Below are 54,215 nucleotides of genomic sequence, written 5' to 3'. Positions count from 1 at the left end.
CGCCTGTGGCGTTAACCCGTGGAAGGTTGTCCGGATAGATGTACGGGTTGCCGGCGCCGGCGAGGACGCCACCGCCACCGGTCAATGAATACCCGTTGCCGCCCAACGTCTTCGCCACCCGAGGCTGCACTTCGGCGTACTTGCGGATGGAGCACAGGATGGCGGGGCTGTGGTAATCGAACAACTCCGCCGTCGGCACCAGATCCGCGGCGCCTCGCACGAGATAAGGGCCGCCGCGTTCGATGGTGTCGGCGGCCACGTCGGCGAAACCGAGCGCGGCCATCAGCGCGGTATCGACGTCGGTGCGATGCTCGACGAACGTGCGCGCCGACGTCGCGGCGTCCCGCAGCCCGTCCCACAGGTCCACCGACGCGTCGGCGTAGACCTCGGCGAGATCGGCCAGCAGGCGAGTGTCCGTGCGGATGAGTGGCATCCGTGCGTTGAGGTCGGCGAGGATCCGGTCGCCGTTCAGCAGCGATTCACCGAAACCGTCACCGCCGAGGCCGCTGAGCGCCTCCGCGGTCGCCGACAACGTCTGGTTCAGCTTGATCGGGTCCACCTTCTCGGCCAGTGCGATGACCGTCTCGAAAACCGTGTTGAACTCGGTGGTCACCGCGGATGCCTCGATCACGGCGCCGGCCGAGATATGTTGTGGAGAAGCGACGTTGGGTGACTCCAGCGAGATGTACTTGTTGCCGAACACGGTGGTGGCCCGAATCTCGGCCGTCACATTCGCCGGAATCCGTTCCAGGTAGCGCGGATTGACCTCCAACGACAATTGCGCGGGCTTCCCGGCGGTGTCGTCGACATGGGAGATCGCGCTGACCCGGCCGATCTCGACACCGTTGTAGGTCACCTTGGCTCCCCGTTCGACTACCAGGCCCGCGCGCGGCGACACCACGGTCAGTTGCGCTTTGCGGCTCAGGTCGCCGCGAAACTGGAGGTAGAGCAGGCTTGCCGCAACCGTGGCGACGATCAGCAGCACCGCACCGGCCACCTTGTACGGCGGCTTGTGACGGTCGACAAACACTTTGAGACAGTAGGTTATGGCCGCCCGTCATACAGCCGATCCGGCGAAGACCCGCGCCGCGGTGGCCGCGCTGGCCGAATGGCTGCGCAACGACTCGCATGCGGCACCGTCGCGCACCGAACTCGGCGAGGCGGTCCGGTTGACGGCGCGCACGCTCGCGGCGGTGGCACCGGGTTCCAGCGTGGAGGTTCGCGTGCCGCCGTTCGTCGCGGTGCAGTGCATCGAAGGCCCCGCGCACCGACGCGGCAACCCGCCCAACGTGGTCGAGACCGATCCGCGAACCTGGCTGCTGTTGGCCACCGGCCTGATCACCGTGGCCGACGCCGCAGCGGATGGAACGCTGGTGATGTCGGGCTCACGCGCCGGTGAGATCGCCGACTGGCTGCCGGTCGTGCGACCGGCCGGCGACGTCACCGAAAGTAGCCATGGTCCTGAACCCAGTTGAAGCCGCGGCTGTGCAACGTGAAGCTGTTCAAATCCATGCGCCGCAGTGACATGGCGACCGGCCTGCCCTCGAGGTGCCCGTCGAGACGAAGATGGTCCGGGGTGGGCCGCGCGACGGTGAAGGTCGCCGTGCCGGGCACATTGAGCGTGCCCGCCGTGTCGTCGAAAACCGCGGGCGCCGAGACCAACTCGCCGTCCATGCGCTGATACGTCACCAATCCCGGCTCGTCGAAAACGACGCGCTGCCAGCGCTGCTCGTCGGTGGTCAATGGTGGACGTTTCGCGCCGTCGAGATGGAACTCGGTGACCGACCAGATGCCGTACGCGTCGTGCTTGTCGCGTCCACCGCCGTACGTCTGCCAGCCCTGCCAGTTCAGCACCACACAACTGACCGACACCGCGATGCCCACCGAGATCTGGACCCCCGTCGCGATCCGGTTCGCCCGCGGGGTTTCGAAGGGGGGCGGATACGTGACGGGTGCGGGCGTGCGGTGCAGCACGAACACATTGGCGAGTTCGCGAACCTGCGGGGCCAGCAGCAGCAGGCTCATCAACACCAGATGGAAGGACAAGATCTTGACCGGAACGTCGAAGGTCATGTTGAGGACGAAGACCTGCCCCATACCCAGCAGGCTCAGCAAGGCGCCGAGCGTCGCGGTGCGCGGCACGAACAGCAGCGTCCCGGCGAGGACCTCGGCAGAGCCCAACAAGATCTCGTAGGGGTAGGAGCTACCCACCTGCAGCCACAGCACCGAGACCGGGCTGAAGTCGCCGTAGGGCCGCAACAACGCCGACAGCGGCGGCGCCGGCATCTGGATCGGAATCACCTTGGCGAACCCGTAGAGCAACATCTGGGCGCCGAGGAACATGCGCAAGAACACGAAGAACCAGGCGCTCAATCGCGGGTACGAGGCACGACGGCGGTCGAGCACCGACCACCCCGCGGTGGCGACGGTCGAGAACACCAGCCCGCAGAACATCAGCACCCACATGGCCGCCTGGTCGCCGCTGCCCGAGTCCAGATGCAGCTGCGCGTCCACGCCGAACACGTGGCGCCCGACCCACCGCGCGAGGGGCCCGAGCGTGATCCATTGCCACAAGACCCCATGATCCGGTAGCCACTGACCGACGAATCCGACGAACGCCAACGTGAATTGGATGAACCACAGGCAGAACAGGCCGAAATAGACGAGGCAGAAGCGAAACGCGATTCGGGTGCGCAGCGGCCACCACGGAGGCTGGGCACCGTCGCTCTCCTGGGCATTCACGCGTTCGGCAACTGCCACGTCGGTCGCGGTCACGACCACCCCCCAACCCCTTGCATATGAAACTATTGACGCGAATGTTAGGGGTCGAAGGGCGATGTCGCAGTGAACGCGCGACCGGGAAATCAACGTGTCCCACGACACGCCCCACAACGTCGTTGCGGTTCACAGATGCCCGTAGACTCGTGGCATCAGCCACCCTCCCCTCGGAGCAGCCCTATCGTGACCGGCGAGCAGACGGATACGGATAACGAACCCCGCGAAGAGTGCGGCGTATTCGGCGTCTGGGCGCCGGGTGAAGAGGTCGCCAAGCTCACGTACTACGGCCTGTATGCCTTGCAGCATCGCGGTCAGGAGGCCGCGGGCATCGCCGTCGCCGACGGCTCGCAGGTGCTCGTCTTCAAAGATCTGGGCCTCGTGAGTCAGGTGTTCGACGAGCAGACGCTGGCCGCGATGGAGGGCCACGTCGCGATCGGGCACTGTCGCTATTCGACCACCGGGTCCACCACGTGGGAGAACGCCCAGCCGGTGTTCCGCAACACGTCGGCCGGCACCGGCGTCGCCCTGGGACACAACGGCAACCTGGTGAACGCGGCCGAGTTGGCGGCCCGAGCCCGCGAGGCCGGATTGCTCGAAACCAGGGGCGCTCCGGTGGCGACCACCGACTCCGACATCCTCGGCGCCCTGCTGGCCCACGGCGCGGCCGATTCGACGCTCGAGCAGGCCGCGCTGGAGCTACTGCCCACCGTCCGCGGCGCGTTCTGTCTGACGTGGATGGACGAGAACACGCTGTATGCCGCACGCGACCCGTACGGGGTGCGGCCGTTGGCGTTGGGGCGGTTGGACCGTGGTTGGGTCGTCGCGTCGGAGACCGCGGCGCTCGACATCGTCGGCGCCTCCTTCGTCCGCGACATCGAACCGGGTGAGCTGCTGGCGATCGACGCGGACGGGGTGCGCTCCACCCGGTTCGCCAGCCCGGAGCCCAAGGGCTGCGTCTTCGAATACGTCTATCTCGCACGGCCGGACAGCACGTTGGCAGGCCGATCGGTGCACGCGACGCGCGTCGACATCGGGCGCAGGCTGGCCAGGGAGATGCCGGTCGAGGCCGACCTGGTGATCGGCGTGCCGGAGTCGGGCACGCCCGCGGCGGTGGGCTACGCGCAGGAGTCCGGAATCCCTTACGGCCAGGGCCTGATGAAGAACGCCTATGTCGGGCGCACGTTCATCCAGCCGTCCCAGACCATCCGGCAGCTCGGCATCCGGTTGAAGCTGAATCCGCTCAAGGAGGTGATCCGCGGGCGGCGCCTGATCGTCGTCGACGATTCGATCGTGCGCGGTAACACCCAGCGCGCCCTGATCCGGATGCTGCGGGAGGCGGGGGCGGTCGAGGTGCACGTGCGCATCGCATCCCCGCCGGTGAAGTGGCCCTGCTTCTACGGCATCGACTTCGCCACCCCGGCGGAGCTCATCGCCAACGCCGTCGACGACGAGAACGAGATGCTCGAGGCGGTCCGCCACGCCATCGGCGCCGACACGCTCGGCTACATCTCCAAGCAGGGCATGATCGCGGCCACCGAACAGCCCGCGTCGCGCTTGTGCAGCGCGTGTTTCGACGGCAAGTACCCGATCGAGTTGCCGGGGGAATCGGCGTTGGGCAAGAACGTGATCGAACACATGCTCTCGACGGCCGCCAAGAGCGGTATTCCGCTGCACTCCGGCAACGACAACGTCTCGGCGCTTCGCCGGCCCTGACTGTTGCCCCTACCGCCCGACGTGCGCCCAGTGGGGATCGGTCGGTAACGGTCCGCGTTCCAGGGCTTTGGCCACCGCCTCCCGGTAACCGGTGAGACCGCGGGCGGGCGGCGCGATGACGTCGTCGATGTCGTGGTCGGCCATCACCGCGTCACACTCCAGCGACTCCACCAGCGGCCGGGCCAGCCCACCGGGAAGCGGGGTCACCAACCCGATCCACCAGCTCGCGATTGTCGGTGTGAGCCAAGGCAATACGACCATCACGCGGCGCCGGCGTCCCGACACCTCGGCGTAAACCTGCATCGCCTCGCCGTACTCGAACACGTCCGGCCCGCCGATGTCCCACGTGCGCGACGTGGGCACCGGCGCCGTGGCCGCCTCTGCCAGATAGTGCAACGCGTCGTCGATCGCGATGGGCTGGATCTTGTTGTGCACCCACTTCGGCGTGGTCATCACCGGTAGGCGGTTGGTCAGGTGGCGGATCATCTCGAACGACGCCGAACCCGCACCGATCACGATTCCGGCCTGCAGAACCACGGTCTCGATGGCCGACTCGAGCAGGATCTCGCCGACGTCGGTCCGGGACTGTAGATGCGGGGAGAGGTCGGCTCCCGCCGGGTGCAGGCCGCCCAGGTACACCAGTCGCTTGACGCCCGCTTGGCGGGCGGCGGCCACGACGTTGCGGGCCGATCGCGCCTCCTCTTCGACGAAATCGGACGAACTGCCCATCGAATGCACCAGGTAGTAGACGACGTCGGTACCGGCGAACGCTTCTCGCAGCGAGTCGGCGTCCCCGAGGTCACCCCGGGCCACCTCGACACGGTCGCGCCACGGAACGGCGTCGAGTTTGTCGGGGTTGCGAGCCAGTGCGCGCACCGCGTGGCCGCGGTCGAGCAACGAGGGCACCAGCCGGCCACCGATGTAGCCGGTCGCTCCCGTCACCAAGCAACGGATGTCGTCAGTCACCCCGCCGGGATCGCCGGTTTGGCCGTCAGGCAAACCCACAGCCGGGATCGGGCATGTCCACCGACAGCGGGGTGCCCGTGGGCTTGATGTAGAGCACCCACATCACCAACGGCGTGGGGCCCAGGTTGCGGCCGATGTGCACGTTGGCCGGGCCGCTGGCCTCGGTGATGGGCGCGCCCGGCGGGTAGACGCCGTCGGGAGTGCAGTTCGCCGCGGCATCGTGGGTGAGCGTGCCTTCGCGGATCACCCCGTACACCCGGCCCTCGTGATAGTGCCAGCCGGTGCTGCCGCCGGGCGCGATGGTGATTTCGCGGGTGACGTAGTCGATTCCGTCGACCGTCGCCTCCGAGAGCGTCCTGGCCTGGACGCCGGATGCCGGTGTCGCCGACGCGGCGGCCGAACCGAACAACGCCGACGCGACCGTCACCGACACGCACAGGGCACACGCGTACCAGCGAACTGTTGTCATGAGCGGTCAGATTGGCACACGGCCGCGATTCGCGCGACATCTCGGCAGGGGGACACCGGCCGAAGGCGGTTACCGCGGCGCGACGAACACCGGTAGCCTTTACCGCGATGACCGAACGCGCCGAACCTGCCGGCATCTCCTACGCGTCGGCCGGGGTCGACATCGAAGCCGGTGACCGCGCCGTCGAACTCCTCAAACCGCTCGCCGAGAAGGCGACCCGACCCGAGGTGCGCGGCGGTATCGGCGGCTTCGCGGGACTGTTCGCGCTGCGCGGTGGCTACCGGGAGCCCGTGCTCGCCTCGTCAACCGACGGCGTGGGTACCAAGCTGGCGGTGGCCCAGGCCATGGACAAGCACGACACGGTCGGAATCGACCTGGTCGCGATGGTCGTGGACGATCTGGTGGTCTGTGGGGCCGAACCGCTGTTCCTGCAGGACTACATCGCGGTGGGCCGCACGGTCCCCGAGCGGATCAGCGAACTGGTGGCAGGCGTCGCCAACGGTTGCCTGCAGGCCGGGTGCGCGCTGCTCGGCGGTGAGACGGCCGAACATCCGGGTCTGATGGCGCCCGACCACTACGACATCTCGGCGACCGGGGTGGGCGTGGTGGAGGCCGATGACGTGCTGGGCCCGGATCGGGTCAAGCCCGGCGACGTGCTGATCGCGATGGCCTCGACCGGCTTGCACTCCAACGGGTATTCACTGGCGCGCAAGGTGTTGCTCGAGATCGACAGGATGAACCTGGCCGGCCATGTCGAGGAATTCGGCCGCACGCTGGGCGAGGAGCTTCTGGAGCCGACCCGGATCTACGCCAAGGACTGCCTGGCGCTGGCCGCCGAGACCCAGGTTCGCACCTTCTGCCATGTCACCGGCGGCGGCTTGGCCGGAAACCTCGAGCGCGTGATCCCGCACGGTTTGGTCGCCGAAATCGACCGCGGCACGTGGACTCCCGCACCCGTGTTCGCGATGATCGGGCAGCGCGGCCGGGTCGAGCGCGTGGAGATGGAGCGGACCTTCAACATGGGTGTCGGGATGGTCGCGATCGTCGCGCCGGAAGACACCGACCGTGCTCTGGCGATCCTGACCGCGCGCCACCTGAACTGCTGGACGCTGGGAACGGTCAAAAAGGGCGGTAAAGAGGGCCCGCGAGCCGAACTCGTGGGTCGGCACCCGCGCTTCTAGGGGTCAGCGGCGCCAGTCGTCCTCGTCGACCCACTCGTCGGCCACCGGATCGGTGCCGTTCAGGTCGTTCTCGGAAGCGCCCGACAGCTCTTGCTGAAGCCGCTTTAAATCGGTCTGCGGTGAGCTGTATTTGAGCTCACGAGCAACCTTGGTCTGCTTTGCCTTCGCCCGGCCGCGGCCCATGGGGGGACCCCCTCGCGCAATAACGGAGCGGCCCAATTGGTAGGCGGCTCCGATCTGATCTGTCTTTTATCGTCCTGCCGACACTTTACCGTGCCTGGCCCCGCGGCGCTGGCAGGCCCTCGTCACGGCCGTGCGCCGCCCCGCAGCTGTTCGACCGCTCGCCGCCCGGCACCTGCGACATCAGGCGGCGGCAGCGAGTCCGCGTCGATGACGGCGGGCGAGCCGTCGACGGTCAATTCGGTGTCCGCGGGCAGGCCGCGTTTGAGCAGCGCCAACGCCACCGGCCCCTCGTCGACGTGGTCGACCACGGTGCCGAGCCGGCCGACGGCCCGGCCGCCGGCCAGCACCGGGTCGCCGGTGGCCGGTCGGTCGCTCGAACCGTCGAGGTGCAGCCGTACCAGCATTCGGGGCGGCTTACCCAGGTTGTGCACCCGCGCGACCGTCTCCTGTCCGCGGTAGCAGCCCTTGTCCAAATGCACGGCGGGGCCGATCCAGCCGACCTCGTGCGGGATCGTGCGCTCATCGGTGTCCACCCCCAGGCGTGGCCGCAGGGCCGCGACCCGATGCGCCTCGTAGGCCCACACTCCCGCGGGCCTGACGCCGGCATCGGTGAGCCGTCGCCACCACGTTTGCACCTCGGCACGCGGGATCACCAGGTCGAGTTCGTCGGCGGTGAGCCGACGCAGGAACCCACCGTCGGCGAGCGCGACGGCCGTCTGTTTCGCCGGTAGCGAATCGACGCCGAGCGCGTCGAGCAATTCCCGGTCACCCCACCGCGGCCCGAGAAGGGACAACACCGCCAGATCCGCGGCTTCCACCGCGACGTCGGACCAGAACACCATCTTTCGCAGGTAGCCCAGCAGCGGCTCGCCCCGCGACGGTTCGGTGTCGATGTAGGTGATGTCACCGAGTTCGGTTTGTACCCAGTGATCTTCGACACGACCCTGCCCGTCGAGGCTGAGATTCTCGGTGACGGCGCCGTCGGGCAGCTCGCTGACGTGCTGCGTGGTGAGGTTGTGCAGCCACGTCTTGCGCTCGGCACCCGTCAGCGTGAGCACGGCACGATGCGAGCGGTCCACGACGACGGCGTCCTCGGCGGCGGCCCGTTGTTCGCCCAGCGGATCGCCGTAATGCCATACGGCGCCGGCATCGGGTCCGGTGTCGGGCGCAGGAACGGCGGGTCCAGAAGTTGTCACAGGTCAACTCTACGTTCGGCGCTGAGCGCTGCGCGGCTACGCTGTGGCCTCATGGCTGGCGAACCCGGGGTCGTGGTGACCCTCGACGGGCGATTGCACGACCCCGCGGCGCCGCTGCTGCATGCCGACGACCTCGCGGCGGTCCGCGGCGACGGTGTCTTCGAGACGCTGCTGATCCGCGATGGCCGGCCATGTCTGCTCGACGCCCACCTGTCGCGGCTCACGCAGTCGGCGCGCCTGATCGACCTTCCCGACCCTGACGTGTCGCGCTGGCGTACCGCGGTGTCGGCTGCGGTGGCCCAGTGGACCTCGCAGACGGGCGAGGAGGGTGTGCTGCGGTTGGTCTACAGCAGGGGACGGGAAGGCGGTTCGCCGCCGACGGCGTTCGCCACGGTCGGGGCGTTACCCGCGCGAGTGGCCGAGGTGCGGCGTAACGGCCTTGCCGCGCTGACCCTGGCGCGCGGACTCGCGTCCGAGGGCGCCGGCGAGATGCCGTGGCTGCTCGCCGGTGCCAAAACGTTGTCGTACGCGGTGAACATGGCCGCGTTACGACATGCCGAGCGCAACGGCGCGGGCGACGTGATCTTTGTCGGCACTGACGGTTTCATCCTGGAGGGGCCGCGCTCGACGGTCGTGATCGCCGCGGAGTCCGCACCCGGCGCGGGCGATGTCGCGTTCTTCACTCCACCGCCGTGGTTCCCGATCCTGCGCGGCACCACGCAGCAGGCGCTGTTCGAGGTCGCCCGCGACAAGGGATATGACTGCGACTACCGCTCGCTGCGACCTGCGGATCTGCTTGCAGCGCAAGGTGTTTGGCTGGTGTCGAGCATCACGTTGGCGGCGCGGGTGCACACCCTCGACGGCACGCCGTTGCCACCGAGCCCGTTGGCGGGCGAGTTCGCCGAACTCGTCGACGCCGCGATCGTGCGTGATCGCTGAACGCTGAATCGCCCGAAATCCGGTTGTCGCCTCTTGCGTGCGCGGGTAGCGTCGCTCGTACACAGGAGAGGAGGTGGTCCGAGATTTTGAGTGACATATGGACTTGTGAGGTGGCTGCGAGCTAGCAGCGCCAGGGGAATGAGCTGAGGCTCTTCGCGCCTGCGCGCGCTGGCGAATTCCCCGCAGTCACCCGGCCCCCGAGCCCCTCGGTTTTGTCCGCCAGGAACACACGGCTCGGGGGCCGCCCCATCTCTGATGGCCGAATCGGTAGCGAACCGTTGCGCTCCTGGACTCGCGATTCATCGGTGCGCCGGGCGATGATGCGGCGCATGCGCATCGTCAAGAAGCTCGGCGTGCTGCTGGCGGCCCTCGCGACCATGACGGCCTGTGCGCCGACAGCCGAGCCCTACAGCTCGGCGAGCCCGCAAACCTGTCACAAAGACAAGCTGGCGACCCTGTACAAGGGAATCTTCACCTTCGGTACCGATCGGCCGGTGTACCCGCCGTGGTACATGGGCGACAACCCGGCCAACGGGGAGGGCTTCGAATCGGCGCTGGCGTACACCATCGCGAACCGGCTCGGTTACGCCGCCACCGACGTGCGGTGGGTGCGGGTGCCTTTCGGCGAAGCCGTCGCCGCCGGCGCCAAATCGTTCGACGCCAACCTGAACCAGTTCTCCATCACCGAACAGCGCAGGGCCGCCGTCGACTTCTCGACGCCGTACTTCGACGTGAATCAGGCCGTCGTCACCGTCAAGGGCTCGCCGGCGGCCGGTGTGAGAAACCTCGACGACCTCAAGGGGCTGCGGCTGGGGGCGCAGGTCGCCACCACCAGCCACACCGCCGCGTTGGCGGTCGGAGGAGGGAACGCGGTCGAGGTGTACGAGACCAACGGCGATGCGAAGCTCGCGCTCTCGGGCGGCGAAATCGACGCTCTGATCGCCGATCTGCCCACCGCGTTCGCGATCGTCGGCGAGTTGCGCGACGGGATGATGGTCGGCCAGCTACCGGCCGGCGACCAGGCCCCGGAGCAGTTCGGCCTGGTGCTCGCCAAACACAGCGGCTTGACCGCCTGCGTCTCCTTGGTCGTCGACTCGCTACGCGACGACGGCACGCTGGCGCAGTTGCGCAGCCAGTGGCTGGCCGAGGCGGGTGAGGCCCAGCAACTGGCTTAGCCGGCGGGTCCGGGCGCGAAGGTTGCGCACGCCTGCATGGCCCTGTTCCAGGTCTCGGCGTCGACGCCGGGAGGCGGGCCGGCGGCCGGTCCGGGCGCCGCGGGTACGCCGTGCTCGTCAAGGCACTGCGCCAGCGAACCGTGACCGGAGGGGGTCTCGGACGTGGTGGTCTCAGCCGGGGCCTGAGACGTGGTGGTCTGGGCCGGGGCTTGGGACGTGGTGGGCTGCTGCTCGGCTGGTTGCTCGGATGCGCAACCTGCGAGCGCTGCGGCCGCGGCGAGGCCGGCGACGACCATGACGGCGCGCATCATCCGGCGAACCTCGACAGCCGGGCCGACAGGTGGGGGACCAGGCCGCCGTCGGCGTCGACACGCTCCTCGACGTAGGCCAGATCGCCGCCCTCGACGATGCCGTACAGCCGTTTGGCGCCGCCGACCAGCATCCCGGACTTGCTGCGCGCCAACGCATCGGTGACCAGCTCCCACGATGACTGGGAAAGGGGGCGGCCGTAGAACAGCTCGATATAGCCCGCGGAATGAGCCAACAGCAGTTCGATGGCCTGGGACTCGGACGGGTCGGCCGGGTCGTTGACGAAGCGCCAGAACCCGGACTCGCGCAGCGTGTGCGCCTCGAACTCGCCGGACTCGCTGAGCCGCCACGAGCGCGCTTCCCAGATCAGGTAGTCGCTGCCGTCATGGGAGACCACGATCTGCTGGCCGAACCGGTAGTCACCGTTGGCACCGCGACCCTCGCCCTCGCCGCGCCAGACACCGACGAGCGGCAACAGTGCCAGAAGCGCATCGTTGAAGTTGGCGCCCTCGCGGAGATTGGCGGTGTCAGACGGCGCGGGAAGGTCGCCGAACACCGGGATGTTGCGCGCGGCCGTCGTTTTCGCTCGTTCTGCCGCGGCCGCTACTGCGTCGTCCCCGGACGTCACGACTCGTCGGTGATCAGCCGGTACACCGCGTACAACGCGAACCAGGTGATCACCAGGGTCGCGGCTACGAGCAGGAGTTCGAAGAACAGCACCACGGGCACGAGTCTAGTCGGCCGCGGAAGGCCGAATGCGTCGGCCCGCATCACCGCTGAGCCGCCGACCCCTGTGCGCCGAAACTGAACTTGTGTGCGGGATCTCGCGGATCGTCGCACACAAGTTCAGTCTCGAGCTTTAAAGCGTCAGGCGACCTTGACGTCGACCTCGTGGATACCCGCGCCCGACGGTGCGACGACGGCGTCGCCGTTGCCGACCTTCGACAGCGCGCGCAGCGTCCACGTGCCCGGCGCGGCGAAGAACCGGAAGTCGCCGGTGGCCGACGCGACCACCTCGGCGGTGAACTCGTCAGAGCTGTCCAGCAGGCGCACGAACGCGCCGCCGACGGCCTGTCCCGACCCGTCCACGACGCGGCCGGTGATCACCGTCTCCTTCTCCAAGTCGACGCTGGCGGGCAACGTCAGGCCTTGTTTCGGGGCAGAGCACATATCAACTTCCCAACTCGATCGGGGCCCCCACCAGGGAGCCGTATTCGGTCCAACTGCCGTCGTAGTTCTTCACGTTCTTGTGTCCGAGCAGCTCCTGCAGCACGAACCAGGTGTGCGACGAGCGCTCACCGATGCGGCAGTAAGCGATGGTCTCCTTCTCACCATCCAGGCCTGCCTCGGCGTACAGCTTCTCCAGCGCCTCATCGGACTTGAAGGTGCCGTCGTCGTTGGCCGCCTTGCTCCACGGAACGTTGATGGCGCCGGGGATATGCCCGGGTCGCTGGCTCTGCTCCTGGGGTAGGTGCGCCGGAGCCAGGATCTTGCCGGAGAACTCGTCGGGGGAGCGCACGTCGACGAGGTTCTTGTTGTTGATCGCCGCGATCACCTCGTCACGGAAGGCGCGGATGCTGTTGTCGGGCGCCTTGGCCGTATAGGTGGTCGCGGGCCGGTTCGGCACCTCGGTGACGAGCGGCCGGCCGTCGAGCTCCCACTTCTTGCGGCCGCCGTCGAGCAGCTTGACGTCCTGGTGCCCGTACAGCTTGAAGTACCAGTAGGCGTAGGCGGCGAACCAGTTGTTGTTCCCGCCGTACAGGACCACGGTGTCGTCGTTGGAGATGCCGCGCTCGCTCAGCAGCTTCGAAAACTGCTGCTGGTCAACGAAATCGCGACGTACCGGATCTTGGAGGTCGGTCTTCCAGTCGATCTTGACGGCGCCCTCGATGTGGCCGTCGTCGTAGGCGCTGGTGTCTTCGTCGACCTCGACGAACACGATGTTCGGTGCGTTGAGATTGCTCTCGGCCCAGTCAGCTGTGACCAGGACGTCGGAGCGTGCCATAGAGGAAATCCTTTCGGTTGCTTCAGGTTTGAAGTTCTATGCGGGTGATGGTGGTGCGCTTGTGTTCCTTCGAACGCGCGTGACGAACGGGTAGAGCTGGCAGCCCAGGCAGATGCCGAAGGCCGCATTGAGAAACGCGGCCACCAGTGCGAAGGCGGTTGCGACCAGACCGAGCAGCCCGAGGCCGGTCGCGAATCCGACGACGCCGGCCACCGCGAAGACGAGCCCGACGAACTGGGCGAACTTCAGCGGCGCCACCGGTTCCTTCTCGCTGACGGGCCCCAACCGCGGCGCGACGAAACGGGCGAAGACCAGGCCGTAGGGATGCGACCTCGGCCCGCGCCGTGCCCCGATCGCGAACACCGCGGCCTGGGCGCCCAGCACAGCCGCCGAAGCCGCCGGGCTCACCGGCCACAACAGCAGGGTCGCCACCAGCACGACGGCGGTGAGCCATGCGCTGAACCGCGGTCCGCGCACGTCGACCAGGTCGGGCGTGCGGGCTGGTGTTCTCGACATATCCGTCGTTGGCATTCATGTGCTCCTGTTGCGGTCATCGGGTCGGGCTGGGCTGAAACGGGAAAGACCACATGGGTCGCTCCCGAGTGCGGCGCGAAGAAGGGCGCGGCTACTCAGCAGCTGCAACAACAACAGCAAGAACCCGCGACGCGGCACAGATCGACTGCGCGGCGCTTGGTGAGCATCGGCTCGAGGCGGGCGGACACGCCGGACAGCTTACCAATCGACACGGTGATCAAGCCAACAGCGGTTCCAGAGCCGAGCGCAGGTCAGCGGCCTTGGGGACGCCGTGAGTCCGGTAGCGGGGCCGGCCGTGCCTGTCGAACAGGATGGTGGTGGGCAGCGAGAGCACCGAAAGACGCCGCGCGGCCTCCGGGTTGGCGTCGATGTCGATCTCGAGGTGCGCCACCGCGGGTAGGTCCGCGCAGACCTCGTCGACGACCCTGCGCACCGCGGCGCACGGTCCGCACCACTCGGCGGAGAAGTGCACGATCGTCGGTCCGGTCGAGGACAGGCCGAGGTCGCTGGTGTCGACGTTTGCCGCCTTCTCGCTCGCCGTGCGCAGGCCCGATCGAAGCGCGAGCAGCCGCCCGATCACATAGGCGACGCCGAGCGCCGCGATGAGGACGGTGATCGCCAGCACCCAGGACGAGCTCATGACAGATGGAACTCGGTGAGCGCGACGGATACTCCCTCGGCGATGCCCTCGATGATGATGTCGGAGCCTCGCGCCCCCTGCGCCGTCGGCGCCAGCCCGAACGGCAGCCTCTGACCGGGGAGGCTCGCGGTGAACGCGGCCAGCACGGCGCCCTTCTTGTCCTCGGGCACCTCCTGGTCGGCCGTGCCGGGGCCGGTCAGCACGCCGGTGGCCGTCATCACCAGCGTCGTCTGGTCGGGTCCGGCGACCTCGAGGTCCACTGCGATGCTCACCCTGTCGTGGAAGTCGGCTTTGGCGGGTGTTCCGGTGAACACCACGCCCTTGCTACTGGAGATACCCGATTCGGTGGTGCCGCCCGTGGCGTCGTTGCTCTCTCCGGTCGGCGCCTCGACCAGCAGATCCGGGATGTCCATGAACCGGCCCAGATGTGTTGAGTCGATGATGATGCGGCTTTCGGCCTTGCCGACCTGCAGCGTGGCGTCGGGCCCGACGAGCCACGAATCGCCGGGCAGATCGATCTCGTGCAGCGTCGCCTCCAACGACGCCTTGCCCACCACGCGATTGTCGACGCCGTTGGCCCTGATCTCGACCTCGTCGTACTGGCGGTCCATCGCCTGAGTGGTGAACGGGAACCCGAGGATCGCCACCGACGGGTCGTGTTGCAGGTCAGCGGCGGTGCGCACGCTTCTGGCCAGCCGGTATTCGGCGTAGATCGCCGCCCCGAAATCGGCCCCGACGGCGCACAGGGCAGCCGCCAGCAGCGTCGCCAACACCCCGAGCAGCAGCTTGCGCACCCGCACATTCTGGCCCACGGCGGGTTCAACGTTACGTTCGACGCAGCTGATGAGCGGGTTGCGCGCTATCGTTAGAAAATCATCGCCCCGGTAACGGGCGGATGTCGAGCATGAATCTGGGAAGTCACCGACCGACAAAGATGTCCAGGCGAGGTCCCTATGGCTTGTTGGAGGGCCAGTTGGATCTACTGCTATTGACAGTCGACCCACAGCCTGAGTCGGTGCTGCCGTCGCTGTCGCTGTTGGCTCACACCGTGCGGACCGCACCGACCGAGGTCTCGTCGCTTTTGGAGGCGGGCAGCGCCGACGTCGCGATCGTCGACGCACGTACCGACCTCGCCGCGGCTCGCGGGCTGTGCAGGCTGCTGGGCACGACCGGCACCTCGGTGCCCGTGGTGGCCGTCGTCAACGAAGGCGGCCTGGTGGCCGTCAACGTCGAGTGGGGTCTGGACGAGATCCTGCTGCCCAGCACCGGGCCCGCCGAGATCGACGCGCGGCTGCGGCTGCTCGTCGGGCGCCGCGGCGGGGTGGCCAACCAGGAGAACGTCGGCAAGATCAGCCTCGGCGAACTGGTGATCGACGAGGGGACCTACACCGCCCGACTCCGCGGTCGCCCCCTTGACTTGACCTACAAGGAATTCGAGCTGCTCAAGTACCTGGCCCAGCACGCCGGTCGGGTGTTCACCCGCGCGCAGCTGTTGCAGGAGGTCTGGGGTTACGACTTCTTCGGCGGCACCCGCACGGTGGATGTGCACGTGCGACGGTTGCGCGCCAAGCTCGGCCCCGAGTACGAATCGCTGATCGGCACCGTGCGCAACGTCGGCTACAAAGCGGTGCGTCCGGCCCGCGGTCGCGCGCCCGCCCAGGACGCCGTGGTGCCCGACGACATCGACAGCGTGGAGCTCGAGACGCCGGACGGCATCGCCGAGGCGTTGGCCGACCCGCTGCGAAGCCCGTGACGGAACTTCTCTGGCGCACCGAACTCTCCGGCGACGAGCAGCGTCGCATCCATGACCTGATCGAGGCCGCCACCGCTGCGGACGGCGTCGCGCCGGTCGGCGAGCAGGTGCTGCGGGAACTGCCGCACGACCGCACCCGTCACCTGGTGGCCCGCGACGACGCGGACATCGTCGGTTATCTGAACCTCGCCGGGCAGGACGAGCCCGCGATGGCCGAGGCGGTCGTGCATCCGCGCTCGCGGCGTCGCGGGGTCGGCGCGGCCCTGGTGCGCATGGGCCTCGCCGAGGGCGGAGGCGACGCGCGCGTGTGGGCGCACGGCAACCTGGAGGCGGCACGCGCCACCGCGTCCTCGCTCGGGCTGACCGTGGTGCGCGAACTCCTGCAGATGCGGCGTCCGCTGACCGACCTGCCGCCCACACCCGTGCCCGACGGTGTCCGCATCACGACGTACTCCGGTCCGCAAGACGACGCCGCGCTGCTGCGCGTCAACAACGCGGCCTTCGTCTGGCATCCCGAGCAGGGTGGATGGACGGAGGCCGACATCGCCGAGCGCCGCGGCGAGCCGTGGTTCGACCCTCACGGGTTGTTCCTGGCCGTCGATGTGGACAGCGACGAGGTGCTCGGATTTCACTGGACGAAGATCCACGACGCCGACCTCGGCGAGGTCTATGTCGTGGGCGTCGACCCGTCGGCCCAGGGGCGCGGGTTGGGTGCGGCGCTGACGTTGACGGGTCTGCATCATCTCGCCGAGCGACTTTCGGCGAGTGCGGATCCCACCGTGATGCTTTACGTGGAGGCAGATAACTCCGCGGCGGTGAACACCTACCGAAAGCTCGGCTTCACGGTCTTCTCGGTCGACGCCGCGTATGCGCAGCGGTCCCAGCGCTAGCTGGGAAAGCACGGCTTACCAACTGAACGTGTTCACCGCCCGTTCACCTGTCATCCGCGAACCGTGCACCGGCGCCGCATACGTTGCCAGGAGGTCAAGCCCGTCCAATTCGAAAGTGGGATTCGTGAAGCTCAACCCTGGCAAGGCGCCCTCCAGTTCGCTGCTGGCCACGTTCTCGGTGGCCGCGGTCGCGGCGTTGGCCCTGTCCGCGTGTGGCAGCGACAACAACGCCGGTACCACCGCGACCACGGGCGGCAACGGTGCGGCGGCGTCCGCCGAGTGCGGCGGCAAGAACTCCGTCACCGCCGAGGGTTCGACGGCTCAACAGAACGCCATCGCCGAGTTCAACAAGGTCTGGGGTCAGCACTGCCCGGGTAAGAACCTGTCGTACAACCCCACCGGATCGGGCGCGGGACGCGAGCAGTTCATCGCCGGTCAGGTCGACTTCGCCGGATCGGATTCGGCTCTGTCCGGCAATCAGATCCAGCAGGCCGCCCAGCGCTGCGACGGCAACCCGGCATGGAACCTTCCGCTGGTCTTCGGCCCAGTCGCGTTGGCCTACAACATCGAAGGGGTCGACAAGCTGGTTCTCAACGCCGATCTGCTCGCGAAGATCTTCCAGGGACAGATCACCAAGTGGAACGATCCCGCGATCGCGGCGCTCAACGGCGGAACCAACCTGCCGGACAGCGACATCACGCCGATCTACCGGTCGGACTCCTCGGGCACCACCGACAACTTCCAGAAGTACCTCGCCGCGGCGGCCCCCCAGAGTTGGACCAAGGGGGACGGCAGCGAGTTCCAGGGCGGTGCCGGCGAAGGCGCCCAGAAGTCGGCAGGTGTCGTGCAGGCCGTGCAGGCGACCGGCGGATCGATCGGCTACGTGGAGAAGGGTTTCGCCGAGCAGGGTGGTGTGCCGTTCGCCCAAATCGACAGTGGTGCAGGCCCCGTCGAGCTGACCGACGAGTCGGCCAGGAAGGCGATCGATGTTGCGACGTTCGCCGCGGAAGGCAACGACCTGACGTTGGATCTGGACTCGTTGTACGGCACGAAGGAGCCCGGCGCCTACCCGTTGGTGCTCGCCACGTACGAGATCGTCTGCTCGAAGGGCTACGACCCCGAAACCGCCGCGGCGGTCAAGTCGTTCCTCACGATCTCGGCGAACGACGGTCAGCAGAACCTCTCGCCCGCGGGCTATGTGCCGCTGCCGGACCGCTTCAAGGAGCGGCTGCTGACGTCCATCGAAGCGATTGCCTAGTTTCGTGGCGCGTCGCCGCGGATACGGTGAGGATGGGTCCTTGGACCGATGACCGATAGGCTCGAGGTGACAATCCCCAATCCGTCCGACGCGGGATCGGGTGAAGCACTCGCTTCCCCCTTTCCCGAGCCGACTCCGATAAGCAGCGATCCGTCGAGGAACGCCAAAGAGCGTCTCGGCGACCGCATCTTCCGCGGGCTGGCGGAGGGCTCGGGCGCCTTCATCGTCGCGCTGATCGTGGCCATCGGGGCGTTCCTGCTGTGGCGGGCGATTCCGGCGCTGGCGCGCAACGAGGAGAACTTCTTCCTCTACGGCGGCACCTGGAAGACCACCGACACGTCGGCGATGCACTTCGGCATCCTCGACCTGCTGCAGGTGACGGTGTTCGTGTCGGTGTTCGCGCTCGTTCTGGCGATGCCTGTGGCCCTTGGCATCGCGATCTTTTTGACCCAGTACGCGCCGCGGCGGGTCGCGGGTCCGTTGGCATACATGGTCGACCTCTTGGCGGCGGTGCCGTCGATCATCTACGGCGTGTGGGGGCTGTACGTCCTGGCCCCGGTGTTGAAACCGGTTGCGTTGTGGCTGAACGAGAACCTCGGCTGGCTGTTTCTCTTCAAAACCGGGACGGCGTCGGTGGCAGGCGGCGGGACGATCTTCACGGCGGGCATCGTTTTGGCGGTGATGATCCTTCCGATCATCACCGCGGTCACGCGCGAGGTGTTCATTCAGACGCCCCGGGGACAGATCGAGGCGGCACTGGCCCTGGGTGCCACGCGCTGGGAGGTGGTGCGCACGACCGTACTGCCGTTCGGTATGTCCGGTTACATCAGCGGTGCCATGCTCGGCCTCGGTCGTGCGCTCGGCGAGACCATCGCGCTGCTGATCATCCTGCGCGGAACGCAGCAGGCGTTCGGGTGGTCGCTGTTCGACGGCGGCTACACCTTCGCGAGCCTGATCGCCGCCACGGCAAGCGAATTCAACGATCAGTACAAGGCAGGCGCCTATATCGCCGCCGGCCTGGTGCTGTTCGTGCTGACCTTCGTGGTGAACTCGCTGGCGCGTGCCGCGGTCGCGGGGAAGGCTCAGAAATGACGTCGACGCTGGACCGCCCGGTCAAGGCGACCACCTTCCAGGGGGTGAGCCTTCGGCGCAAGATGACCAACAACCTCGCCACGATCCTGGTCACACTGAGCGTCCTGATCGCCCTGGTTCCCTTGCTGTGGGTGCTCTACTCGGTGATCGTCAAAGGTTTCAACGCGCTGACCTCGCCGCAGTGGTTCTGGCACTCACAAGCGGGTATGACGGCCTTTGCGGCCGGCGGCGGCGCGTACCACGCGATCGTGGGCACACTGCTGCAGGGTTTGGTGTGCGCGGCGATCTCGATTCCGATCGGGGTGTTCGTGGGGATCTATCTCGTCGAGTACGGTGGCGGAACGCGTTTCGGCAAGGTGACGACGTTCATGGTCGACATCCTCACCGGCGTACCGTCGATCGTCGCAGCGCTGTTCATCTACGCGCTGTGGGTGGCGACGTTCGGCTTCCCGCGGTCCGGCTTCGCGGTGTCGCTGTCCCTGGTGCTGCTGATGATTCCGGTCATCGTGCGCGCGACCGAGGAGATGCTGCGCATCGTGCCGATGGACCTGCGCGAAGCCAGTTACGCCCTCGGCGTGCCGAAGTGGAAAACCATTGTCCGCATTGTGATTCCGACCGCACTGTCGGGCATCGTCACCGGCATCATGTTGGCGCTCGCTCGCGTCATGGGTGAGACCGCGCCTCTGCTGGTCCTCGTCGGTTACTCGCAGGCGATGAACTTCGACATGTTCGATGGCTTCATGGGTTCACTGCCCGGCATGATGTACGACCAGACCTCGGCGGGTGCGGGCGCGAATCCCGTTCCCACGGATCGGTTGTGGGGAGCCGCCCTGACCTTGATCCTGCTGATCGCCTTACTCAACGTGGGGGCGCGGTTCCTCGCGAAGATCTTCGCCCCCAAGAAGGTTTAGGAGATTTCGATGGCCAAACGCTTGGATCTCAAGGACGTCAACATCTTCTACGGCGCTTTTCACGCCGTCGCCGATGTCTCGCTGGCGGTCCCGCCCCGCAACGTGACCGCCTTCATCGGCCCGTCGGGCTGCGGAAAATCAACGGTGCTGCGAACGCTCAATCGCATGCACGAGGTCATCCCCGGTGCGCGCGTCGAGGGCTCGGTGCTGCTCGACGGCGAGGACATCTACGGCGCGGGAGTCGACCCGGTCGGTGTGCGCAAGACGATCGGCATGGTGTTCCAACGTCCGAATCCCTTCCCCACCATGTCGATTCGCGACAACGTGGTCGCCGGCCTCAAATTGCAGGGTGTGCGCAACAAGAAGACACTCGACGAGGTGGCCGAACGGTCTCTGCGCGGGGCCAACCTGTGGACAGAGGTCAAGGACCGGCTGGACAAGCCCGGCGGCGGCCTCTCCGGTGGTCAGCAACAGCGGCTGTGCATCGCCCGCGCGATCGCCGTACAACCCGACGTGCTGTTGATGGACGAGCCGTGCTCGGCACTCGATCCCATCTCCACGCTGGCGATCGAGGACCTGATCGCCACACTCAAGCAGGACTTCACGATCGTCATTGTCACGCACAACATGCAACAGGCGGCACGGGTGAGCGATCAGACCGCGTTCTTCAACCTCGAGGCGACGGGTAAGCCCGGCCGGCTCATCGAGATCGACGACACCGAGAAGATCTTCTCCAACCCGACGCAGAAGGCGACCGAGGACTACATCTCCGGGCGCTTCGGCTGACTCCCCGGACACCCGCGTCAGCGCGACGCGGGGACATCCACTTCGGCGGGGTGCTTACCGGTGACCTGGAAGATCACCCGCCGCGCGACCTCGACGGCGTGGTCGGCGAAGCGTTCGTAGAAGCGGCCGAGCAGGGTCACGTCCACCGCGGCCGCCACGCCGTGCTTCCACTCCCGATCCATCAACACCGTGAACAAGTGGCGGTGCAGGTCGTCCATCGCATCGTCTTCTTCTCCGATGCGGGCGGCCTTCTCCGGGTCGCGGGTCACCAGGACCTCCTGGGCGCTGTTGCCCAATTCCACCGCGAGACGGCCCATCTCGGCAAAGTAGCCGTTCACCTCCTCGGGCAGCGCATGCTGGGGGTGTCGGCGACGGGCGATCTTGGCGACGTGCAGTGCCAGCGCACCCATCCGGTCCACGTCGGCGACGATCTGGATCGAGCCGACGATGGCCCGAAGATCGCCCGCGACCGGCGCCTGCAGCGCGAGCAGTACGAACGCCGACTCCTCGGCCCGTGCGCTCATCGCGGCGATCTGTTCGTGATCGGTGATGACCTGTTCGGCCAGCACGAGATCGGCTTGCAGCAGGGCCTGGGTGGCGCGTTCCATCGCCGCGCCCGCCAGCCCGCACATCTCCCCGAGCTGGGTGGTCAGAGCCTCCAACTGCTCGTGATACGCAGTACGCATGCATCCACCCTACGGGCATCGTCACCGAAACGGCATGAAGCGAGCGGTGAACGAAAGGTGAACCCCACCTGCTGAAACGTTGTGACCGTTGCGGTCACTCGCAGCTGGTGTCGGCTGCGTTGGTGACCGCGAGGTCCTCAGGGAGCTGCGTCGGGGTGCTCCTGGTTCCGCGCACGACGTGCACCTGGACCGGGGACCCGCTCGGTGAGGGCGGGGTGACGGTGTGGAAGTCGCTGCCCAGCACCACGCGCACGGTGTCGCCCATCCCCGTCGTTCGCTCCACCTTGGCGTTGGCGAAGGAAGACGCCACCGTCGCCGCCGCCTCCTCGTTGCCCGGCGAGAAGAACACCGTCGTCGAATCCAGCGGACCCGGGTAGTCGTCGGGGGAGGTGACGTTGAAACCGTGGGTCTGCAGTTCGCTGGCCGCGGTCGCGGCGAGACCGTTCTCCCCGGTGGAGTTGGACACCTGGACCGTGATGTCGGCCGGGTTCGTGGTGATCGCGTCGACCAGCTCACCCGAGGGTGCGGCGTCATGGGTCGGCGTGGCCGAATCGGGCTGGGGGTTGGTCGACGACTCGGGCGTCCCGGGCACCGGGGTGTTGTCGGCGTTCTTCTCCTCGGGGAGCGGAGCGTCGTTGATGATCGCGTCGAAGATCGCCCGGGTGTCTTCTTCGCGCAGGTGCTCGTTGCCGTACTCGTCCATGTAGCCCGTGGTCGGTACGGTCAGGAACGTGATTCGGCCCGCGGCGATGCCCTGGATCGACTGGCCGAGCGTGACGAGGTCCTTGGTGTCCATGTTGTCGACGTAGCTGTCGTTGATGAACATGTTGACCACGTTGTTGAGCTTCGACAGCGAGAAGAAGACCTCTTTGGAGATCATCGAGCGCATCAGCGACGACAGGAACAGCTGCTGGCGTTTGATCCGCCCGTAGTCGCCGTTGGTCTCGGTGGTCACCTGCCGGGCGCGCACGTACTGAAGAGCCGTGTGCCCGTCGACGAGCTGCCGGCCCGCGTTGGGGAGCACCGTTCCCAGTTCGTAGTCCTCGATCGGCGTGGTGCTACACACCTCGACTCCGCCGAGCGCGTCCACCATCTTGGAGAACCCAGCGAAATCCACTGCCATGAAACGGTTTATCGAAAGGCCGGACATCTTCTGGATGACCTTGACCAGGCACTTGGGCCCGCCGACGGCGTACGCCGAGTTCAGCTTGTACTCGGTGTAGACCTCCTCGGCCCCGTACATCGGCGAGTCCGGATCGGTGATCGGACCGTAGTTGCCGGTCTGGGGATCCCACGGCTCGCACTTCATCGGTTCGATCGCGAGGTCGCGCGGGAACGACACCGCCACAACCCGTTCCCGGTTCGCCGGGATGTTCACCAGCATCACGGTGTCCGAGCGCGCCCCCGCAGCGTCCTCGGTGGTGCCGGCGCCCATGTCGCTGTTCTCGCCCAGCCGGCTGTCCACACCGACGATCAGGAAGTTCTCGTCTCCGAATTGCGCGTTGGGGTCGAGGATGTCGCGGGAGTCGGGGTCCAGCGCGGAGATCCGGTTCATCATGTTGTTCTTCGCCGACTGCCACTGCCAGGCCCCGCCGGTCAGCGCGAGTGCGAACACCGCGATCAGCGCGGCAAGCGCGCGTCCGGCGATCAGCGTGCGGCGCCGACGTTTGCGGGGCTTCGATGGCCTGCGCGCGGTGACCGCGTGCGCCGCGGGCACCCTGCTGGGCCTGCGAACGAGCGCCAGGTCGGGCAGTTCGGCATCGGCGTGGACGACGGGCAGGATCTCGGTGTCGCAGTCGTTGTCCCCGCTGTCGGCGGGTGGCTCCGGCTCATACAGCGGCTCAGGCTGGTACAGCTCCGCCGGTTCGTCCGGGACGGCCGGCTCGTCGGGCACCGCCGCGATGATCTCGGTGGGTGGTGCCGGTGGTGGGGGAGGTTCGGGTTCGCGGCGGCGTCGACGGCGCAGTTCCGGCGGCACCGCATCGTCGCCGGACAGTTTGGCGATGAGGTCGGCGACGGTCACGCCGTCGGTGTGGTTACCCGTGGACTCGGCCTCGATGGCGTCGGCCTCCGACGGGTCCGGCCGGTGAGGAATGTCCGCGCGCTCCCATGGCGCGGCGCCCGGAGCGGGCCGTTGGCTGCGGGTCAGCCAGCGGTTGTCCCCGTCGGTGGGGTCGGGAGGGCCAGGAGTGGCGTTATCGCCGTCACTCATGTCCTACCGGCCTCCGACTCTCAACACGTGCAGCTCAGGGGCGAACACGGTGCCGCGCGCCATTGCTACAGCACCTGGGTGACTCCGCGACGGGAGCGCATTACGAACGAGACTCATATCGTACTGAGACATCCTGAGAGATGTGATGTCAGAGTCGTCTCAGGACGGAGACGACTGGGAGACGGCTATCCACCGGAGTGCATGACCTCGGCACCGGCGGGCACCGTGCAGTCGTCGGGATCGGCCAGCCACCCCTCGGGCAGTGCGACCGCCGCAGCCGAACCCTGGCGCCCGCGGGGACCGGTCGCGGCGTCGGGGAAGGGCACGTCGGCATCGAGCCTGCCGAGCAGTTCCTCGAGCTCGGCAAGCGACTTGACCAGCGCCAACGCCCGTCGAAGATCGGCGCCGGCCGGGAATCCGTGCAGATACCAGGCGACATGCTTGCGGATGTCGCGCATGCCCTTGTCCTCGCCGAAATGGGCCGCCAGCAGTTCGCCGTGGCGCACGATGATCGACGCCACCTCGCCGAGGGTGGGCGGTGTGGGCGCAGGACGTCCGGTGAACGCGGCCGACAGTTCGGCGAACAACCAGGGCCTGCCGAGACAACCGCGCCCGATCACCACGCCGTCGCATCCGGTGGCCGACATCATCGCCAACGCGTCGGAGGCCTCGAAGATGTCGCCGTTGCCCAACACGGGTACGTCGGTGACGTGGTCTTTGAGCGCCGCGATCTGGTCCCAGTCCGCCTTGCCGGAGTAGCGCTGAGCTGCGGTCCTGGCGTGCAGGGCGACCGCCGCGGCGCCCTCGTCGGCGGCGATCCTGCCGGCGTCCAGATGGGTGCGGTGCGCATCGTCGATCCCGATGCGGAACTTCACCGTCACAGGAATGTCGGTGCCTTCGGTCGCGCGGACCGCGGCGGCGACGATCTGCCCGAACAGCCTGCGCTTGTACGGCAGGGCGGCACCCCCGCCGCGCCGTGTGACCTTGGGCACCGGGCAGCCGAAGTTCATGTCGATGTGGTCGGCGAGCCCCTCGTCGACGATCATCTTGGCCGCGGCGTAGGTGTTCTGGGGGTCGACCGAGTACAGCTGCAGCGAACGCGGGGTCTCGTCGGGCGCGAACGTCACCATGTGCATGGTCCCCGGATGCCGCTCGACGAGGGCTCGAGCGGTCACCATTTCGCATACGTACAAGCCGCTGACCGTGCCCGCTTTCGCCAGCTCGAGTTCGCGGCACAGGGTGCGGAACGCGACATTGGTCACACCGGCCATCGGCGCCAGTACGACCGGGCTGGGGAGCCGTATCGGGCCGATCAGCAGTTCGCGCTCGTCGGCCAGAACCGTCATGAGGGCGAGGAGGCCAGGACCTTCTTCGCGGAGAGCTTCTCGGCCTTGCGGGCCTCGCGCTCGAGGCGACGCTGCTTGGATTCCTCGAACTTCTGCGAGGCCTCCTCCAGCTCCTCGACGAGCACACCCAGATCGTCGCGCATGCGCGCGGCCTCGCCGGTGAAGTCTTCGCGTTCGAAGATCCGCCACTTCTTGAGCACCGGCATCACCACGTCATCGAGATGGATGCGCGGATCGTAAACGCCGCCGACGGCGATGATGACCGCCTTGCGGCGGAACTCCGGAACCGTATAGCCGGGCATCTTGAAGTTGCGCAGCACGCGGTGCAGACAATGCATCGCCTGGTCGGGCGCGATGTCGAAGCCGGCTTCACTGACGTCCCGGTAGAAGATCATGTGCAGGTTCTCATCGGCCGAGACGCGCGCGAGCAGCTGGTCGGCGACGGTCTCGTTGCACGCCTTGCCGGTGTTGCGGTGCGAGACGCGGGTCGCCAATTCCTGGAAGGTCACGTAGATGACCGAGTCGAAGAGGCTCTCCGCGAAGAGGTCGCCCTGCTGGTTCTGGCCGGGGGAGAAGCCGCGGGTGACCTGCTCGACGCGCAGCTGCTCCAGTTGTACGGGGTCGACCGAACGGGTGACGACGAGGTAGTCGCGCAGCGCGATGCCGTGCCGGTTCTCCTCGGCCGTCCACCGGTTCACCCACTGGCCCCAGGCGCCGTCCATGCCCATGTTCATCGCGATCTCGCGGTGATACGACGGTAGGTTGTCCTCGGTCAGCAGGTTCTGGATCATGGCCACCTGCGCAACTTCCGACAGCTGCGACTGCTCGGGATCCCAATCCTGGCCGCCCAGCGCGTAATAGTTCTTGCCGTCCGACCACGGGATGTAGTCGTGCGGATTCCAGTCCTTGCGCATCGACAAATGCCGATTGAGGTACTTCTCGACGACAGGCTCGAGCTCATGCAGCAGATGTAGGTCAGTCAAGTTCTCGTGCATTGATCCTTACTCCTTCTCGCGTGCGAGAGCCCACCCGGTTAGTTATCTGTACCCGTTGGTTGCACTCAATATATCTGTGTCCCCCGGTGACATCAAGTTCCGGGCAACAGTGTCACAACCGCCACACGAGGCGCATCTGTCGTTGTAGTATCCCCGTCGGGCAAACATCTAAGCCCGGAATTTCTGGAGACTCGGAGGACGGGCGTTGCTCAAGTTGCGGCATCTGTGGGCGGGCGCGGCGGTTGCTGCGGTAGCGGCGGGTACCGCGCTCGCGGGAGCGGGCCAGGCCGCCGCGGTCCCCGACGTCGTCGACCGCCCCTATAAGGACGCCAAGAAGATCATCCAGCAGTACGGCGGCAACGCCGTGGTCGCGACGCGGGTCGGGAGCAGCGCCGACGAAGGCAACTGCCTGGTGACGAACGCGTGGGATGCCGCGGTCCGCCGGCCGAACTCGCGGGGCCGCCCGGTCTCCAACAGCGATGTCATGGTGGCGTTGAACTGCAATGCCGCGGTCGCCGCGCCCGGGGCGCCGGGCAACTCCGCGATGAGCCCGGTCGGCCGCGATGCCAAGGCCGCGCAGCAACGTCAGCAAGCGAAGGCGGCGCGCGAGGCGGCGATGCTCGAAGAGCAGGAATTGGCCGCCCCCGTGACTCCGAACAACTGAGTCCTCGCAGGTCCGGGCCTTAAAAACCGGCGCTTCCCTCCGGTGGCGATGTATACCGAACCGCAATAGACTGCCACCAGCGTTAACGCGGCGGTCATCGCCCGGACACGGAGGTTGGGGCACGTGCAGAAGATCATCTCCATCGGTTTCATCTCGGCGATGAGTATTGGCGCCGCATCGGCGGTTCTCTTCGGCTCGGGCACCGCCTCGGCCGCTCCCAGCGTCGTGGGCATGAAGTACTCCGACGCTCAGGAACAGATCGAGAACGCCGGCGGCAGAGCGGTGGTCGCCGCTCGGGTCGGTGACAAACTGGACCTCGGCGACTGCATCGTCACCAACATCTGGGACTCGTCGTTCCTGCGGATCAGCCAGGCCGACGAGAGCGAGATGTCAGTGGCGTTGAACTGCGCAGGCGAGTACGCAACCGCCACCAATCCCGGTGCCTCCGTTGCCAATCCGCTTGGGCGGGCGGCCAAGTCCAAGGCCGAAGAGGAAGCCGAGAAGCAGGAACTGTCAGAGCTGGAATCGCCCGTCACTCCCGACAATTAACGCAGTCTTCATAGTCCTCAACGGTTTTCACCCGGCGTCAACGTCGGCGCATCCCTCCGTTCACACAACCCCGTGAAGGTGGCGTGGAATCCACGCCCGGGGTGGACGGCAGCACGTCGCCCGCCTCGGAGCACACTCACGGAGGCGGGCAGAGGATGCGAAAGCGAATGTTGGGGATCGGCGCGGTCGGTGCCGCGGTGCCGGTGATGGCTCTGTTCGGCACGGCGACGGCGGCGGCCGCCCCGGACGTCGTGGGGCAGACCTACTCCGACGCGGTCTCGGCCATCGAGGAGGGCGGTGACACGGCCGTGGTCGCCGCCCGGGTGGGCGACAAACTCGACCTCGGCGATTGCATCGTCACCAATGCGTGGGACGCGTCGTTCTTGCGCATCGCCGAGTCCGGCAGTCAGGTCCACCTCGCGCTGAACTGTGCGGGTGGATACGCGACGGCGACCAATCCCGGTGCGTCGGTGGCCAATCCGCTCGGGCGGGCGGCCAAGTCCAAGGCCGAGGAGGAAGCTGCCAACGAGGAGCAGGAAGAGCTGGAAGCGCCGGTCACGCCCGACGAGTAGGCCGGTCTAGTAGCTCGACACCCGGCCGAGCAGCATCTCGACGCAGTAGTCGATGAAGCGTTCTCGCGTGGCGGCCAGCCTGCCGTTGAGGTAGGCGGTGAACAACGCGGTCAGGGCCCCGATCAGCCCGGTGGCCACCATCGCCGCCCGGTCGGGATCGGTGATGCGGGTGAGCTTGCGCTGCAGCAACTCGATGAAGCTGGGCATCCACTCGGCGCCTGAGCGCGTCAGCACGGGCTCGCTGGCCGGCGCGAGCAGCAGGACGCGGCCTCGGGTCGGGTCGTCGACCATCAGGGCGACAAACCGTTCGACGGCGTCGCGCGGGGTTTCGGCCGACGTCAAGGTGGACATGGCTTTTGCGCAGACGTCGTCGTACACGGCGCGGACGAATTCGTCGCGGTCGGCGAAGCTTTCGTAGAAGTAGCGCTCGGTCAACCCGGCCGCCCGGCACACGGCGCGGACGGTCAGGGACGGGCCCTCGGCGGCGCCGAGCAGTTCCACTCCCGCGGCGATGAGTTCGTCGCGGCGAAGCATCTGACGGTCCTGCAACGGCACGCCCGACCATCGGCCCCGTCTTTGACCCGAAGGCACATCCCTCCTAAGCTCGGTATGACAACGCCCGTAGTCAGAATCTACCTCCGGACGGAAGTACACCAGTGACTCAAGATACGTCTGAAACGTGCCCCGTGTCCCGGGAGCGGCGCCCGTCCGAAGTGCAGCAGGACGCGTCCTCGCTGGCGGCGGGCTGCCCGGTGACCTCAGGCGGTTACGACGCGCCACCGTTGCCGCTGGGCCCCGACTCGCTGACGTGGCGGTACTTCGGTCAGTGGACCGGCCTGTTCCAGGGCACCTGGGCGGGCTCGATGCAGAACATGCACCCGCAGTTGGGTGCCGCCGTGCAGGAGCACTCGATCTTCTTCATGGAGCGGATTCCGCGCCTGCTGCGTTCGATCTACCCCATAGGCGGGGTGGTCTTCGACGGTGATCGCGCGCCGAAGACGGGCGCGGAGGTCCGCGATTACCACATCGGCATCAAGGGCACCGACGAGCGCGGCCGACGCTACAGCGCGCTGAACCCCGATGTCTTCTATTGGGCGCACGCGACGTTCTTCAAGTCCACGCTGCTGGCCGCCGAGAAGTTCGGTGGCGGGCTGACCGAAGAGCAGAAGCGGCAGTTGTTCGACGAACACATCACCTGGTACCGCATGTACGGGATGAGCATGCGGCCGGTGCCCAAGTCGTGGGAAGAATTCCAGGCGTACTGGGATCACATGTGCCACAACGTCTTGGAGAACAACTGGGCGGCCCGGGAGGTGATGGATCTCTCGACGATGCCCAAGCACCCGTCGCTGGAGTGGATTCCTGATCCGTTGTGGCGGCTGAACCTCCAAGTGATGCAACGCTTTCTGACATTCATGACCGTCGCCCTCTACGATCCGCCGGTTCGGGAGTTGATGGGTTATGACTGGTCACCCCGCCAGGAGTGGCTGCACCGCCGCTTCTGCGATGTCGTGACGCTGGCCACCAAGGTGTTGCCCAAGCGGTGGCTGATGCACCCGCGCAAGCGTTCTGCGATCGACCGCGCGACAGGTCGGCTGCCGGTGGACGCCCCGCTGGTCGAGACGCCGGCGCGCAACCTCCCACCGGTCGAGTACCGGGGCCAGCCACAGTTCTACTGTCCGCAGGTCTGATTCGGCGGTAACGCCCTGAATGTAATTGTGCCGCTTGTCAGCTGCTGCGAGGCGGTCGGTCAACGACACCAGGTGCGATGGTCGGTGCTCTCGAATCCGGCGCACGCCGTCGCCTCGGCTCTGGGCATGACGAGGTAGGGCGGTTCTCCCTGCCCCGTGAAGTAGTAGTAGTTGCGGTCGTCCTGTCCGTAGACCCACCAGTCGCCGGAGCCCTGATTCATCTGAGTCGGTGTGAAGCGCCACATCGACGACTCCGCCGGAATCACATACGCCGGCTCTGTCGCGGCGGACCAGGCATTCGACACGATCGGCATGTTTGCGACCACGACGACACCCGCCACAATGGCCCCCGCTATGGCGAGTGCCACCAGGGTGCGGGTGGTGAGCCGGCGGACACGGTGACGTGTCATGGCCGGAATTTACCTCAGTGCCCCCCGTAGGGCTCGAACCTACGACCTATGGATTAAAAGTCCACAGCTCTACCAACTGAGCTAGAGGGGCTTCGGTTGAACAGGATACTGGGTACCGATCTCGCCCTCGTTTGAGGATTCCGGTGCCGATAACCTAAGCTATCGAAGCTCCCAACGTCATCGCGTTGCGAGTACCCCGGAGAGATTCGGCTGGGCCCCCTTCGTCTAGCGGCCTAGGACGCCGCCCTTTCAAGGCGGTAGCGCGGGTTCGAATCCCGTAGGGGGTACACGCAGCGACCCGTACGATGGGACGCAAGCAAGGCCCTGTGGCGCAGTTGGTTAGCGCGCCGCCCTGTCACGGCGGAGGTCGCGGGTTCGAGTCCCGTCAGGGTCGCCATTGCGGCGAGGCATCTGGGTTACGCCCGAGCGGTGCCTTCCGGGCCAGGTAGCTCAGTTGGTACGAGCGTCCGCCTGAAAAGCGGAAGGTCGCCGGTTCGATCCCGGCCCTGGCCACCAAACCCTCGTTCCTATGCCTCGGCGACCGCGGAGGTCTTCACCGCACAACGCGACCGGCGGCTCCGGTTTCCCGAAGCCGCCGGCTCATCTGAATCGCTGTCACACCGGTTGCGGTACGGCCCGCTCCCTGTCGTCGGGCACGACCTCGACCGGAGCCTGCGCAGAAGCCGGCACGGGTTCGTCCGTCCGTGCGGTGCGCTTCGCCAGGGCCGCCGACAGTGCGGCACCGGCCACCAGGGCGGCAAGCGCCGCGATCCCGGCCACCGGCGACACCGACCAGACGCCGTTCAACAGGAAGATCGCCGGCAGCGTGCACGTCGGGATGCCGAGCAGGATCAGCACCCACCCGGTGAAGTGGCCGAGGTCGAACGACCCGACCCGGCTGATCTCCAGGCCGAGCAACACGAAGAACAGCGTCCACATGACCGCCCACGTGGCCCAGATGACCGCGAACACCGGATCGGTCCCGATGCTTTTGACCGCATGGAACAGTGCGATCGCGGCCACGAACGCGCTGTACCAGCCGAACCCCTGCGGCTCGAGATCGTAGATCTGGATGAGCCCGAACCACAGATAGGTGAACCCGAACAGCAGGCTTGGCCACGTCCCGTTGACGATGCCGGTGTCGCCGCCGGCCTGCACCAGGATCAGCGTGGGCAGAACGACCTGCGCCCCGCCGACGAACAGGTTGAGCGGGGCGGCACTTCTGGGTTTGACGACCCCGATGGAGACCAGGCCGTTGACGAACAGAACGACGCCGACGAGCAGCAGACCCACGTTGCCCATCAGCGGCCCACCCATTCCACGAACTGATCCGAGGAAATCACCGGCGCGAAGAATTCGTTGATGCGGCCGAACGCCGCCGGCTCCTGATCGGGACGCGCGGCGCCGGTCGCGTCGCCGATGATGATGGGCAGCAATCCGTGGTCGCGCGCGGCGCGGGCGTTGCCTTCGATGCACCAGTCGAGGTGGATTCCGGTGATGACGACGACCTCGATCTTCTGGCGGATCAGCGCACCCGGCAGGTCGGTGCCGACGAACGCGGTCTGAAGCGCCTTTTCGTAGAGTTCGTTGTCACCGGGCTCCACCAGTTCGCGCAGCTCGTCGACGAGCGCGTTGTCCCAGGCGATCTGCTCGGGCGTCGCGTCGATATGGCCGGTCCAACTCTCGTACTGGACGCGGTCGAAGGCCGTCTGTGGATAGTCCTTGCGGAACACCGAGAAGCCGATCCAGTTGAACGACAGGAAGTTCGGTGCGTTGCGCGCCGCGTGTACGGCCTTCACCGTCGCGTCGAGACTGCCGCGCAGCGCGTGGCCTTCCGCGTACTGCACGCCGCCCGGCTTGTAGAGGGAATTGGATTGGCTGACCGACAGGAAGGCCGCCGGTCGGCTCAGGATCTCGCGGAAGTCGAGCTTCTGCCAGTGTGGGGCCAGCGGTGGGATGGAGTCGACGTTGGTGGGCGGGAAGTTCGCGGGATCGAGCGGGACCGGCTCCAGGGGAGTCAGCCGCGAAGGGGTGTCGATGGTGGCGGTCAAGGTCTTCACTTTCTCGTGGGTGGACAGGTGTCGGGGGCGGCGGTGAAATGTCCACGGCCGCCGACGTTTACACCGAGGAAACATGCGCATCGTGAGCGTCCCACGGGGCGAAGCCAGGCCAGACACTTAGAATCGGCGCGAGTTCATCGCGTCCCGTCGGCGAATGTGTGGAACCGGACCGCCCTTGTCATAAGCGGTACCTCCGCGTACCGTATCGGTACCTCGGTGTACCAGGAAGGCGGGCAGTCCACCATGAGCAAGCAGCGCAGTACGATCAGCGGTCGTACCGCGGTCATCACCGGCGCGGCATCCGGCATCGGACGCGCACTGGCGCAGCGGCTCTCGTCGTACAGCTGCCCGGTGGCCATCGCCGACGTCGACGAACAGGGCCTCAAACAGACCGAGGCGTCGCTGCGGGGTCCGGCATTGTTGCGGGTTCTGGATGTCAGCGATGCCCAGGAGCAACACGACTTCGCCGCCGAGGTACACGCGTGGGCGCCCCGACCGATCGGGGCGGTGTTCAACAACGCCGGTGTCGCGCTCGGATCGACCGTGCTCGACGCCGTCGTCGCCGATGACGACTGGTTGTGGAACATCAACTTTCACGGTGTCGTGAACGGCACCCGGGCGTTTCTGCCCATCCTCGTCGAGCAGGACGAGGGCGTGATCGTCAATACGTCGAGCGTGTTCGGTTTGGTCGGCATGCCCGGCCAAAGCGCTTACTGCTCAGCGAAATTCGCGGTCCGCGGGTTCACCGACTCGCTGCGGCAGGAGCTGCGCGGGACCGGCGTGTCGGCCGTCAACGTACATCCCGGCGGCGTGAACACCAACATCGTGCGCAACGGGCGGTTCCACGAAGAGCCGGGCGGGCCGACCAAGGAGCAGGTGGTCAAGGAGTTCGCCGCGATGACCAGAACCCAGCCCGACAAGGCCGCGGAGATCATCCACCGCGGCGTGGAGGCGGGTAAGGCCCGGATCCTCGTCGGTCCGGACGCCTACATGTTCGACGCGCTGGCCCGACTCGCGCCGACGCGCTACTTCGACGTGCTCGAGCGCCTGCAGGCATCCCTTCGCAAGCGCGCCGCCCGCTAGCTACGCAGTCTCCTTCGCGTATTTCAGCAGCCCCGGATCGTGCGCGCACAGCAGTAGCAGATCGGGTTCGCCGCGGCGGTACAACTCGGTCAGCCGAGCGTGGTTGTCGCGCACCTGTTTACGGTCGAACGCGGCGACCTTCTCGAACGCGCCGAGGACAGGCGCGATCCGCCCCGGGCCGCCGATGGTGTCGGGATGGTAGAAGGCGTCCCCGCAGTGCAGCAGCCAGCGATGACCCGCGTCGACTGCCACGCAGGCATGCCCGCGGGTGTGGCCGGGCAACGACATCAGCACGATTCCCGGCGAGACTTCGGTCAGCTCCTTGGCCGCGGCGAACCCGCGCCACTTCTCCCCGGCGGGGGTGTGTTCGACGATCTTGGGACCGTGCTCCCACTGGGCCGATCGGAACCGGAAGCGTTCACCCCGCGTCGGCGGGTGCATCGCCCCGAGCACTTCGGCTGCGGTGCAGTGGATCTCGGCGTGGGGAAAGTCGGAGATCCCGCCGATGTGGTCGATGTCGAAATGCGTGACCACGATGTGGCGGACGTCCTCGCGCCGAAAGCCCAGCTGTTCCACCTGCCGGACGGCGGTCTCGTCCGGGTCGAAGAACGGCCGAAAGAGGCGGCGGGTGGGGCCGGTCCGGCGCGCCCGCTCCTCACAGTCGGCCAGCCCGTAGCCACTGTCGACGAGCACCAGCCCGTTGTCGGTCTCGACGAGCAGCACATGGCAGACCAGGACGGGAACGCCCCATGGATGCATCGACCCGCAGTTGAGATGGTGAACCTTCACGAGGCGGCTCCGGTGAGCAGCTCGGTGCGACCGATCTGGGTCACGAGGCTCGCGGAGTCGAAGTAGATCCGCTCGTTGACGATGCGGTCGTCCTCGAAGAAGAACACCGCCGCCACCGGCACGCGGAACGCCTTACCCGTCGGTGGCAACCCGTAGAACTCGCCCAGATTCGTTCCGAGCAGGTCGAATTCGACGATCACGGCGTCGTCGGCGACATGGAACCGGACGTTGTCGTGGCGCTGATCCGGGAATGCCGTGCGTGTGCTCCGGTAGTAGGCCATGACCTCGTCGTCGCCGTCGAAGACCTGGCCGGTGGCCATGATCTCGTAGTGAGGCCGTCCCCCTGACTCGTTCTTGAACGTCGCGAGGGTGGCGTCGAACTCCTTGGTGACCTCGGTGTCCATGTGCACACGGATCACCTCGAGTCGGCGTTGTCGCAGCGCGTCGGTGGTCATGAACGCACTGTACGACCGGGCGTCGTCAGGCGGGTGAGGTGACCTGTGCGGCGATCGACTGATGCCGGTGCTGCCGCTCGATCGTCGCCAGATAGAACGCCCAGGCGAATGCCGAACTGGCGAACAGGATGAAGCCCAGATACAGCCAGGCGTGTTTGATGTCGCGCCTGCGACCGTCGACGAGCAACCACGCGGGGAACAACAGCAGGCTCATGATCGTGTAGTCCTGGCTGGCCGAACTTGCCGCCGGGTTGTCGTAGCCCAGCGCGATGAACTCCGACCAGCTGCCCGGACCCCACACGAAGTTGTGCAGCCCACCTGCCGGCGCATACTCGGCCACGAACTGGTTGTTGAAGTAGTAGCCGAGGATGACCGAGGCGACGCCGGCGACGTAGTAGAACAACTCGAGCTTGGTGACCCGGGGACCCGACGGGTAGCGCGCGAAGATCGCGGGATTCGCCTTGACGATGACGGCCAGCGTGGCGAACCCGAGGACGAGGTGGATGATCAACGAAACCATGATCGGAGTTTCTCACCACCGGGCAGAGTTTTGTCAATATTGACATAACTCGTTTCGGGTACTTTCATGCACATGCCCCGTCCGGCCCAGACCGCGCGCAGTGAGCGCACCCGCGAAGCGCTGCGCAAAGCGGCGGTCGTACGGTTCCTCGCGCAGGGGGTCGAAGAGACGTCGGCCGAACAGATCGCGGCCGACGCCGGTGTGTCGTTGCGGACCTTCTATCGCCACTTCGCGTCCAAACACGATCTGCTGTTCGCCGACTACGCCGGGCTGGACTGGTTCCGCTCGGCGCTGGCCGCCCGCGACCCCAGGGAGCCGATCATCGAGGCGGTGCACAGCGCAATCATGGCCCGCCCGTATGACGACTGGGCCGTCGCACAGACCGCCGCCCTGCGCGCACAGGAACTCGAACCCGGCCGGGTGGTGCGGCACATGCGCCAAGTGGAAGCCGACTTCGCCGAGGTGATCGCCGAGCACCTCGCCGATGGGCTGTCATCCGACGTCTCCACCGACGAGCGGATGCGGATCACGGTCACCGCCCGGTGCATCGCCGCCGCGGTCTTCGGCGCGATGGAGGTGTGGATGCTCGGCGACGAGCGCTCGCTTCCAGAGCTGTCACGGCTCACCGGGGAGGCCTTGCGCGCGCTGGCCGACGGTATCGCCGGCTGATGTTTTGTCATTATTGACAAAACTTGGGAGAGCGTGCCAGCCTCACCCCATGAGCGACTTCGACGCCATCGTCATCGGTGCCGGGCACAACGGGTTGACCGCGGCCACCGTGCTGCAGAAAGCCGGTATGCGCACCCTCTGCCTGGACGCGAAGCTGTACGCCGGAGGCATGGCCTCCACGGTCGAATTGTTCGACGGGTTCAAATTCGAGATCGCCGGCTCGGTGCAGATCCCGACGTCGGCGGTGGTCAGCCGCGAACTCGGGCTCGACTCGCTGCCGACCGTCGACCTCGACGTGATGTCGGTGTCGCTTCGCGGCGTGGGTGACGAGCCGTTGGTCTACTACACCGACCCGGTGAAGCTGCTGACCCACATCAACGAGGTGCACGGCGCAGAAGCCGTCAACGGCATGGCCGGGTTGATGGCATGGTGCCAGGCGCCCACACGGGCGTTGGGCCGGTTCGACGCGGGCCAGCCCCCGAAGTCGCTGGATGAGATGTATGCCTGCGCGACAAACGAATTCGAGCGCTCGACGATCACCGATTTGTTGTTCGGCTCGGTCACCGACGTGCTCGACCGCTACCTGCCGGACAAGGAGAAGAACGGTGCGCTGCGCGGCATGCTGTCGCTGCTGGCATGCAACACCACCTACCGGGGGCCGGCCACCCCGGGGACGGCCGCCGCCCTCGCGTACGGCTTCGCCGTCCCCGACGAGAACGCGTTACTGGTCAAGAAGCTGCGAGGCGGCATCGGAGCCCTCACGTCGCATCTGTGCGACGTATTCACCGCCAATGGCGGAGAACTGCGGTTGCGCAGCAAGGTCGTGGAGGTCACGGTCGCAGGCGGCAGGGTCACCGGAGTCCGGCTCGAGGACGGTACGTCGCTGTCGGCGCCGATCGTCGTCTCCGGCGTCGCGCCCGATCTGACGGTCAACGGTCTCGTCGACTCCAACGCGGTTCCCGCGGATGTGCGGGACCGCTTCTCGCGCCTGGACCACCGGGGCAGCTATCTGCAGATGCACTTCGCGCTCGACGGCGTTCCGGAGTTCGCGCCGCCCTACGAGCTGCTGAACGACCCCGCGATGCAGTCCAACATCGGAATCTTCAGCACCCCTGAGGAACTCCAACAACAGTGGGAGGACGCTAGGCGTGGCGTCGTACCCGCGGACCCGGCGATCGCATTGCAGATCCCGTCGGTGAACGACCCCGGCCTGGCGCCGCCGGGCAAGCATGCGGCCTCGGCGTTCTCGCTGTGGTTTCCGATCTCGGAGGGCGAGCACGGCTACGGCGAGATGAAGGTCGAGATGGGCCGGCGGGTGATCGACAAGATCACCCGACTGGCCCCGAACTTCGAGAGCCTCATCCTGCGGCACACGACGTTCACGCCCAAACACATGGGCACCATGTTCGGTGCGCCGGGTGGAGACTACTGCCACGGGCTGATCCACCCCGACCAGATGGGCCCGAACCGGCCGGGACCCAAAGGCTATGTCGATCAGCCGATTCCGATCGACGGGCTGTACCTGGGCAGCGCCGGTTGCCACGGCGGTCCCGGCATCACGTTCATTCCCGGCTACAACGCGGCCAAGCAGGTGCTGGCCGATATGTCCTAAGCCTGTTTCCGACCCGTCCGCACCGGGAATGCGGCGCGCATGGGAATCACGGTGGCGGTGACGGGGCCGACGGGTGAGATCGGCAAGTCGGCGGTGGAAGCACTGGAAGGCGTCGCGGAGGTCGACGAGATCATCGGGATGGCTCGCCGGCCGTTCGATCCGGTCGAGCATGGTTGGTCGAAGACGACGTACCTGCAGGGCGACATCCTCGATCGCGAGGCCGTCGACGCGCTCGTCGGGCGCGCCGACGTCGTGGTCCACCTCGCGTTCATCATCATGGGTTCGCGGGAGGAGAGCGCCCGGATCAACCTGGCCGGTACCCGCAACGTCTTCGAGGCGACGGTGGCCGCCGAGCGCCCGCGGCGGCTGGTGTACACGTCGTCGGTCGCCGCCTACGGATATCACTCGGACAACCCGGTTCCGCTCACCGAGGACGTGCCGCCGCGCGGGTCACCCGAGCACTACTACTCCGAGCAGAAGGCCGAGTGCGAGGCGGCGCTCGCCGACATCGTGGGCGGTTCGTCGTTGGAGGTGTATGTGCTGCGGCCCTGCATCGTCGCGGGACCGAAGGCGCCCGCACTGGCCGACAACATGCCGTGGACCCGGCTGCCCGGTCCGGTCAAGCGCCTATCCGACGCCGTTCCGCTGTTGAAGACACCGGTCCCGGATCCCGGCATCCCGTTGCAGCTGGTCCACCACGACGACGTGGCGGCCGCGATCGCGTTGGCCGCCACCACGTCTGCGGAGCCGGGCGCCTACAACATCGCGGGCGACGGGCTGATCACGGTGGGCGACGTGGCCCGCGAACTCGGCGCCCGCCCGGTACGGGTGCCCAAGGTCGCCGCGACCGCAGCGTCCGGCGTCGTCGCCCGGCTGCCGTTCGTCCCGTCCGCGCTGGAGTGGGTGCACATCGGCCGCACGTCGGTGGTCATGGATACGCGCAAGGCGAAGAGTCAGCTCGGTTGGGAACCGAAATACACGTCAGCGCAGACGCTTACGGAGTTAGCCGGCTCGCTGCGCTGAGTCACTGGGTGTGATCGCCGGTGTCGGCGGGGCCGCTCGGCGTCGCACCGCCCTCATCCGACCAGTCGACGCCTTCCTCTTCGGTGTCGTCGGTGCCCCTGGCCGGGTCGCTCTGCACGTCGTCGTCGGCGTTGGCGGACCCGGCGTCGGTCTCGGCGGTGTCGGGGTTGTCCTTCTTGTCGTCGCTCACCGGCGCTGGATACCCGCCGAGTCCTCGTTTCAGTCTCTGCGAGCGCGCAACTGCGCCGTCCAATCCGCGGGCACCCTCCCGCGCGGACCGGGGGCGGTCTGGCCCTCGGGACGGGATTCGGGCGCGGCGAGTCGTGGCCCGTCGTAGTACTCGTTGGTGGCGTAGTTCCAGAACCAATCCTCACCCGGTTCGAACGAGCGGATGACCGGATGTCCCGTCTCGCGCCAGTGCGCCGAAGCGTGCCGCGCCAACGAGTCGTCGCAGCAGCCGATGTGACCGCATGCCGCGCATCGACGCAGATGCACCCACCAGCCGCCGACCGCGTCGCATTCGGCGCATCCGGTCCCGCTCGGTGGGACCGAAGGGTCCACTGCAGCGTCCATGGCCGGGAGCCTACGCTCGAATCACCCTGCGGCGTAGCCGGTTCTGCGCAGCCTCCCGTAGGTACCGGGTTAACGGGCCATTGTCGAATTCGGCGCGCTCCAATCGGTGGAGACGAACCGGTGGCGGATCAGCCAGTCGTCGCCGACCGGTGCGAACACGTCGCGGTAGCGGCCGTAGTGGTCGAGGCCGATCTCGGTGAACACCGTGAAATAACAGGAGACCCGCGCCTCATCCGGCGTCACATCGGTGAACCGGATGTTCGTCACGTTGTGGCGCACGATGCGCTTGACATCCGACTGGGACGCGGCCGCATTCGGCGCTGCGACGGCACCTCCCAGATAGTCCACGATCGCCGCACGGCCCCGCGCGGGTTCGGTGCCGCGCACCTCGAGGACGCCGTCCTCGCGGAAGGCGGCGGCGAGTTCGGGCAGCCGCAGCGCGTCGCCCGACCAGTTGTACCGGGCGAGGGTGTCCCTGATGCGTTCCCGTGCGCAAAGCTCCCAAAGTTCCATGCGGTCAACCGTAACGGGGCTAGGGTCGCGACATGGCTACCAGCGACTCCCGCGAGGTCGTGATCGACGCGAGCCCGGCCGAGATCCTCGACGTCATCGCCGACGTCGAGTCCGCACCGGACTGGTCCCCCCAGCACCAGGGCGCCGAGGTGCTCGACAGGGACGCCGACGGACGGCCCGGCCGCGTACGGCTGAAGTTGAAGACCATGGGTATCTCGGACGAACAGGTCGTGCAGTACACCTGGGGTGAGAACACGGCCGGCTGGACGCTGATCGAATCCAGCCAGCTCAAGACGCAGAGCGCGTCGTACACCCTGACACCCGACGGCGACAAGACGAAGGTCCGCTTCGAGATCACCGTCGACCCGGCTGTACCGATTCCGGGCTTCGTGTTGAAGCGCGCCATGAAGGGCGGGCTGGAGGCCGCCACCGACGGTCTTCGCAAACAGGTCCTCAAGCTCAAGCGGAGCTGAGCGGTTTCGACGCGCGCCGGGTTGGCAATGAAACCGGCATGGCTGTCACCGAATCTCGCGAGGTCGTCATCGAGGCGACGCCCCAGGAAATCCTCGACGTCCTGACCGACCTCGAGTCGTTGACCGAGTGGTCCTCGGCGCATCAGGAGGTCGAGGTCCTCGAACGCGACGACGAGGGGCGGCCCAGCAAGTCACGTCAGGTCGTCAAGATCGTCGGGATCTCCGACGAGCAGGTGCTCAACTACACCGTTTACGACGACGGGGTCGGCTGGACCCTGGAGAGCTCGAAACAACAACGCGCACAGCGCGGTCGGTACACGCTCACCCCTGACGGCGACAAAACGAAGGTGCATTTCGAGCTCATGGTCGACCCGCTGGTGCCGTTGCCCGGCTTCGTCATCAAGAAGGGTGCCAAGGGTCTGATGGAGACGGCGACCGACGGTCTGCGCAAACGGGTACGCCAGGTCAAGCAGAGTCAATAGTCTGCGGCCTATGGGCGGACCCCTGGCAGGTGTGAAAGTCATCGAACTGGGCGGCATCGGCCCCGGGCCCCACGCCGGAATGGTGCTCACCGATCTCGGCGCCGACGTGGTGCGCGTGCGCCGGCCCGGTGGCTTGCAGATGCCGGCGGAGAACGTCGACCTGCTGCACCGCGGCAAGCGCGTCGTCGACCTGGATGTGAAGAAGGATTTATCTGCGCTGCTCGATCTCATCGCCAGGGCCGACGTGCTCATCGATGCGTTCCGCCCCGGAACCTGTGAACGGCTCGGCATCGGTCCCGACGACTGCGCGGCGGTGAATCCCCGGCTGATCTTCGCCAGGATCACCGGCTGGGGCCAGCACGGCCCGTTGGCGCAGACCGCGGGCCACGACATCAACTACCTGTCGCAAACCGGTGCGCTGTCGGCGATTGGATACCGCGACCGCCCGCCGGTCGTACCGCTGAACCTGGTCGCCGACTTCGGCGGCGGCTCGATGCTCGTGCTGCTGGGCATCGTTGCCGCGCTGTACGAACGGGAGCACTCCGGCCGCGGTCAGGTGATCGACGCGGCGATGGTTGACGGGGTGGCCGTGCTGACGCAGGTTGCGTGGACGATGAAGTCCACCGGTGCGCTGCGCGACGAACGCGAATCGTTCCTGCTCGACGGCAGCGCCCCGTTCTACCGCACCTACGAGACCGCCGACGGCAAGCACGTGGCGGTCGGCGCCATCGAACCGCAGTTCTACGCGCAACTGTTGGCCGGTCTCGGGCTCAGCGCCGATGAACTCCCTGCACAGATGGGCAGGGCGGCGTTTCCAGAATTGCGCAGGCTGTTCGCCGAGCGCTTTGCGCGCAGGACGCGCGACGAATGGGCCGAGATCTTTTCGGGCACCGACGCGTGCGTCACGCCGGTACTCACCTGGAGCGAGGCGTCGCGCAGCGACCACTTGCGTGCGCGGTCAACGTTGGTGCAGGCCAACGGGGTCGACCAAGCCGCACCGGCGCCCCGGTTTTCCCGAACCCCCGCCGGTCCCGTCGGGGCGCCTCCGCAGGCCGCGACTGCCCTAATTGATATTGACTGGTAATGCTAATTTGCTGGAAAAGCCTATGCGCTAGGCAGGAGAGTTAGCTACGATTTGCCGCATGGCTGTGCAGGCATCGAGGGAAGTGGTCTTCGAGGCGCCCAAGGACGCGATCATGGACGCACTCGCCGATATCGACGCCGTGCCCACGTGGTCGCCCGTGCACAAGCACGCCGAGGTGCTCGACCGCCATCCCGACGGCCGTCCGCATCACGTCAAGGCGACGTTCAAGATCATGGGCGTCACCGACAAAGAGTTCCTCGAATACCACTGGGGTGACGACTGGGTGGTCTGGGACGCCAAGGCGACGATGCAGCAACGCGGGCAGCACGGCGAGTACAACCTCACCCCGATCGGCGAGGACCGCACCCGCGTCCGCTTCGACATCATCATCGACCTGGCGGCGCCGATTCCGGAGTTCCTTCTTCGCCGCGCCAAGAAGATGGTGCTCGACGTCGCGACCGAGAATCTGCGACGCCGCGTCATGGCCCCCGCCACGTGAGCCCAGTGTCGGGTTATGTCACGTTTTTTGGCTTACCGCGTGACACAACCCGACATTCGCCGTTAGGGGCTGCGCAGTACCTGAAGCCGACGGATCGCCTCGTCGAGAGTGTCGTCGCGTTTGCAGAAGGCGAAGCGCACCAGGTGGTTCCATGCACCGGCGTGTTCGGCGCCCGGATCGCAGAACGCCGACATCGGAATCGACGCCACACCCGCGCGATGCGGTAGCTCGGCGCAGAACGCGGCGCTGTCGCTGAAGCCGAGCGGACGCGCATCGGCGCACAGGAAGTAGGTGCCGAAGCTGTCGTGCACCTCGAAGCCGACGTCGGCCAGCGCTCCACCCAGTCGGTCGCGCTTGCGCTGCAACGACTCCCGCAGCGAGGCAACCCACGCGTCCTCGTTGTCGAGCGCGTGCGCCACCGCCGGCTGAAACGGTGCGCCGCCGACGTAGGACAAGTACTGCTTGGCCGCGCGCACACCTGCGATGAGATCGGCTGGGCCACAAGCCCACCCGATCTTCCAGCCGGTGACGTTGAACATCTTGGCCGCGCTCGAGATCGTGACCGTGCGCTCGGCCATGCCGGGGTAGTTTGCCAACGGAATGTGACGGTGGCCGTCAAAGACCAGGTGCTCGTAGACCTCGTCGGTGATCACGAGCAGGTCCGCCTCGACGGCCAGTTCGGCAAGCGCGCGCAGTTCGTCGTCGCCGGCCACCATCCCGGTGGGGTTGTGCGGGGAGTTGACGATCAGCGCTTTGGTGTTGGGGGTGAGCGCCTTTCGCAGGCCGTCGACATCGATGCGGAACCCGTGCCCGTCCTGAATCATCGGGACGGCGCGGCGTTGGCAGCCCGCCATGGCGATGACGGGGGAGTAGGAGTCGTAGAACGGCTCGATCAGCAGCACCTCCGAGCCGGGTTCGACAAGCCCGATGACCGACGCCGCAATCGCTTCGGTGGCGCCGACGGTCACCAGCACTTCGGTGTCCGGGTCGTATTCGGTTCCGTAGGCGCGCTTGCGCTGGGCGGCGATGGCTTCGCGCAGCGGAGCGATACCGAGGCCGGGCGGGTACTGGTTGGCGCCGTCGGCGATCGCGTGCTGGGCGATCTTGAGCATCTCGGGCGGACCGTCCTCGTCGGGAAAACCCTGGCCGAGGTTGACCGCGCCGACGCGGGCGGCCAGCGCCGACATCTCGGCGAAGATCGTCACCGCATACGGCCGCAGCCCTCTGACTGTCACAGTCGTCGAGCGTAGTGCTGCGGCGAACGTGGGTTACCGGCACGCAATTCGCGACGAAAGTGTGTCGGTAACCCACGTTCGGCGGGACGAGGCTGCCCAACCAACAGGTTGGCCGAGGCTGTTAGGCTGCGGGGCAGAGGACTACCGTCCGGATGGACAGGCATCCCGCAACCCAATCTGAACAGGAAATATCTTCATGTCTGAAGAAGCCTTCATCTACGAGGCGATTCGTACGCCCCGCGGCAAGAACAAGAACGGCGCGCTCAACGAGGTCAAGCCCGTCAACCTGGTCGTCGGCCTGATCGACGAGATCCGCAGCCGCTACCCCGACCTCGACGAGACGCTGATCAGCGACGTCATCCTCGGGTGTGTGTCGCCCGTCGGCGACCAGGGCGGCGATATCGCCCGGACCGCCGCGCTGGTGGCCAACCTGCCCGAGACCACCGGTGGGTTCCAGCTCAACCGGTTCTGCGCCTCGGGTCTGGAAGCCGTCAACACCGCAGCCCAGAAGGTGCGCTCCGGCTGGGATGACCTGGTGCTCGCCGGCGGTGTCGAGTCGATGAGCCGTGTCCCGATGGGCTCCGACGGCGGCGCGTGGGCGTCCGACCCCGAGACGAACTACCGCATCGGCTTCGTCCCGCAGGGCATCGGCGCCGACCTGATCGCCACGATCGAGGGCTTCTCCCGCGAGGACGTCGACCGCTACGCGCTGCGCAGCCAGGAGAAGGCCGCCGCGGCGTGGTCGGGCGGTTACTTCGCCAAGTCGGTCGTGCCGGTGAAGGACCAGAACGGACTGGTCATTCTCGACCACGACGAGCACATGCGCCCCGACACCACGCTGGAGGGCCTCGGCCAGCTCAAGACCGCGTTCGACGGCGTCGGCGCGATGGGCGGGTTCGACGACGTGGCGCTGCAGAAGTATCACTTCGTCGAGAAGATCAACCACGTCCACACCGGCGGCAACAGCTCGGGCATCGTCGACGGCGCCGCGCTGGTGCTCGTCGGCAGTGAAAGCGCGGGCACCTCGCAGGGCCTGACCCCGCGGGCACGCATCGTGGCCACCGCCACCAGCGGCGCCGATCCGGTCATCATGCTCACGGGCCCGACGCCGGCCACCCGCAAGGTGCTCGACCGCGCCGGCCTCACGGTCGATGACATCGACCTGTTCGAGCTGAACGAGGCGTTCGCCTCGGTGGTGCTGAAGTTCCAGAAGGATCTGAACATCCCCGACGAGAAGCTCAACGTCAACGGTGGCGCCATCGCGATGGGCCACCCGCTGGGCGCCACCGGCGCCATGATCACCGGAACCATGGTCGACGAGCTCGAGCGTCGCAATGCACGGCGGGCGCTGATCACGCTGTGCATCGGCGGCGGCATGGGCGTGGCCACCATCATCGAGCGAGTGTAAGGACAACCCATGGCAGAGAACACTATTCAGTGGGACAAGGATGCCGACGGCATCGTCACCCTGACGCTGGACGATCCGACCGGCTCGGCCAACGTGATGAACGAGCACTACACCGAGTCGATGCACAACGCGGTGGAACGCCTTGTCGCTGAGAAGGATTCGATCACCGGCGTCGTCATCACCAGCGCGAAGAAGACCTTCTTCGCCGGCGGTGACCTCAAGGGCATAATCAACCTCGGCCCGGACAACGCGGCCGAGGCGTTCGCCACCCCGGAGGCGATCAAGGCCGACCTGCGCAAGCTCGAAACGCTGGGCAAGCCGGTCGTGGCGGCCATCAACGGGGCCGCGCTCGGCGGCGGCCTAGAGATCGCGCTGGCCTGTCACCACCGGATCATCGCCGACGTGAAGGGCGCCGTCGTCGGCTTCCCCGAGGTGACGCTGGGCCTGCTGCCCGGCGGCGGCGGTGTCGCGCGCAGCGTGCGGATGTTCGGCATCCAGAAGGCGTTCATGGAGGTGCTGTCGCAGGGCACGCGGTTCAAGCCGGGCAAGGCCAAGGAGGTCGGCCTGGTCGACGAGGTCCTGCCGACGGTCGACGAGCTGGTGCCCGCCGCCAAGGCGTGGATCAAGGCCAACCCCGAGGCTCACACCCAGCCGTGGGATACCAAGGGCTACAAGATGCCCGGCGGTACGCCGACATCGCCTGGTCTGGCCAGCATCCTGCCGTCGTTCCCGGCGCTGCTGAAGAAGCAACTCAAGGGTGCGCCGATGCCGGCGCCGCGGGCGATCCTCGACGCGGCCGTCGAGGGTGCGCAGGTCGACTTCGACACCGCGAGCCGCATCGAAAGCCGCTACTTCACGCAGCTGGTCACCGGCCAGACCGCCAAGAACATGATCCAGGCGTTCTTCTTCGACCTGCAGGCGATCAACGGCGGCGCGTCGCGGCCCGACGGTATCGAGCCGGTCAAGATCAACAAGATCGGTGTGCTGGGCGCGGGCATGATGGGCGCGGGCATCGCCTACGTCTCGGCCAAGGCCGGGTTCGACGTCGTGCTCAAGGACGTCAGCATCGAGGCCGCGCAGAAGGGTAAGGGCTACTCCGAGAAGCTCGAGGCCAAGGCGCTCGAGCGGGGCAAGACCACCCAGGAGAAGTCCGACGCGCTGCTGGCCCGGATCACGCCGACGGCTGACCCGAAGGACCTCAAGGGCGTGGATTTCGTGATCGAGGCCGTGTTCGAGGACCAGGACCTCAAGCACAAGGTGTTCCAGGAGATCGAGGACATCGTCGAGCCCAACGCGCTGCTGGGGTCGAACACCTCGACGCTGCCGATCACCGGTCTGGCCACTGGCGTGAAGCGCCAGGAGGACTTCATCGGCATCCACTTCTTCTCACCGGTCGACAAGATGCCGCTGGTGGAGATCATCAAGGGCGAGAAGACCTCTGACGAGGCGCTGGCCCGGGTGTTCGACTACACGCTGGCCATCGGCAAGACCCCGATCGTGGTGAACGACAGCCGCGGCTTCTTCACCAGCCGCGTCATCGGAACCTTCGTCAACGAGGCGCTGGCGATGCTCGGCGAGGGCATCGCGCCCGCGAGCATCGAGCAGGCCGGCTCTCAGGCCGGCTACCCGGCCCCACCGCTGCAGCTGTCCGACGAACTCAACCTCGAGCTGATGCACAAGATCGCCGTCGCGACCCGCAAGGGCGTCGAGAGCACGGGCGGCACCTACGAGCCGCACCCGGCGGAGGCGGTCGTCGAGAAGATGATCGAGATCGGCCGTCCGTCGCGCCTGAAGGGCGCCGGGTTCTACGAGTACGCCGACGGCAAGCGCGTCGGCCTGTGGCCGGGCCTGAAGGAGACGTTCAACTCCGGCAGCACGTCGATCCCGTTGCAGGACATGATCGATCGCATGCTGTTCGCCGAGGCGCTGGAGACCCAGAAGTGCCTCGACGAGGGCGTGCTCACCTCGACCGCCGACGCGAACATCGGCTCGATCATGGGTATCGGCTTCCCGCCGTACACCGGTGGTTCGGCGCAGTTCATCGTCGGCTACCAGGGCCCGGGTGGCGTCGGCAAGGAGGCCTTCGTGGCCCGCGCCAAGGAGCTTGCGGCCAAGTACGGTGAGCGGTTCAACCCGCCGGCGTCGCTGACCTGACGAACTAGACGGGCCGAGCGCTCACTCTTGTACGGTTTCCGCCCCGGAGTATTCGTACAAGGGTGAGCGCTCGCCGCTTTGGCGGGCGGATGATTCGCTAGATTGGCGCCGTGCCGGAAAGCTTCACTGCCGAGTTCGCGGCCGGACTGGCCCGCTACGGCGACGACCCCTGTATCGAGTTTGAGGGACGCTGGTACAGCGGCGACGAGGTGACGGCGTACGGCCGCGCCATCGCACAGGCCCTGCGGGAAGCCGGTGTCACCGACGATGCCCCGGTCGGTCTGGTGGTCAGAAACCGGCTACCGCACGCCGCGGCGATCATCGGATTCCTCGCCGCGGGGCGCACGGTGTCGATGATCTATTCGTTCCAGTCGCCGGAGTCCATCGGCCGCGACATCGAAACGCTCGCCTTGTCGGCGATCGTCGCCGACGCCGAGGACTGGACCGCGCCCGTCGTCGACGCCGCGCGCCGCGCCGGTAGTGCGGGTGTGTCGATATCGGGGCGTCATCCGACCGTGACCGCAGTGCCGGGTCTGGAACGCCGCGATCCTCAACGTACCCATGCTGAGGCCGAACCCGGTGTGGCACTGCAGATCTTGACCAGTGGCACGACGGGGCCGCCGAAGCGGCAGTCGATCAAGACCGCGGTGCTCGAGCGTACGGTCTTCAGCGTCACCAGCGGGGAGGCCGCACCGGCCGAGGCCCCGCCGGAGCTCGCGTATTGGCAGTTCGGCGGCATCGGCGTCTGCCAACTGATCGCCGGGGTGTACAACGGCAGGCGGATCGCGATGCTCGAGCGGTTCAGCGTCGAGGCCTACGTGGATCTGGTGAAGCGGCACCGCATCACGCGTTCGGGTGTGCAGCCCGCCGTCATCCGGATGCTGCTCGACGCCGACGTCGCCAAAGAAGATCTCGCGTCGCTGGACTTCCTCATCAGCGCGTCGGGACCGCTGGACCCCGAGACCCGCGACGAGTTCGAGGCCAAATACGGCATTCCGATTGTGCTGGCCTACGGCGCAACGGAATTCGCGGGCTCGCTGTGCGCGTGGACTCCCGAGATGCAACGTGAATTCGGCTCGGCCAAACGCAACAGCGTCGGCAGGGCCCTGCCCGACGTCGAGCTGCGCATCGTCGACCCTGACACCGGCGACGAGCTCGTGGGCGAGCCGGGCCTGCTGGAAGCCAAGGTCGCGCCAATCGGACCGGACTGGATCCGCACCACCGACATCGCCTCCATCGACGCCGACGGCTTCGTCACCTTGCACGGAAGGGCCGACGGAGCGATCAACCGCGGCGGGTTCAAGATCCTGCCGGAAAATGTTCGGCGCGTGCTGATCTCACATCCGACCGTCCGCGATGCCTGCGTGGTCGGCGTGCGCGACGCGCGACTCGGCGAGGTGCCGGTCGCGGCCATCGAGGTCTCACCGGGGCTGCCGGTGCCATCGGACGACGAGCTCGCCGACCTGGTTCGCCAATCGCTGCCGGTGTACAACGTGCCGGTGGCGTTCGCGGTCGTCGACGAACTACCGCGCAACCCGGCGCTGAAGGTGAGCCTCCCCGCCGTCGCCGCGCTGTTCGAGCCGCGTTAGAGAGCGCCCAGATCGGCCGACAGCCAGTGCTGCGGCTTCATGAAGATCACCACGGTGTCGCCGTGCTCGCGGCGGGCGTATTCCAGGTACGCGTCGACCTTCTCCGGTGGCAGATAGCGTTTGGTGACTTCGACGAGTCGCTCGTCGGTGCCGGGCTCGATGCGGCTGACCGGACCGTCGACCGCCACGTACCGGACCGTCGGCTCGAGGCGCTGAACCATGAGCGTGAACTCGCCCTGGCTCTCGATGAGTCGGTGCTTGCGAGAGCCGTCGCCGGTGAGCACCCACGGTTCGCCACCGGGTGAGTACTGATACCAGACCGGGACGGTCAGCGGGCCGCGTTTGTCGCCCGCGCTGACCGACAGGGCGGCGACGAGGGGTTCGGCCAGAAACTGTTCGCGTTCGTCTTTGGATAGGGCCATGACGTCACGCTAGACCCGACCTCCGTCAGGCCCACGCGCTTACGTCAGCAGCCGACCCGCGAGAAGAACGCCACGGCGACGAGGCCGATGACGAACGCCACCTGTGGCTGACCCATCGCCAGGGTGCTCGCGACGCCCGCGATCGCGGCGATCGCGATGACGGTGAGCAGCAGCACGTAGAACCATCGAACGTGGTGCTGATCGGCGCCGCCGGCCCGCACATGATGCGATTCCATCCCCGTCGCTGGGTTACGGACCACGTCCGCCTCCTTGTGGCTCACGTCACATGACTACTGCGTTGTGAGCCACACCATACAACACCTCACCGCGAACGCACACGCTGACCGAGCGATGTCGTCGTTGCGGCCCGATAACGGCCCCGGCCAGCGCTTTTGTGGTGGACACTGCGACGTGATCCGCGGCTAATTCGAAAGATGAGCTAACAATGACGGACTTCTGCCAGCTGCCCGCACACGAGCTCGTCGCCCTGATGGTAGGTGGCAAAGTCTCGTGCCGGGAGGTTGTCCAGGCCCACCTCGCGCGCGTCGACGCGGTCAATCCGGCGCTCAACGCGCTCGTGGTGGCCACCGATCCGCAGCGGTGCCTTCAGGCCGCCGCACAAGCCGACGACCGAGTCGCGCGCGGGGACCCGCTCGGCCGCGCCCACGGCCTGCCGATCGTGGTCAAGGACGTCATGAAGGTCGCCGGCCTCGAATGTTCCGGCGGCAGCCCGGCGCTGGGGGCTGTCGCCGCCGAGGACGCGACCGCGGTGGCGCGACTGCGTGCCGAAGGCGCGATCGTGCTCGGTCTCACGAACGTCCCCGAGATGGGCCGCGGCGGTGAGTCGAACAACAACCTCTACGGACGCACGAACAACCCGTTCGACCTGTCGAGGACGCCGGGCGGAAGCAGCGGCGGCTCGGCGGCGCTGATCTGCGCGGGTGGCGCCGCGCTGAGCGTCGGGTCGGACGGCGGGGGCAGCATCCGACAGCCGTCGCACAACACCGGGATCGCGGGCCTCAAGCCCACCCACGGGCGAATTCCACGGACCGGCAGCGTCTTCGGCGATGCACTCGGCATCTTCGGGCCGTTCAACTGTTACGGCCCACTGGCGAGGTCCGTGGCGGACCTGCACCTGGGACTGTCGATCATGAACGGTCCGGATCTGCGCGATCCGTACGCGGTGCCCGCGCCGCTCGGAGACCCCGGCGACGTCGACCTGGCCGGTCTCAGGGTCGCCACCTACTTCGACGACGGCATCTCTCCGCCCGCCGACGATGTCGCCGCCGTCGTCGGCGACGCGGTTCGGGTGCTGACCGACGTGGTCGGCCGCGTCGAGCACAACGCGCCGCCGTGCCTGGGGCGCACGATCGAGTTGTTGTGGGAGTCGGTGTTCCTCGGCGGCGACCGGGGCGAAGGGTTCGAAGCCGACCTCGCGGCGATCGGTGCGACCGAGCCCTCCGAGGAACTCGCCGAGTTTCTCAGGCAGGCACGGCTGGTTGACTTCTCGCTGTCTCAGGCCCGGCGGCGGCTCACCGAGATCGACGCCTACCGCATCGAGATGCTCGAGTTCATGGCCGACTACGACGTGATCGTGGGGCCCGCGATGCCGACCGCGGCCAAGCCGCACCATCACGGCCTGATCGAGATCTCGGATTTCTCCCATCTGATGGCGCACAACCTCACCGGCTGGCCTGCCGTCGTCGTCCGCTGCGGCACCTCGAACGAGGGGTTGCCCGTCGGTGTGCAGGTCGCGGCCAGGCCCTGGCAGGACGCGACGGCACTCGCGGTGGCGGGTCGGCTCGAAACGGTACTGGGAGGATGGCGTCCTCCGCCGCCGGTTGAATAGAGTCGGGTGCCATGCGCTTCGGACTGTTCATCCCGCAGGGGTGGCGACTGGACCTGATCGACATTCCTCCGGCAAAGCAGTGGGCGGTGATGCGCGATCTCGCCGCGTACGCCGACGGCAGCGACGCCTGGGACTCGCTGTGGGTCTACGACCACTTCCACACCGTTCCGGTGCCCACCGCGGAGGCCACTCACGAGGCGTGGACCCTGATGGCCGCCTATGCCGCGACGACCTCGCGCATCAAGCTCGGCCAGATGTGCACGGCGATGAGCTACCGCAATCCGGTGTATCTGGCCAAGGTCGCCGCCACCGCCGACATCATCTCCGGCGGCCGCATTCAGATGGGCATCGGCGGTGGCTGGTACGAACACGAGTGGCGCGCATACGGTTACGGGTTCCCGTCCGCCGGGGTGCGGCTGGCCCGCCTCGACGAGGGCGTGCAGATCATGCGCGACGCCTGGCGCGACGGGAAGGTGAGCTTCGACGGTAAGCACTACCAGGTTTCCGGCGCGATAGTCGAACCGAAGCCATTGCAGGACAACGGAATCCCGCTGTGGATCGCCGGCGGTGGCGAGAAGGTGACGCTGCGGATCGCGGCGAAGTACGCGCAGTACACCAACTTCACCTGCGAGCCAGGCGGTTTCACCCACAAGTCCCAGGTGCTGGCCGACCACTGCCGCGAGGTCGGCACCGACTACAACGCGATCGTGCGCTCGGCCAACTTCAACGCGGTGATCGGCGATTCGGAGGCCGACGTCAAGGAGCGGGTGGCGAGGCTGCGCGCACGGCAGGTCACGAAGGCCGACGAGGCGGCGATCGACGCGATGCTGAACTCCGTGTCGGCGCCCGAGTCGGCAAGCGGCACACCCGAACAGGTCGTCGAGAAGCTGGAGAAGATGCGCGAGCTTGGCTGTGAGTACGCGATCCTCTACTTCCCGGAAGCCGCCTATGACCGTTCGGGGATCGAACTGTTCGAAAAGCAGGTGATTCCCGCCCTGAGCTGAGGCACTACTGCGTATGCCTGCTCACGGCGTCGGCGGAATCGGCCCGTCGGGCGGTACCGCGGGACCAGGCGGGGGACTGTCGTAGTACCCGGGCGGCGGTGGGCCGTCCAGTGGGTAGTAGCCGGGCGGCAGCGGTGGACCGCCTTCGGCCGGCGGCGCAACCGGCGGTCCGTTGGACTCGGGGGCGTTCAGTGAGGTGTATCCCGGCGGCAACTGCGGTGCGGGCCCCGCGCCGGGCGGTGGCGGGGCGCCGACCGGCGCCTGGCCCGGCGGCAGTGCGGCGAACCCGTACGGGTCCTGGGCCTGGCGCCAGGCATCGCGGAGGAAGCCGAGCGGACCTGGGCTCGAACCCTGCCCGTACTGCGCGTTCGGAATCTCAGGCACGGGAGGCGCACCGACGGGCGGAGGCGCGGGCGGCGGGTCCCCCGGCGCCACCGGAGCGGCATAGGGCTGGCCGGGCGCCGGTGGCGCGCCGGGCGTCCCGGGAACGGGCGGGACCTCCGGGTCCGCACTGGCCAACCCGGCCGAAGTCAGCGCACCCAGGCCGACGGCGACGCCGACGAGTCCGAACTTGACCGCCTGGACGGACGTGGCGCGACGGCGTCTGGTCATGGGTAAGCAGGCTAGCGCCTCACCGCCTGGGGCGCTCATTTACGACGGTCCCGATGCGGCCGCCTGCGGCGGATGCGTCGTCACTAAGATTGGCATCTCTGCTGAATTGCGAAATCGACCAGCCCTCGACAGGAAGCCCGCAATGAACAAGACCTCGCTGACCGCGCTCGCACGTGAGCAACTCGAGACGGCCCGCGCCGCCAGCAGTGGACGCAGCGCGCACACGGTCTACGGCGGCCACGAGCATTCGCTGCGCCAGACGCTGATCGCCCTGACCGGCGGCTCCGAGCTGACCGAGCACGAGACGAACGGAGAAGCCACGCTGCAGGTGCTGCACGGCCGGGTACGGCTGACCCACTCATCGGCCAACTGGGAGGGCTCCGAAGGCGACCACCTCGTCGTGCCGAAGGACCGGCACGGACTGCAGGCGATCGAGGACTCCGCGATCCTGCTGACGGTGTCCAATCCGGTGGGCCCGCACGTCTAGGGGAGCGCGCCGCGCGTCTAGATCGCGGGGCCCAACAGGTCGTCGGCGTCCTTGATGACGTAGCCGTAGCCCTGCTCGGCGAGGAATCGCTGACGGTGCGCGGCGTATTCGGCGTCGAGGCTGTCGCGCGAGACCACGGAGTAGAAGATCGCGCCGCCGCCGTCGGCCTTGGGCCGCAGCAGCCGGCCCAGGCGCTGCGCCTCTTCCTGGCGGGATCCGAACGTGCCCGAAACCTGCACGGCGACACTGGCTTCCGGAAGGTCGATGGAGAAGTTGGCGACCTTCGACACCACCAGCGTCGAGATCTCACCGCGTCGGAACTGGTCGAAGAGCACCTCGCGCTCCGCGGTCTTCGTGGAACCCTGGATGACCGGCGCGTCGAGCTCCCGACCGAGCTCTTCGAGCTGGTCGAGATAGGCGCCGATCACCAGCGTCTGCTCACCCTTGTGCTTGTCGAGGAGCGACTTGACCACCGCGATCTTGGTGTGCGCCGTCGAGCACAGCTTGTAGCGCTCGTCGGGTTCGGCGGTCGCGTAGAGCATCCGCTCGTTGTCGGTCATCGTCACGCGCACCTCGACGCACTCGGCGGGTGCGATCCAGCCCTGGGCCTCGATGTCCTTCCACGGCGCGTCGTAGCGCTTCGGCCCGATCAACGAGAACACGTCACCCTCGCGGCCGTCCTCACGAATCAGCGTGGCGGTCAAGCCGAGTCGACGACGCGACTGCAGATCGGCCGTCATCCGGAACACCGGTGCGGGCAACAGGTGGACCTCGTCATAGATGATCAGCCCCCAGTCGCGGCTGTCGAACAACTCCAGGTGCCGATACTCACCCTTGGTGCGACGCGTGATCACCTGATAGGTGGCGATGGTCACCGGGCGGATCTCCTTGCGTTCCCCGGAGTATTCGCCGATTTCGTTCTCGGTGAGCGAGGTCCGGTTGATCAGCTCACGCTTCCACTGCCGCCCGGCGACGGTATTGGTCACCAGGATCAGCGTGGTCGCCGAGGCCTTCGCCATCGCGGCGGCGCCGACGAGCGTCTTGCCCGCACCGCACGGCAGCACGACGACCCCCGATCCGCCCTCCCAGAACGACTCGGTGGCCATCTGCTGGTAGTCGCGAAGGTGCCAGCCGTTCTCCGCGAGACTGATCGGGTGCTTCTCGCCGTCGACGTAACCGGCGAGATCCTCAGCGGGCCAACCGATCTTGAGCAGCATCTGCTTGACCCGGCCGCGCTCGCTGTTGTGCACCAGGACGGTGTCGTCGTCGATGCGCGCGCCCAGCATCGGCGCGATCTTCTTGTTGCGCAGCACCTCCTCGAGCACCGCGCGGTCCAGGCTCACCAGCATCAGACCGTGAGCCGGATGCTTGACCAGTTGCAGGCGCCCGTAGCGGGCCATGGTGTCGACGATGTCGACCAGCAGCGGCTGGGGCACCGCGTAGCGGGAGAACGACACCAGCGCATCGACGACCTGTTCGGCGTCGTGGCCGGCGGCGCGCGCGTTCCACAGCGCCAGCGGGGTGATCCGGTAGGTGTGGATGTGTTCGGGCGCACGCTCGAGTTCGGCGAACGGGGCGATCGCGGCACGCGCCGCCCCCGCCTGCTCATGGTCGACCTCGAGCAGCACCGTCTTGTCGGACTGCACGATCAGGGGGCCGTCGGTCATTCCGTCCATTATCCAGAACCCCCGGACGCCCCCACCCGCGAGCGGACGCC

The 54,215-nt window shown here is 67.2% G+C and carries 62 protein-coding genes and 4 tRNA genes (1 of these 66 running past the window's edge); 32 read left to right on the top strand and 34 right to left on the bottom strand.

Annotation, left to right across the window (positions count from 1 at the left end):
* A protein-coding gene (locus tag AU072_RS13965) for an MCE family protein (protein ID WP_064414313.1) crosses the window boundary here: on the bottom strand, positions 1-1,030 show its 5' portion. 179 nt of this gene lie to the left of the window's left edge; 1,030 of the gene's 1,209 nt are visible here — the first part of the coding sequence; it begins with the start codon at positions 1,028-1,030; its stop codon lies off the left edge, out of view.
* A gap of 16 nt (positions 1,031-1,046) precedes the next feature.
* Here AU072_RS13965 and AU072_RS13960 point away from each other — a divergent pair, with 16 nt between their 5' ends.
* Positions 1,047-1,475 carry a sterol carrier family protein gene (locus AU072_RS13960; protein WP_064414312.1) on the top strand — a complete coding sequence of 143 codons (429 nt, stop codon included), beginning with the start codon at positions 1,047-1,049 and terminating at the stop codon, positions 1,473-1,475.
* On the opposite strand, the gene AU072_RS13955 is transcribed toward AU072_RS13960, so the two are convergent.
* The gene (locus tag AU072_RS13955) at positions 1,441-2,775 is read right to left on the bottom strand and encodes a DoxX family protein (protein WP_235629871.1); all 1,335 of its coding nucleotides are present in this window, start codon (positions 2,773-2,775) and stop codon (positions 1,441-1,443) included. The genes AU072_RS13960 and AU072_RS13955 overlap by 35 nt on opposite strands.
* Before the next feature lie 186 nt (positions 2,776-2,961).
* Here AU072_RS13955 and purF point away from each other — a divergent pair, with 186 nt between their 5' ends.
* Complete coding sequence (gene purF / locus AU072_RS13950; protein WP_064414311.1) at positions 2,962-4,491, top strand: amidophosphoribosyltransferase; 1,530 nt, start codon at positions 2,962-2,964, stop codon at positions 4,489-4,491.
* Between the two features lie 9 nt (positions 4,492-4,500).
* Here purF and AU072_RS13945 read toward each other — a convergent pair whose 3' ends face one another.
* Together AU072_RS13945 and AU072_RS13940 are read right to left on the bottom strand one after the other, a co-directional pair.
* Positions 4,501-5,457: an NAD(P)H-binding protein gene (locus AU072_RS13945; protein WP_082680823.1), complete on the bottom strand. Its 957-nt coding sequence runs from the start codon at positions 5,455-5,457 to the stop codon at positions 4,501-4,503.
* Positions 5,458-5,482: 25 nt separating this feature from the next.
* Positions 5,483-5,926 carry a cupin domain-containing protein gene (locus AU072_RS13940; protein ID WP_064414310.1) on the bottom strand — a complete coding sequence of 148 codons (444 nt, stop codon included), beginning with the start codon at positions 5,924-5,926 and terminating at the stop codon, positions 5,483-5,485.
* 107 nt (positions 5,927-6,033) lie between these two features.
* Between AU072_RS13940 and purM the strand changes: the two genes are divergently transcribed.
* On the top strand, positions 6,034-7,107 hold the full coding sequence (purM, locus tag AU072_RS13935) for a phosphoribosylformylglycinamidine cyclo-ligase (protein ID WP_064414309.1): 1,074 nt from the start codon (positions 6,034-6,036) through the stop codon (positions 7,105-7,107).
* 3 nt (positions 7,108-7,110) lie between these two features.
* Here the strand turns inward: purM and AU072_RS13930 are convergent, their stop codons facing one another.
* Positions 7,111-7,290 carry a DUF3073 domain-containing protein gene (locus AU072_RS13930; RefSeq protein WP_064395225.1) on the bottom strand — a complete coding sequence of 60 codons (180 nt, stop codon included), beginning with the start codon at positions 7,288-7,290 and terminating at the stop codon, positions 7,111-7,113.
* Between the two features lie 122 nt (positions 7,291-7,412).
* A complete protein-coding gene (gene ygfZ / locus AU072_RS13925) occupies positions 7,413-8,486 on the bottom strand; it encodes a CAF17-like 4Fe-4S cluster assembly/insertion protein YgfZ (protein ID WP_064414308.1) in 1,074 nt (357 codons plus the stop codon).
* A gap of 51 nt (positions 8,487-8,537) precedes the next feature.
* On the opposite strand from ygfZ, the gene AU072_RS13920 reads away from it, so the two are divergent.
* Both AU072_RS13920 and AU072_RS13915 read left to right on the top strand, forming a co-directional pair.
* Entirely contained in the window at positions 8,538-9,425 is an 888-nt protein-coding gene (locus tag AU072_RS13920) for an aminodeoxychorismate lyase (protein ID WP_064414307.1), read from the top strand.
* 329 nt (positions 9,426-9,754) lie between these two features.
* Complete coding sequence (locus AU072_RS13915; protein ID WP_120270954.1) at positions 9,755-10,600, top strand: ABC transporter substrate-binding protein; 846 nt, start codon at positions 9,755-9,757, stop codon at positions 10,598-10,600.
* On the opposite strand, the gene AU072_RS13910 is transcribed toward AU072_RS13915, so the two are convergent.
* The 8 genes from AU072_RS13910 to lmeA form a co-directional block, all read right to left on the bottom strand.
* Positions 10,597-10,908, bottom strand: coding sequence for a hypothetical protein (locus tag AU072_RS13910; RefSeq protein ID WP_064414362.1), 312 nt, complete (start codon positions 10,906-10,908; stop codon positions 10,597-10,599). The genes AU072_RS13915 and AU072_RS13910 overlap by 4 nt on opposite strands.
* A complete protein-coding gene (locus AU072_RS13905; protein WP_064414306.1) occupies positions 10,908-11,537 on the bottom strand; it encodes a heme-binding beta-barrel domain-containing protein in 630 nt (209 codons plus the stop codon). Before AU072_RS13905 ends, AU072_RS13910 begins: the two co-directional genes overlap by 1 nt.
* Positions 11,538-11,776: 239 nt before the next feature.
* Positions 11,777-12,079, bottom strand: coding sequence for a DUF1416 domain-containing protein (locus AU072_RS13900; protein ID WP_059098314.1), 303 nt, complete (start codon positions 12,077-12,079; stop codon positions 11,777-11,779).
* A 1-nt stretch (position 12,080) separates the two neighbouring features.
* Positions 12,081-12,914 carry a sulfurtransferase gene (locus tag AU072_RS13895; RefSeq protein WP_064414305.1) on the bottom strand — a complete coding sequence of 278 codons (834 nt, stop codon included), beginning with the start codon at positions 12,912-12,914 and terminating at the stop codon, positions 12,081-12,083.
* 36 nt (positions 12,915-12,950) lie between these two features.
* On the bottom strand, positions 12,951-13,445 hold the full coding sequence (locus AU072_RS13890) for a DUF4395 domain-containing protein (protein WP_064414304.1): 495 nt from the start codon (positions 13,443-13,445) through the stop codon (positions 12,951-12,953).
* 98 nt (positions 13,446-13,543) lie between these two features.
* Positions 13,544-13,636, bottom strand: a complete 93-nt coding sequence (locus AU072_RS28950; RefSeq protein ID WP_353612127.1) for an Ms5788A family Cys-rich leader peptide — start codon at positions 13,634-13,636, stop codon at positions 13,544-13,546.
* Between the two features lie 29 nt (positions 13,637-13,665).
* Positions 13,666-14,088, bottom strand: coding sequence for a thioredoxin family protein (locus AU072_RS13885; RefSeq protein WP_064414303.1), 423 nt, complete (start codon positions 14,086-14,088; stop codon positions 13,666-13,668).
* A complete protein-coding gene (gene lmeA, locus AU072_RS13880; RefSeq protein ID WP_235629870.1) occupies positions 14,085-14,900 on the bottom strand; it encodes a mannan chain length control protein LmeA in 816 nt (271 codons plus the stop codon). Before lmeA ends, AU072_RS13885 begins: the two co-directional genes overlap by 4 nt.
* Before the next feature lie 161 nt (positions 14,901-15,061).
* On the opposite strand from lmeA, the gene AU072_RS13875 reads away from it, so the two are divergent.
* The 6 genes from AU072_RS13875 to pstB all read left to right on the top strand — a co-directional run bounded on the left by AU072_RS13875 (position 15,062) and on the right by pstB (position 20,778).
* Complete coding sequence (locus tag AU072_RS13875; protein WP_064414360.1) at positions 15,062-15,841, top strand: winged helix-turn-helix transcriptional regulator; 780 nt, start codon at positions 15,062-15,064, stop codon at positions 15,839-15,841.
* Positions 15,838-16,731: a mycothiol synthase gene (gene mshD, locus AU072_RS13870; protein ID WP_064414302.1), complete on the top strand. Its 894-nt coding sequence runs from the start codon at positions 15,838-15,840 to the stop codon at positions 16,729-16,731. Before AU072_RS13875 ends, mshD begins: the two co-directional genes overlap by 4 nt.
* Before the next feature lie 124 nt (positions 16,732-16,855).
* Complete coding sequence (gene pstS / locus AU072_RS13865; protein ID WP_064414359.1) at positions 16,856-17,989, top strand: phosphate ABC transporter substrate-binding protein PstS; 1,134 nt, start codon at positions 16,856-16,858, stop codon at positions 17,987-17,989.
* 48 nt (positions 17,990-18,037) lie between these two features.
* Positions 18,038-19,081, top strand: coding sequence for a phosphate ABC transporter permease subunit PstC (gene pstC / locus AU072_RS13860; protein WP_064414301.1), 1,044 nt, complete (start codon positions 18,038-18,040; stop codon positions 19,079-19,081).
* The gene (gene pstA / locus AU072_RS28605; protein WP_064414300.1) at positions 19,078-19,992 is read left to right on the top strand and encodes a phosphate ABC transporter permease PstA; all 915 of its coding nucleotides are present in this window, start codon (positions 19,078-19,080) and stop codon (positions 19,990-19,992) included. The genes pstC and pstA overlap by 4 nt, the downstream gene beginning before the upstream one ends.
* Before the next feature lie 9 nt (positions 19,993-20,001).
* Positions 20,002-20,778 (top strand): phosphate ABC transporter ATP-binding protein PstB, encoded by a 777-nt coding sequence (gene pstB / locus AU072_RS28600; RefSeq protein WP_064401853.1) that lies wholly within the window; start codon positions 20,002-20,004, stop codon positions 20,776-20,778.
* 17 nt (positions 20,779-20,795) lie between these two features.
* Here pstB and phoU read toward each other — a convergent pair whose 3' ends face one another.
* The 4 genes from phoU to AU072_RS13830 all read right to left on the bottom strand — a co-directional run bounded on the left by phoU (position 20,796) and on the right by AU072_RS13830 (position 26,017).
* On the bottom strand, positions 20,796-21,464 hold the full coding sequence (gene phoU, locus AU072_RS13845; protein ID WP_064414299.1) for a phosphate signaling complex protein PhoU: 669 nt from the start codon (positions 21,462-21,464) through the stop codon (positions 20,796-20,798).
* A 94-nt stretch (positions 21,465-21,558) separates the two neighbouring features.
* Positions 21,559-23,676 (bottom strand): LCP family protein, encoded by a 2,118-nt coding sequence (locus AU072_RS13840; RefSeq protein WP_064414298.1) that lies wholly within the window; start codon positions 23,674-23,676, stop codon positions 21,559-21,561.
* A gap of 185 nt (positions 23,677-23,861) precedes the next feature.
* Entirely contained in the window at positions 23,862-24,995 is a 1,134-nt protein-coding gene (gene dusB / locus AU072_RS13835; RefSeq protein WP_201028955.1) for a tRNA dihydrouridine synthase DusB, read from the bottom strand.
* A gap of 23 nt (positions 24,996-25,018) precedes the next feature.
* A complete protein-coding gene (locus AU072_RS13830; protein ID WP_064348081.1) occupies positions 25,019-26,017 on the bottom strand; it encodes an acyl-ACP desaturase in 999 nt (332 codons plus the stop codon).
* Between the two features lie 205 nt (positions 26,018-26,222).
* Between AU072_RS13830 and AU072_RS13825 the strand changes: the two genes are divergently transcribed.
* From AU072_RS13825 to AU072_RS13815, 3 genes are all read left to right on the top strand, one after another.
* Positions 26,223-26,681, top strand: a complete 459-nt coding sequence (locus AU072_RS13825; protein WP_067395355.1) for a PASTA domain-containing protein — start codon at positions 26,223-26,225, stop codon at positions 26,679-26,681.
* A gap of 123 nt (positions 26,682-26,804) precedes the next feature.
* Positions 26,805-27,230 carry a hypothetical protein gene (locus AU072_RS13820; RefSeq protein WP_235629868.1) on the top strand — a complete coding sequence of 142 codons (426 nt, stop codon included), beginning with the start codon at positions 26,805-26,807 and terminating at the stop codon, positions 27,228-27,230.
* Positions 27,231-27,385: 155 nt separating this feature from the next.
* The gene (locus AU072_RS13815) at positions 27,386-27,802 is read left to right on the top strand and encodes a hypothetical protein (RefSeq protein WP_064414297.1); all 417 of its coding nucleotides are present in this window, start codon (positions 27,386-27,388) and stop codon (positions 27,800-27,802) included.
* 6 nt (positions 27,803-27,808) lie between these two features.
* On the opposite strand, the gene AU072_RS13810 is transcribed toward AU072_RS13815, so the two are convergent.
* Positions 27,809-28,393 (bottom strand): TetR/AcrR family transcriptional regulator, encoded by a 585-nt coding sequence (locus AU072_RS13810; RefSeq protein WP_064414296.1) that lies wholly within the window; start codon positions 28,391-28,393, stop codon positions 27,809-27,811.
* Positions 28,394-28,458: 65 nt separating this feature from the next.
* Between AU072_RS13810 and AU072_RS13805 the strand changes: the two genes are divergently transcribed.
* A complete protein-coding gene (locus AU072_RS13805; protein ID WP_064414295.1) occupies positions 28,459-29,493 on the top strand; it encodes an oxygenase MpaB family protein in 1,035 nt (344 codons plus the stop codon).
* 59 nt (positions 29,494-29,552) lie between these two features.
* Here AU072_RS13805 and AU072_RS13800 read toward each other — a convergent pair whose 3' ends face one another.
* Together AU072_RS13800 and AU072_RS13795 are read right to left on the bottom strand one after the other, a co-directional pair.
* Positions 29,553-29,903, bottom strand: a complete 351-nt coding sequence (locus tag AU072_RS13800) for a hypothetical protein (RefSeq protein WP_064414294.1) — start codon at positions 29,901-29,903, stop codon at positions 29,553-29,555.
* 18 nt (positions 29,904-29,921) lie between these two features.
* Positions 29,922-29,994, bottom strand: a tRNA-Lys gene (locus AU072_RS13795).
* Positions 29,995-30,117: 123 nt separating this feature from the next.
* Here AU072_RS13795 and AU072_RS13790 point away from each other — a divergent pair.
* The 3 genes from AU072_RS13790 (at position 30,118) to AU072_RS13780 (ending at position 30,419) form a co-directional block, all read left to right on the top strand.
* Positions 30,118-30,190: transfer RNA gene (locus tag AU072_RS13790), tRNA-Glu, on the top strand.
* Positions 30,191-30,223: 33 nt separating this feature from the next.
* Positions 30,224-30,300: transfer RNA gene (locus AU072_RS13785), tRNA-Asp, on the top strand.
* Positions 30,301-30,342: 42 nt separating this feature from the next.
* A tRNA-Phe gene (locus tag AU072_RS13780) sits at positions 30,343-30,419 on the top strand.
* Positions 30,420-30,518: 99 nt separating this feature from the next.
* On the opposite strand, the gene AU072_RS13775 is transcribed toward AU072_RS13780, so the two are convergent.
* Together AU072_RS13775 and AU072_RS13770 are read right to left on the bottom strand one after the other, a co-directional pair.
* Entirely contained in the window at positions 30,519-31,220 is a 702-nt protein-coding gene (locus tag AU072_RS13775) for an AmiS/UreI family transporter (protein WP_064414293.1), read from the bottom strand.
* A complete protein-coding gene (locus AU072_RS13770; RefSeq protein ID WP_064414355.1) occupies positions 31,205-31,954 on the bottom strand; it encodes a cysteine hydrolase family protein in 750 nt (249 codons plus the stop codon). Before AU072_RS13770 ends, AU072_RS13775 begins: the two co-directional genes overlap by 16 nt.
* A gap of 252 nt (positions 31,955-32,206) precedes the next feature.
* Here AU072_RS13770 and AU072_RS13765 point away from each other — a divergent pair, with 252 nt between their 5' ends.
* Positions 32,207-33,046: an SDR family NAD(P)-dependent oxidoreductase gene (locus tag AU072_RS13765; RefSeq protein WP_064414292.1), complete on the top strand. Its 840-nt coding sequence runs from the start codon at positions 32,207-32,209 to the stop codon at positions 33,044-33,046.
* Here AU072_RS13765 and AU072_RS13760 read toward each other — a convergent pair whose 3' ends face one another.
* Genes AU072_RS13760 through AU072_RS13750 form a run of 3 tightly spaced genes read right to left on the bottom strand, consistent with a single transcriptional unit; the run spans position 33,047 to position 34,810 of the window.
* The gene (locus AU072_RS13760; RefSeq protein ID WP_064414291.1) at positions 33,047-33,835 is read right to left on the bottom strand and encodes an MBL fold metallo-hydrolase; all 789 of its coding nucleotides are present in this window, start codon (positions 33,833-33,835) and stop codon (positions 33,047-33,049) included.
* On the bottom strand, positions 33,832-34,290 hold the full coding sequence (locus AU072_RS13755; protein ID WP_064414290.1) for an ester cyclase: 459 nt from the start codon (positions 34,288-34,290) through the stop codon (positions 33,832-33,834). The genes AU072_RS13760 and AU072_RS13755 overlap by 4 nt, the downstream gene beginning before the upstream one ends.
* 25 nt (positions 34,291-34,315) lie before the next feature.
* Positions 34,316-34,810 carry a DUF2834 domain-containing protein gene (locus AU072_RS13750; protein WP_064414289.1) on the bottom strand — a complete coding sequence of 165 codons (495 nt, stop codon included), beginning with the start codon at positions 34,808-34,810 and terminating at the stop codon, positions 34,316-34,318.
* A 72-nt stretch (positions 34,811-34,882) separates the two neighbouring features.
* Between AU072_RS13750 and AU072_RS13745 the strand changes: the two genes are divergently transcribed.
* The 3 genes from AU072_RS13745 to AU072_RS13735 are packed head-to-tail and all read left to right on the top strand — an operon-like array spanning position 34,883 to position 38,114.
* On the top strand, positions 34,883-35,479 hold the full coding sequence (locus tag AU072_RS13745; protein WP_064414354.1) for a TetR/AcrR family transcriptional regulator: 597 nt from the start codon (positions 34,883-34,885) through the stop codon (positions 35,477-35,479).
* A gap of 49 nt (positions 35,480-35,528) precedes the next feature.
* Positions 35,529-37,091: a phytoene desaturase family protein gene (locus AU072_RS13740; protein WP_064414288.1), complete on the top strand. Its 1,563-nt coding sequence runs from the start codon at positions 35,529-35,531 to the stop codon at positions 37,089-37,091.
* A 39-nt stretch (positions 37,092-37,130) separates the two neighbouring features.
* On the top strand, positions 37,131-38,114 hold the full coding sequence (locus AU072_RS13735) for an NAD-dependent epimerase/dehydratase family protein (RefSeq protein ID WP_064414287.1): 984 nt from the start codon (positions 37,131-37,133) through the stop codon (positions 38,112-38,114).
* 1 nt (position 38,115) lies between these two features.
* Here AU072_RS13735 and AU072_RS13730 read toward each other — a convergent pair whose 3' ends face one another.
* From AU072_RS13730 to AU072_RS13720, 3 genes are all read right to left on the bottom strand, one after another.
* Positions 38,116-38,304, bottom strand: coding sequence for a hypothetical protein (locus AU072_RS13730; protein WP_064414286.1), 189 nt, complete (start codon positions 38,302-38,304; stop codon positions 38,116-38,118).
* A gap of 29 nt (positions 38,305-38,333) precedes the next feature.
* Complete coding sequence (locus tag AU072_RS13725) at positions 38,334-38,687, bottom strand: UBP-type zinc finger domain-containing protein (RefSeq protein ID WP_064414285.1); 354 nt, start codon at positions 38,685-38,687, stop codon at positions 38,334-38,336.
* A 69-nt stretch (positions 38,688-38,756) separates the two neighbouring features.
* Positions 38,757-39,200: a nuclear transport factor 2 family protein gene (locus AU072_RS13720; RefSeq protein ID WP_064414284.1), complete on the bottom strand. Its 444-nt coding sequence runs from the start codon at positions 39,198-39,200 to the stop codon at positions 38,757-38,759.
* A 32-nt stretch (positions 39,201-39,232) separates the two neighbouring features.
* Between AU072_RS13720 and AU072_RS13715 the strand changes: the two genes are divergently transcribed.
* The 4 genes from AU072_RS13715 to AU072_RS13700 are packed head-to-tail and all read left to right on the top strand — an operon-like array spanning position 39,233 to position 41,738.
* A complete protein-coding gene (locus tag AU072_RS13715) occupies positions 39,233-39,673 on the top strand; it encodes an SRPBCC family protein (RefSeq protein WP_064414283.1) in 441 nt (146 codons plus the stop codon).
* Between the two features lie 38 nt (positions 39,674-39,711).
* Entirely contained in the window at positions 39,712-40,155 is a 444-nt protein-coding gene (locus AU072_RS13710) for an SRPBCC family protein (RefSeq protein ID WP_064414282.1), read from the top strand.
* Positions 40,156-40,165: 10 nt separating this feature from the next.
* Positions 40,166-41,239 carry a CaiB/BaiF CoA transferase family protein gene (locus tag AU072_RS13705; protein WP_064414281.1) on the top strand — a complete coding sequence of 358 codons (1,074 nt, stop codon included), beginning with the start codon at positions 40,166-40,168 and terminating at the stop codon, positions 41,237-41,239.
* A 58-nt stretch (positions 41,240-41,297) separates the two neighbouring features.
* Entirely contained in the window at positions 41,298-41,738 is a 441-nt protein-coding gene (locus tag AU072_RS13700; protein WP_064414280.1) for an SRPBCC family protein, read from the top strand.
* Between the two features lie 62 nt (positions 41,739-41,800).
* Here the strand turns inward: AU072_RS13700 and AU072_RS13695 are convergent, their stop codons facing one another.
* Positions 41,801-42,973 (bottom strand): pyridoxal phosphate-dependent aminotransferase, encoded by a 1,173-nt coding sequence (locus AU072_RS13695; RefSeq protein WP_064414279.1) that lies wholly within the window; start codon positions 42,971-42,973, stop codon positions 41,801-41,803.
* 196 nt (positions 42,974-43,169) lie between these two features.
* Between AU072_RS13695 and AU072_RS13690 the strand changes: the two genes are divergently transcribed.
* The 3 genes from AU072_RS13690 (at position 43,170) to AU072_RS13680 (ending at position 48,124) form a co-directional block, all read left to right on the top strand.
* Complete coding sequence (locus AU072_RS13690; RefSeq protein ID WP_064414278.1) at positions 43,170-44,381, top strand: acetyl-CoA C-acetyltransferase; 1,212 nt, start codon at positions 43,170-43,172, stop codon at positions 44,379-44,381.
* A gap of 9 nt (positions 44,382-44,390) precedes the next feature.
* Positions 44,391-46,535, top strand: a complete 2,145-nt coding sequence (locus AU072_RS13685) for a 3-hydroxyacyl-CoA dehydrogenase NAD-binding domain-containing protein (protein WP_064414277.1) — start codon at positions 44,391-44,393, stop codon at positions 46,533-46,535.
* Positions 46,536-46,645: 110 nt separating this feature from the next.
* A complete protein-coding gene (locus AU072_RS13680; RefSeq protein ID WP_082680817.1) occupies positions 46,646-48,124 on the top strand; it encodes a class I adenylate-forming enzyme family protein in 1,479 nt (492 codons plus the stop codon).
* Here AU072_RS13680 and AU072_RS13675 read toward each other — a convergent pair.
* Positions 48,121-48,546 (bottom strand): pyridoxamine 5'-phosphate oxidase family protein, encoded by a 426-nt coding sequence (locus tag AU072_RS13675; RefSeq protein ID WP_064414275.1) that lies wholly within the window; start codon positions 48,544-48,546, stop codon positions 48,121-48,123. The genes AU072_RS13680 and AU072_RS13675 overlap by 4 nt on opposite strands.
* A gap of 44 nt (positions 48,547-48,590) precedes the next feature.
* Positions 48,591-48,806, bottom strand: a complete 216-nt coding sequence (locus tag AU072_RS13670; RefSeq protein ID WP_133147289.1) for a hypothetical protein — start codon at positions 48,804-48,806, stop codon at positions 48,591-48,593.
* 185 nt (positions 48,807-48,991) lie between these two features.
* Between AU072_RS13670 and AU072_RS13665 the strand changes: the two genes are divergently transcribed.
* The gene (locus AU072_RS13665) at positions 48,992-50,395 is read left to right on the top strand and encodes an amidase (RefSeq protein WP_064414273.1); all 1,404 of its coding nucleotides are present in this window, start codon (positions 48,992-48,994) and stop codon (positions 50,393-50,395) included.
* Positions 50,396-50,406: 11 nt separating this feature from the next.
* Positions 50,407-51,399, top strand: a complete 993-nt coding sequence (locus AU072_RS13660; protein ID WP_064414272.1) for an LLM class F420-dependent oxidoreductase — start codon at positions 50,407-50,409, stop codon at positions 51,397-51,399.
* A 21-nt stretch (positions 51,400-51,420) separates the two neighbouring features.
* On the opposite strand, the gene AU072_RS13655 is transcribed toward AU072_RS13660, so the two are convergent.
* The gene (locus tag AU072_RS13655) at positions 51,421-52,011 is read right to left on the bottom strand and encodes a hypothetical protein (protein WP_064414271.1); all 591 of its coding nucleotides are present in this window, start codon (positions 52,009-52,011) and stop codon (positions 51,421-51,423) included.
* A 142-nt stretch (positions 52,012-52,153) separates the two neighbouring features.
* Between AU072_RS13655 and AU072_RS13650 the strand changes: the two genes are divergently transcribed.
* Positions 52,154-52,498, top strand: coding sequence for a cupin domain-containing protein (locus tag AU072_RS13650; RefSeq protein WP_064414270.1), 345 nt, complete (start codon positions 52,154-52,156; stop codon positions 52,496-52,498).
* Positions 52,499-52,515: 17 nt separating this feature from the next.
* On the opposite strand, the gene AU072_RS13645 is transcribed toward AU072_RS13650, so the two are convergent.
* Positions 52,516-54,165, bottom strand: coding sequence for a DNA repair helicase XPB (locus tag AU072_RS13645; RefSeq protein ID WP_064416719.1), 1,650 nt, complete (start codon positions 54,163-54,165; stop codon positions 52,516-52,518).
* Positions 54,166-54,215 lie beyond the last annotated feature (50 nt).

This window comes from Mycolicibacterium novocastrense, assembly GCF_001499835.1.
GTDB lineage: Bacteria > Actinomycetota > Actinomycetes > Mycobacteriales > Mycobacteriaceae > Mycobacterium > Mycobacterium novocastrense.
The sequence above is the reverse complement of the archived record's forward strand: the minus strand, read 5'-3'. Positions and strand labels throughout refer to the sequence as shown.

Excerpts from the sequence above, each read along its gene's own strand:
- AU072_RS13960 (WP_064414312.1), top strand. The coding sequence starts at position 1,047 with ATGGCCGCCCGTCATACAGCCGATCCGGCGAAGACCCGCGCCGCGGTG.
- AU072_RS13940 (WP_064414310.1), bottom strand. The coding sequence starts at position 5,926 with ATGACAACAGTTCGCTGGTACGCGTGTGCCCTGTGCGTGTCGGTGACG.
- purM (WP_064414309.1), top strand. The coding sequence starts at position 6,034 with ATGACCGAACGCGCCGAACCTGCCGGCATCTCCTACGCGTCGGCCGGG.
- AU072_RS13930 (WP_064395225.1), bottom strand. The coding sequence starts at position 7,290 with ATGGGCCGCGGCCGGGCGAAGGCAAAGCAGACCAAGGTTGCTCGTGAG.
- AU072_RS13920 (WP_064414307.1), top strand. The coding sequence starts at position 8,538 with ATGGCTGGCGAACCCGGGGTCGTGGTGACCCTCGACGGGCGATTGCAC.
- AU072_RS13915 (WP_120270954.1), top strand. The coding sequence starts at position 9,755 with ATGCGCATCGTCAAGAAGCTCGGCGTGCTGCTGGCGGCCCTCGCGACC.
- AU072_RS13910 (WP_064414362.1), bottom strand. The coding sequence starts at position 10,908 with ATGCGCGCCGTCATGGTCGTCGCCGGCCTCGCCGCGGCCGCAGCGCTC.
- AU072_RS13900 (WP_059098314.1), bottom strand. The coding sequence starts at position 12,079 with ATGTGCTCTGCCCCGAAACAAGGCCTGACGTTGCCCGCCAGCGTCGAC.
- AU072_RS13895 (WP_064414305.1), bottom strand. The coding sequence starts at position 12,914 with ATGGCACGCTCCGACGTCCTGGTCACAGCTGACTGGGCCGAGAGCAAT.
- AU072_RS13890 (WP_064414304.1), bottom strand. The coding sequence starts at position 13,445 with ATGCCAACGACGGATATGTCGAGAACACCAGCCCGCACGCCCGACCTG.
- AU072_RS13885 (WP_064414303.1), bottom strand. The coding sequence starts at position 14,088 with ATGAGCTCGTCCTGGGTGCTGGCGATCACCGTCCTCATCGCGGCGCTC.
- pstC (WP_064414301.1), top strand. The coding sequence starts at position 18,038 with ATGACCGATAGGCTCGAGGTGACAATCCCCAATCCGTCCGACGCGGGA.
- pstA (WP_064414300.1), top strand. The coding sequence starts at position 19,078 with ATGACGTCGACGCTGGACCGCCCGGTCAAGGCGACCACCTTCCAGGGG.
- pstB (WP_064401853.1), top strand. The coding sequence starts at position 20,002 with ATGGCCAAACGCTTGGATCTCAAGGACGTCAACATCTTCTACGGCGCT.
- phoU (WP_064414299.1), bottom strand. The coding sequence starts at position 21,464 with ATGCGTACTGCGTATCACGAGCAGTTGGAGGCTCTGACCACCCAGCTC.
- AU072_RS13840 (WP_064414298.1), bottom strand. The coding sequence starts at position 23,676 with ATGAGTGACGGCGATAACGCCACTCCTGGCCCTCCCGACCCCACCGAC.
- AU072_RS13830 (WP_064348081.1), bottom strand. The coding sequence starts at position 26,017 with ATGCACGAGAACTTGACTGACCTACATCTGCTGCATGAGCTCGAGCCT.
- AU072_RS13815 (WP_064414297.1), top strand. The coding sequence starts at position 27,386 with ATGCGAAAGCGAATGTTGGGGATCGGCGCGGTCGGTGCCGCGGTGCCG.
- AU072_RS13800 (WP_064414294.1), bottom strand. The coding sequence starts at position 29,903 with ATGACACGTCACCGTGTCCGCCGGCTCACCACCCGCACCCTGGTGGCA.
- AU072_RS13775 (WP_064414293.1), bottom strand. The coding sequence starts at position 31,220 with ATGGGTGGGCCGCTGATGGGCAACGTGGGTCTGCTGCTCGTCGGCGTC.
- AU072_RS13765 (WP_064414292.1), top strand. The coding sequence starts at position 32,207 with ATGAGCAAGCAGCGCAGTACGATCAGCGGTCGTACCGCGGTCATCACC.
- AU072_RS13755 (WP_064414290.1), bottom strand. The coding sequence starts at position 34,290 with ATGACCACCGACGCGCTGCGACAACGCCGACTCGAGGTGATCCGTGTG.
- AU072_RS13750 (WP_064414289.1), bottom strand. The coding sequence starts at position 34,810 with ATGGTTTCGTTGATCATCCACCTCGTCCTCGGGTTCGCCACGCTGGCC.
- AU072_RS13745 (WP_064414354.1), top strand. The coding sequence starts at position 34,883 with ATGCCCCGTCCGGCCCAGACCGCGCGCAGTGAGCGCACCCGCGAAGCG.
- AU072_RS13740 (WP_064414288.1), top strand. The coding sequence starts at position 35,529 with ATGAGCGACTTCGACGCCATCGTCATCGGTGCCGGGCACAACGGGTTG.
- AU072_RS13735 (WP_064414287.1), top strand. The coding sequence starts at position 37,131 with ATGGGAATCACGGTGGCGGTGACGGGGCCGACGGGTGAGATCGGCAAG.
- AU072_RS13725 (WP_064414285.1), bottom strand. The coding sequence starts at position 38,687 with ATGGACGCTGCAGTGGACCCTTCGGTCCCACCGAGCGGGACCGGATGC.
- AU072_RS13720 (WP_064414284.1), bottom strand. The coding sequence starts at position 39,200 with ATGGAACTTTGGGAGCTTTGCGCACGGGAACGCATCAGGGACACCCTC.
- AU072_RS13715 (WP_064414283.1), top strand. The coding sequence starts at position 39,233 with ATGGCTACCAGCGACTCCCGCGAGGTCGTGATCGACGCGAGCCCGGCC.
- AU072_RS13710 (WP_064414282.1), top strand. The coding sequence starts at position 39,712 with ATGGCTGTCACCGAATCTCGCGAGGTCGTCATCGAGGCGACGCCCCAG.
- AU072_RS13705 (WP_064414281.1), top strand. The coding sequence starts at position 40,166 with ATGGGCGGACCCCTGGCAGGTGTGAAAGTCATCGAACTGGGCGGCATC.
- AU072_RS13700 (WP_064414280.1), top strand. The coding sequence starts at position 41,298 with ATGGCTGTGCAGGCATCGAGGGAAGTGGTCTTCGAGGCGCCCAAGGAC.
- AU072_RS13690 (WP_064414278.1), top strand. The coding sequence starts at position 43,170 with ATGTCTGAAGAAGCCTTCATCTACGAGGCGATTCGTACGCCCCGCGGC.
- AU072_RS13685 (WP_064414277.1), top strand. The coding sequence starts at position 44,391 with ATGGCAGAGAACACTATTCAGTGGGACAAGGATGCCGACGGCATCGTC.
- AU072_RS13675 (WP_064414275.1), bottom strand. The coding sequence starts at position 48,546 with ATGGCCCTATCCAAAGACGAACGCGAACAGTTTCTGGCCGAACCCCTC.
- AU072_RS13665 (WP_064414273.1), top strand. The coding sequence starts at position 48,992 with ATGACGGACTTCTGCCAGCTGCCCGCACACGAGCTCGTCGCCCTGATG.
- AU072_RS13660 (WP_064414272.1), top strand. The coding sequence starts at position 50,407 with ATGCGCTTCGGACTGTTCATCCCGCAGGGGTGGCGACTGGACCTGATC.
- AU072_RS13655 (WP_064414271.1), bottom strand. The coding sequence starts at position 52,011 with ATGACCAGACGCCGTCGCGCCACGTCCGTCCAGGCGGTCAAGTTCGGA.
- AU072_RS13650 (WP_064414270.1), top strand. The coding sequence starts at position 52,154 with ATGAACAAGACCTCGCTGACCGCGCTCGCACGTGAGCAACTCGAGACG.
- AU072_RS13645 (WP_064416719.1), bottom strand. The coding sequence starts at position 54,165 with ATGACCGACGGCCCCCTGATCGTGCAGTCCGACAAGACGGTGCTGCTC.